The following is a 57,671-nucleotide window of genomic DNA, read 5'->3' on the forward strand; positions in this document are numbered from 1 at the left end:
TTAAGATCGGCGGCATTCATCACTAGGAAAAGTGTCATTAATACTACTTCAAAATATAGAATAATATTTCCATCACTTTTTGGCCAACCTTTCATTTCGGCACTTAGGAAACGTTTTAGTTTGATGATGTTTCTACGAATCCAAAATATAATTACGGAGATTAATACTGCAACTGCTAAGATTTCAAACGTTCCAATTAGGAAACCATATATTGCTTCTCCAAGAAAGTCTTGAAAAATTCGGTGTGTACCAAATAAACCATCAATGACAATTTCGAGAACTTCTATATTAATGATTACAAATCCTATGTACACAACAATGTGAAAAAAACCAGCAATTGGTCTTTTGACCATTTTAGATTGTCCCAACGCAATCATTCCCATGTTTTTCCAGCGTTGTGATTTGTTATCAGATCGATCTACATCTTTCCCTAATTTTATATTTCGAGATAGTTTTTTGACATTTCGTGTAAAGTAACCTACACCAGCAATTAGTAGTATGGCAAATAGGATGTTTGGAATATACTGCATTCGTAGTAAATCTTTAGGTGGTTAAGCGTTAGTTTTTCTTAGATGTATTTTCTTCTTCCTTCGGTTTCTCATATTGTTTCGGCTTTTTTCCGAATAATGAGAAATGTACATATCGTTTTGGGTTGAGCTTCATGTCTTCTAACAATTGCGCCATTTGTAAAGATGCATTTGTAAGGTTGTTGTACAGTTCTTCGTCTTTTAATAGTTTCCCAACCGAACCTTCACCATTTTGAATACCAGCGACAATATTATCAAAGCCTTTGATCGTAGATTGCAAGTCTTTCATGGTTTTGTTTAATTCTAATTTTGCTAAAGAATCTGATACTTTAGATAAATTAGCCGTCATATTATCAACGTTGGTTAAGGTATTGTCTAGCTTTTCTTTGTTTGTATCAAGAATTGAATTTAACGTATATGATGCTCTTTTGAAACTCGTAATGGTAGCATTGAGTTCACTGATACTGTTTTTTATGTTGTTTCTAGCTTCTTCATCCAAAACTGTATGTACAGCTGTTAGTAATGAATCTGCACTTACAATCATGCTTTCCATTTTTTCTTGCAATGGTGTAAACTGATTTTTGAAGCCTTCAATCATTCCTTCTTGTACAACAGATCGTAATGTATCTCCAGAAACTGCCATTGCAGCATTGTCCTTTTTCAAAATAATTGATAACGACTTTCCGCCGATGAAACCATCTTCTTGTAATTGTACTTGACTGTTTTTTGAGAATTGAAAATCGTGATCTAATTCAAAAGTGACAACTGATTTTCCTGAAGGTTGTAATTTGATTTCTTGAATTTTTCCAACTTTATTTCCGTTGATCAAGACTTTTGTAGAAGGAACCAAGCCGCCAACGTCATTATATTCTGTATGGAATACTCGATTCTGTGAGAAAACCGATTTGGACATTAGGTAACTGATTCCAACATATAATAGTATTAGTGAAGTGATTACTAATAATGCCGTTTTAACTTCTCTGGATATTTTCAATTTTTTCGGGAATTTGTGAACTCAACAAAATTAAAAAATTTTTCCTAAGAACGTGTGTATTTAACTATTGTTTTAATGCGTCACTCAATGATATTTTCTTGTCCTTTTTATAGGCTACAATATAACAGTCCTTATATCCTTTGCGTGCGGCTTCTATTTTCATGCGCTTTACCTCCTCATAATCAGAAGTTTCACCATAAAAATAACGGTAAATTTTGTTTGCTTTTTCTCTTGAAATCTGGTTTAAACCCTTAAAATTGTATGATTTGGTCGCCATTTTCTTTGAACTTGCCGCCAATTGTACTTTAAATGTGATGCCTTTGTATACTTTAGATGTAACGGTTTCTTCGGTTTCTTCAGAATCATCCACCACAACTTCATCTTCACTAGAAGAAGTATCCATATGTAACGAAATATATTTTTTTATAGCATTGTACAATGATTTCGTCATAACTTTCTTTCCTTTTTTAGAATTTAGAAAGTCCTCTTCTTTTTTATGTGTTAAAAAACCAAGTTCAACCAATACACTTGGCATGTATGTTTTTGATAATACCCAAAATCCGGCTTGTTTAACGCCTCTATCTTTACGTTTTCCTGTTGTTTTGAATTCTTTTTGAATATAAGATGCTATTTCAATACTTTGATTTAAGTATTCTTCTTGCATAATTATGAGACTTATCAACGATTCTGGAGAGTTTGGGTCAAATCCGCCATACGTTTCTTCATAATTATCTTCCAAAAAGATTACCGAGTTTTCACGTTTGGCAACTTCAAGATTCGTTTTGTTTTTACTTAAACCCAATACAAAGGTTTCAGAACCATATGCCGTTCCTTTTTTGCCAGGTTGCGCATTGCAATGTATTGAAATAAACAAATCTGCTTTTTTCTTATTGGTTACAATTGCGCGTTTTTGTAGCGTAGGATACGTATCTTTTGTACGTGTGTAGATAACTTTTACGTTTGGAATTTTCTTTAGCATTTTACCTAAAGCCAATGAAACGTCCAATGCAATGTCTTTCTCCGTCGTTTTATAACGTCCTGTTCCTGGTGTTCCTGTGTCGCGTCCTCCGTGTCCAGGATCAATCATTACCACAAATTCTTTTTTCTTTGTTGGTGAATCGTTTTTTGCTACTTTATTTGTAGATGCAGTAAGTAAACTAACAACACATAATAGTAGTACAACTGAAAAATAATGCTTCATATATCCGATTTTCGTCATTTTATATAGTAATAATGTTTATTAAGCGTTTCTTATTGTGTTAATTATGATTAATTTATCATAAAAGTATTATAAAAATACACTTCGAGGTTTGGCACTTCAAATATTGAGCCATACTTTTACGACCTCATATTTGAGACGAAAATATAAAAGTTACTTGACTATTCATAAAAGAAATCTTTCTTTTGTGTTTACTAACGAATTTGGATTAGACCTTTGCAGACAAAAAAAAAATACATACTTATACAGCTATTACTGTTATTGATTAGTTCGTTTGCTATTTCACAAGAACTTCCCGAAAGGAAAAAGCTACCTATAAAACCGCAACAACCAATGGATACGTTGCAGGTTTCTATACAAGATTCTATAAAGATTGGTACAGCTCGAAAGCGAGATACTATAAAAAATGATTCGATTCAAAAAGATTCCGTTCCTGAAAAAGCACCTGTTTTACTCGATTTGGTAAAATATAAGTCTAAAGATTATGTAAGAATTAGTCAGCGTACAAAAAAAATATACTTATATAATGAAGCCGAATTGTATTATCAGGATACAGAATTGAAATCGGGAATAATTATTTTAGATTATGAAAAGAACGAAGTATATGCAGGTCGTTTAAAAGATTCTGCTGGTGTATATTCGCAAGCACCTTACTTTAAACAAGGTGAAAGTATTGTGGAGCCAGATTCAATTCGGTTTAATTTTGATACTGAAAAAGCATTAATCTGGAATTCACGAACCGAACAAAACGGAACTAAGATTGCAGGAGAATTGACCAAAAAGGAAAATGATTCGGTAGTTTTCATCAAAAATGCAAAATTTACCACGTCAAAAGATTTAGACAATCCTGAATATTACTTTTTAGCACGAAAAATTAAATTAGTTCCAAATAAAAAGATCGTTTCTGGATTTACCAATATGTACATTGCGGACGTTCCAACACCAATTGGAATTCCTTTTGCCTATTTTCCGCTAACGGATGATAGAGCTTCTGGTTTTATATTTCCAACATTTGGAGAAAACAATAGTCGTGGATATTTCTTCCAAAATGGAGGTTATTATTTTGCGATTAGTGATTATTTCGATTTAGCCCTTTTGGGAGATTACTATACCAACGGAAGTTACGCCTTTCGTGGAGAAAGTAATTATGCGTTGCGCTATCGATTTAGAGGAAATTTAAGTGTCCGATTTGAAGCATTAATCAACAGTCAACGAGGATTTCCAGATTATAGTAAATCAAATATTTACAACATTCGTTGGTCGCACAATCAAGATCAGAAAGCAAATCCAAACTCACGATTTTCTGCTTCTGTAAACTTGGGTAGTAGTCAATATTACCAAGCATCTATCAACCAATTAAATACGCCAAACTTTTTAAATAATACTTTAAATTCATCCGTTTCGTATTCAAAAACGTTTCCAGAATATCCGTCAGTAAATGTTTCGTTAACAGCTACACATTCGCAAAATACCAATACAGAAAGTATCAATCTTACCTTGCCAACATTACAAGCAAGTATGGAACGTATTTATCCATTTGCAAAAAAGGACGGAACAAAGAAAGGAATCATTCAAAATATTAACTTTCAGTACAATTTAAGAGGAGAAAACAGAATTACCACAACTGATTCTTTATTCTTTAAAAGAGAAATGTTTGACGATGCCAAAATAGGAATGAGACACAGTATTCCTGTCAATACAAACTTTAAAGTATTTGACTATTTGAGTGTGAGTATTGGTGGAAATTATGATGAAGTGTGGACATTACGAACAACCAATAGAACTGATGCTGTGCAAGATCCTGATGATTTAACTGCACAAATTGATTCTGAAAAGGAAACCGTTAACGGATTCGATTCATTCCGTCAATACAACTTTAGTGCAAGTGTTGGAACCACTATTTATGGTACATTTAACTTTGGTGAAGATAAAAAAATACAAGCCATACGACATACGTTAAGACCTTCAATTAGTTACAGTTACAATCCTGCGTTTGATCAATATTATGACACCTATATTGTAGATGCAAATGGTGGAACAACAGAAGATTACACACGTTTTGAAGATGGATTATTTGGTTCACCAAGTAGAACCTTTGCTAGTTCTATCGGAATTAACATTGCAAATACAGTAGAAGCGAAAATGCGCGCAAAAGATTCTACTTCTGAAAAACCCGAAAAAGTAATGCTTTTAAATAGTTTTAACTTTTCTACAAACTATAATATTGCCGCAGATTCATTAGCGTGGAGTCCAGTTCGTATGACAGGAAGCACGCAGGTTTTCAACAAAAAATTAAATGTAAACTTCGGAGCTACTTTTGATCCGTATGCAATTGATAACAACGGAACACGTATCAATAAATTTAATATAGATAATGGCGGAAGTTTATTCCGTTTAACGAGTGCGAATATGACACTAAACTATTCGTTCTCTAGCAAAAGTTTAGAAGGAAAAACAGACAACGGAAATATTGACAATACGCGAAGTGGTGGACGAGATGATGATTTGTTCGGAAAAGCACAAGACTTTAGCGATAGTAGTAGTTCGTTTGGTAGTGATGATGATGATGACGAAGAAAAAGAAGATGTAGAAGCCTACCGAGCCAAGATTCCCTGGGATATACGTCTCGCCTATTCCATGACGTATGCCAACAATAATCGACAAAATGAAATATCTAACAACTCCTTAATGTTCTCTGGAAACGTTGAATTAACACCGCAATGGAAAGTTGGAGTTTCTTCTGGTTATGACTTTAAAAACAAAGGATTTACCTATACACAAATGCGTTTTGAACGTGATTTGAAGAGTTGGCGAATTAACTTTAATTGGGTTCCATTTAGCGCACGAGCATCTTGGTATTTCTTTATCGGAATTAAAGCATCAGTCTTAAGTGATGTGAAGTGGGAAAAACGAAGCGAACCAGATAGAAGTTTATAGATTTTAGGTATTAGACAGAAATAAAAATATACTAAAGAATAAAGATTATCCGTTTTTAAATCTAATCAATTCTTTACTTGAAACTAGAACTCACAACCGACAACAAATAACCAAAAACATGGCTAAACAAATCATTACCACACCAAATGCGCCAGCACCAATTGGTCCATACAATCAGGCAATATTGATGAATGGAACCTTATATACTTCTGGTCAAATTGCAATAGATCCAAAAACAGGCGAACTTGTGCAAGATTCTATTCAAAAAGAAACAAGACAAGTGATGGAAAACATGAAAGCGGTTTTAGCTGCGGCTGAAATGACGTTTGATAATGTGGTAAAAACATCTATTTTCATCAAAAACATGAACGATTTCACTAAAATAAATACGGTGTACAGTGACTATTTTGATGAAGCAACGGCGCCAGCACGTGAAACTGTAGAAGTTGGAAACTTACCAAAATATGTAAATGTAGAAATCTCTATGATTGCGATTAAAGGCGCTTAGTATCAACGTATTTGTTTATGTTCTATATAAAAATGTATGGTGTAACCGTAATTATTCGGTTAATATTTTTCTTACTTTTTACACACTAATCATAAAATTTTATATCATGTTAAAAAACATTTCAAAAGTAGGCGCTGTATTGAGCAAATCTGAACAACAAACACTTCACGGTGGTGGAAGAGTAAGAGGTTGTTACCAACAAGGCGGAAGTACTTGCTGTCAACATTATACTGGATTTGTATTTTGTGACGCTGGTCGATGTGGAAGTAATGGATATTGCTTCTGGTATTAATCCTAAAAAATAGTAATTCCCCTACATCCCTTTTTACTGGTTTTTTACCAAATAATTAAGTTAATATAAAAGCTTTAGCAATCTCAAACAGAGCTTTTTCTAAATATATAACAATATGTTTTATTTTCTTCTTATTCAAATATAAAGCCTTACTTTTATTTCAAGTTTGTCATCACTACATTTCAATCTTTACAATTAACATCACGATTAATCATGGGAACTTGGGGAACAGAAATTTCATCAAATGATACATATGGAGACATCAAATATGATTTTCTTGAACTTTACGACAAAGGCATAAGTGTTGCTACAATTACCAAAAAATTAATTGCCGAAAATGCAGATGAAACAGATTTAGCTACAGAAGATCACGACTTTTGGTTTGCAATAGCCGATTTACAATGGGAACATAAAGCACTTGATAAAACGGTATACAATCGTGTAAAAGAAATTGTTACTTCTGGCAAAAATATTGAACTTTGGAAAGAATTAGACGCTTCTCCTGAAGATATTTCTGAAAGACAAACTATACTTACCAGTTTTCTTCAAAAAATTGAAACTGAAAAGAAAACGACTCCTAAGAGAACAGCTAAAAAATTAAATGACGCAATTTTTGAAAAAGGCGATTGTTTAATTTTTAAACTATATGACAACGATTATTCTGGCATTTTTGTGCTTGAAGCTGAAAAGCAAACAAAGTTTGGGATGAATTTAATTGTAGTTACCGACATCAAAAAGTCTGAAAAACCTACTCTAGCAGATTTTGAAAACACAAATATACTATGCACTCCTGAACAAATAGCACGAGATCAATTTGAAGCGAGAGAAAATATATGTTGGTATGATGCGAATAATTTCAAGGAAACAGAAATTACGTTTGAAAAAATAGGACAATTGCCTGTTGAAAAAAAGTATGATTCATCAAAAGATTATGTCAGTTTAAGTTCTTGGGACAATCTAAAATCATTTCAAGATTCCTTTTACAAACATGAAGAAAAGGAAAAATGGGATAAACATAGTAGCCTAAAAAGTGTGCGTTTTGTTTCTAAAAAACAATCAAACAAATCAAATTCATTTTGGCAACAACTTAAAACTCTCTTTCAATATAAATAATTAAAAATCAATTTATTAATGATTTTTTTATAGCGATTACAAAAGAGGTAATAAATTTACTTAGAACTACTAAAACCCGTTGTGCATTTTGAGTTCAAAAGTATAAACAAACGTCTGTTCCAGCGATTTTGAAGTACGAAAAATTATATCGAGAACTTATTTAGGATAAAAATTCTATTCTCGATACAAATTTTACTCATATTCTAAAATAATTCAATTAATCCATGTTTACTACAGTCGTTAAAACCTTCATTCTTAAAAGCATAAAAAGCAATCATCGTTTTTTAATTTAAAATAACAAAATGAAGAAAGTATTATTTCAGTTAATAAATTGAACAAATGAACTAACTAATGTATCTCAAAATGCGTATTTTTGATGTAAATCGTCAAATAAAAAAATAATTGAATACAACAATTGCCATCATAGCCAATATTTTTGCATTCGTAAGCTATTTACCTGCTTTCAATATTTCGCATTGGGCATTTCGTGTATTTGATTTTATCCGAATACAACTACTCGCTATTCAAATCATTTTCTTTATAATTTTATGTTTTCTATATGAAGAAGGCAATCTTTTAGTGCTCAGTTCACAATTATTCATACTACTGACAATCATTTATCAAGCTATCATAATTGTTCCCTATTTACCAATAGCTACACTCTTCAAAAAAACAAAAAAAGAAAGCAACACCATTACGGTTATCAGTGTAAATGTACTTCAAAGTAATACTGACTATCAACAACTTATAAAACTAGTCAACGAAGTTCAACCTGATATATTATTGACATTAGAAACCAATAAAGCATGGGAAAATGCACTAAAAGAAATTGAAGCTAACTTTTCATACACATACAAAGTTCCAAAAGAAAATAGATATGGAATGCATTTCTACACCAAACTAAAAGTAGAAAACGTCGACGAACATTATTTCATTGAAGAAACCAGACCTGCAATTGAAGTTCACATGTTTGACCGTGATGGAAATGATTTTGTATTTCTCGGAATTCATCCGCCACCGCCTTCTCCAACGGAAAAACCGACAGCCAAACAAAAAGATGCTGAGTTGATGAAAGTGGCAAAACTAGTTCGAGAATTACAATCTCCAAGCATCGTAACTGGCGATTTCAATAATGTATGTTGGTCAAGAAGTGCAAAACTTTTTGCCAAAGTATCAAATTTGCAAGATTCCCGATTGGGAAAAGGTATTCATGCAACATTTCCTGTACGACCAAGTATTATGCGGTTTCCGATAGATCTTTTATTCAGTTCAAAAGAAATAAAAGTACACAACATAAAAACGCTTCCAGATATTGGTTCTGACCATCTACCTTTCTATTGTGAATTTACAATAGTAAAATCAAGCTTCTCAAAAGCCAACAAACTAGAACCAGAACTGAAAGAAATGGCAAATGAAATTATTGAAGAAGGACACATTGCCGTAGTAGAAGAAGAATAAAAAGCGAACTTTTTAGCTCGCTTTTAAATAATTTACTAAACTTTTAATCAGTTGCGTGGCGCTTTCTGCCATGGCACTTCACAACACAAACAATGTCCTTGCGGATGTAAATGATCACCGCCATTGCATATATCTTCGGGCACTATATATAATCCGGTTGGACAAGAATAACCGTTTACATTTCCTCCTTTAACATGGTGTTGTTCTATCTTAGAAAGCTGTTTTGAACCTTCTAACTTCATAATTCTTTGTAACATACTAATTTTTTTATGGTTAATGATACCTTAATATAAACTAATTTTTAAGAAAAAGACTACGGTTTCACCGTAAAAGAAAGAAAAAACCTATATTAATTAATTGTATAGTACATTCAGAAACTAAAAAACTCTAAACAATTTTTTGTAGTTTTAAGCAAAACTCCAACTTGTGAAAAAAGCCGCAAAAATCATTGGAATTCTGTTACTCATTATCATCGTTATAGGATTCTTCTTTTACAGATCATTACTTCCAACGTATAACGGAACGCTTGATATTGAATACCTTCAAGATGAAGTAACCATTCATTACGATACGTATGGAATTCCACACATTTATGCTAACAATGAAACAGACGCATTTACCGCATTAGGTTTTGCACACGCACAAGATCGTTTGTGGCAAATGGAATTGATTCGGAGAATTGCACCTGGACGATTATCTGAACTTTTTGGAGAAAAACTCACCGAAACCGATCGTTTTTTTGTCGCATTAGGCATTGATGAAGCTTCTGAATTAACAGTTCAAAACTTAGATAAAAACACGCAGAGTTACAAATTGGCACAAGCGTATCTCAATGGAATCAACGAATTTATAGCAAACGGCGCAACACCTGTAGAATTCTATCTTACGGGAACTGACAAAACAAAATTCACGCTCAAAGACATTCACAATGTATTTGGTTACATGGCGTTTAGCTTTGCAATGGCACACAAAACAGATCCGTTACTTACTGAAATTCAACAAAAACTTGGAAACGAATACTTAGCAGATTTAGGATTACATGTAGATCCAAATACGACTTTACTACACAATTATCCCACAAAAGAAAAAGATACAACTCAAATTGAAACTACCATTGTTGCTTCAGTGCACAAAGCGTTAGATCAATTGCCAATTCCGCAATTTATTGGAAGTAATAGTTGGGTAATTGCACCACAAAAAACGGCTACTGGAAAAGTATTATTTGCCAACGATCCGCATATAGGATTCTCGCAACCTTCCGTTTGGTATGAAGCACATGTGCACACGCCAACCTATGAAATGTACGGATACTACTTAGCAGGAACACCGTTTCCAATGTTAGGTCACAACCGAAACATTGCCTACGGAATGACGATGTTTGAAAATGATGATATCGATTTTTATTGGGAAGAAAACAATCCGGATGATGCAAATTCATATAAAACACCAACAGGCTGGAAAACCTACGAAACACGCACAAAAACCATTGCGGTAAAAGATGGAGAAGCCAGTACGGAAACCTATAAAACATCACGTCATGGACCAATTTTAAACGGAATTGCTGACGGAATCAATTTTGATCAACCTGTTGCCATGTCTTGGGCATATCTTCAACATAAAAATCAATTATTAGAAGCGTGTTACCTCATGTCGCATGCAAACAGTCAAGCAGAATTTGAAAAAAGTTTGCCTAAAATTCATGCGCCAGGATTAAATTTAATGTATGGAGATACTGAAGATAATATTGGTTGGTATGCTGTTGGAAAACTAGTGGAACGTCCAAAACACGTAAATTCGAAACTAATTCTTAATGGCGCTTCGGGCAACGATGAGCCAATTCGCTTTATGGAAGCTGATGAAAATCCTAGCGCAACAAATCCACCTTGGAACTATGTCTATTCTGCTAACAATCAGCCAGACAGCATTGCGGGAAGCTTATATCCAGGATACTATTTACCAGAAAATAGAGCAAAACGCATTAAGGAGTTGATTGTTGAAAAAGACAACTGGACCAAGGAAGATATGATGAATATGACACTCGATGTGAAATCAAACATACATTTGGAAGCCGTCAGAGAAGTATTAAACGTAATTGGCAAAAGTGAGTTTTCGGATATTGAAAAGGAAGTCGTCAATATTCTACACATTTGGAATGGCGAAAACAGAACAACTGACATTGCGCCAACTATTTATCATCGATTCATTAATCAATATTTAAAAAATACACTTTCAGACGAGTTAAACAAAGAAGCGTATGCTCAATTGTTAAAAACACACATTCTTAAACGATTTGAAGTACCACTACTCTACCAAGAATCTATTTGGTATGATGATGTAAATACAACTTCGGTAAAAGAAACACGCGCAGATATTCTGTTAAAATCTTTCAAAGAAGCGGTTGCGTTGTTGGAAAATCAATTTGGAAAAGACACAAACGAATGGACGTGGAATAAAGTCCATACTGTTGAACATCCGCATCCTATGGGACAAGTTGAAACCTTGCGTCCGTATTTCAATGTTGGACCATTTGAAGTTCCTGGCACACGCGAAGTTATCAACAATTTAGGATATCATTATGAAGATTCTGGCGAATACAACGTTTATTTTGGACCTTCTACACGACGGGTAATTGACTTTTCAGATATTGAAAATAGTATGAGTATTTTACCAACAGGGCAATCTGGAAACTTGTTTAGTCCTCATTATCAAGATCAAGCAAAAATGTATGTTGAAGGTCAATTTAGAAAAATGATGCTGAATTTGGAAGAAATCAAACAGGATTCAAAAAATACGCTAATTTTGAACTAGGGGTTTTTATTCTTTAATAGACCAAATACTATTTTCACTAATGAGGTTTTCTCTTTTTCCGAAGTGCAGTATTTAGTTTTCGTTAAAATTTTTGAGGCCTTGGAGAAAATTTAGAAAAATAAAGATGATTTTAGTTTTTTAGCTAAAAACACCTCTGAAAAAAGCGAATTTTCTTTTGTTTCTGTTTTCTTTGTGCGAGCAAAGAAAATGAAAATCAATAACGTAATGATTATTATAAAAAAATAGTTTTATCAAACTTTCGTTAAAATAAAAATAGTAATTTACAATCGTATTCTAAAACATTAGTAATGAAGAAAACTTTATTGATTCTGAGCCTTTTACTCTTTTTTTCATGTGGAAGCTATTACAAAATGGCTAACTTTTACAACGCGCACAAGAATGACGATAAGGTAACTGCGGTGCAAGTGCCACGTTTTATGTTTACCGTGTTAAAAGGACTTTCGCCAGAAATGAATTCCGTTTTGGGAACTGTAAACGATCTTCGTTTTATACAATTGCAACCGCAAGATCAATCTGAAGAAAAAAACATTCAAAGAGAAATAAATCAATTAACCAACGATCGCTTTACAGATATTTTTAGAAAAAATGATGATTTTAAACGTACGCTTATTTCAGTGCGAGAAGTTGGAAACTCTATCAAGGAAGTTATTGTTCATAAAACAGCTAGCGGAAAACACACTGTTTTGTATATGAGCGGAAATTTCAATCCAACCACAATACAAGAATACGCCGAAACTGGTAAATTTGATAACTTAACACAATCGATTACACAACAATATCTATGGAATACAACTGCGCCGAAATCGTACTAGCTCAAAAAAAGTATTTTGCTACAGGACGCACTAAAAATGTGCAATACAGAAAAATGCTCTTAAAAAAGCTTTTGAAAGAAGTACAAAAACGTGAAAACGATATTTGTGACGCGTTGTATGCCGATTTTAAAAAACCAAAATTTGAAGCTGTAATGACCGAAACTGGCATTATTACTTCCGAATTGCGGTTTACAATCCGCAAATTAAAGTCGTGGGCAAAAGCAAAACGTGTATTTCCGTCACTTTTAAACTTTCCGTCAAAAGATAGAATTCATTCAGAACCATTTGGAACAACACTAATTATTGCACCTTGGAATTATCCGTATCAACTGGCGCTATCTCCTTTAATTGGTGCTGTTGCCGCAGGAAATACGGTTGTTTTAAAACCTTCTGAATTGACACCTAATACGGCAACCGTTTTGGAAGAAATTATCACAGAAGTATTTGAAAAAGATCATGTTACCGTTGTAAAAGGTGGCGTTCCTGTTTCGCAAAAATTATTGGCCGAACGTTGGGATTATATATTCTTTACAGGAAGTGTGCACGTTGGAAAAATTGTTGCAAAAGCGGCAGCTCCAAACTTAACACCTGTAACGTTAGAACTTGGTGGAAAAAACCCATGTATTGTTGATATTCATACAGATTTTGAATTGGCGGCAAAACGTATTGTTTGGGGAAAATTTTTAAATGCCGGGCAAACTTGTATTGCTCCCGATTACTTAATTGTGCAAGCGCAAGCAAAGTTTGATTTCACTAAGGCACTAATTGAAGAAATACATAAAACCTTTGGCGAAAATCCGCAAGAATCACCTGATTTTGCACGTATAGTAAGTGAAAAGAACTTTGATCGTTTGGCGTCCATGATTAAAGAAGATGAAGTATTAGTTGGTGGTAGTACCGATAAAGACAATTTGTACATTGCTCCTACTGTTTTAGACGAACCAGCGTTTGATAGTGAAGCTATGAAAGATGAAATTTTTGGTCCTATTTTACCAATTCAAGTATATTCATCATTGGAAGATATTAGCAATATTATTGAGCGTTATGAAAAGCCATTAGCACTATATGTATTTTCAAAAGATAACAAGTTTGCAAACCGAATGATTACAAGTTATTCTTTTGGTGGTGGTGCAATTAATGATACAATTATGCACTTTGGAAATCACAGACTTCCTTTTGGTGGTGTTGGCGAAAGTGGAATGGGCGCATATCATGGAAAATTAAGTTTTGATACATTTTCACATAAAAAATCGGTTATCAAAAAGGCAAATTGGTTAGATATTCCTGTTCGATATGCTCCATATAAAGGGAAAATGAAATTTTTAAACTTTTTTCTAAAGTATTTTTAGTAATTTTTTGGCAACATTAAAACCATATTTTCTACATAAACTCTATTTATTTGTAGAAAAGATTCACATATAACTAAAAAATTTTAATTGAAGAAAAAACTATTATTCATAGTCTTTACACTAATTATGCTTTGTAATTGTGGCTTTACAGTTGCCCAATCTTCTACAAAAGCGAATAATTTAGAATCATACACAAATGAAGAATTAATCATATGTATAGAGGAATACTTACGTTCTGATGCTGAAATAACAAATCTTAATATCGATATTTTTCATGAAAGAGCAATTAAGCAATTACACAAATTGAATATTGCGAAAAGCTATTTTTACTACAGCTATCTTGCTGATGTAGAAGGATCGCACCAAGAAGCTATTACATATATTTACAAAGCACTTAAAGTGAATTTGAATGAAGAAGAAAGCGAATTTTTGTTCAGAATCTATTCTCTTCGAGGAAAATTACACGAACAATATGGGAAAGAATCGAAAGCATTAGATGATTTTTTAACTTCTCAAAAAATTGCTGTTAAATATAATAATGATGTTGGTAGAGCAAATGCAATTACCAATTTAGGGAAACTTCGACGCAAAGCCGAAGAATATAGAAGTGCACTTGAACATAGCAAAAAAGCTTATAAAATTGCTATGAAACCTGATTATACAGATGAAATTTCTAGAATCAATATCATTATGGGAGTTGGTGGCGCTTATTTAAAATTAAAACAGCCTGATTCGGCATTAATTTACATAAATAAAGGAATTGAGAGAAGTCGCGTTTTTGGTGATAACGAAGGTGTAAGTTACTTTTATATTGATTATGGAATTGCCTATTTATTGAAAGGAAACTATTTAAAAGCTTTGGATTATTTTGAAAAAGCAGAAAAAATAATTCTAGAAATTAAGAATCAGATGCGACTCGTAGAAGTCTACTACTACATTGCAAAATGTCAACACATCTTACATGATTATGAACAATCAATTGTTTTCATTGAAAAAGCAATCGCTATCATCAATGAGGAAAATGAAGGTTTATCAAAAGAAAAACAATTTATACCCTACGAATATGTAGACTTATTAAAATTATTAATTAAAAATCAAGGAAAACTTGGCAATCAAAAAGAGTTGGCTGATTACGACAATACGTTACTTGTTGAAATTGATGAACGAAAAGAAAAAAATGATGAAATCATTCGAAATAAACTATTTAATTATCTAAATGAGAAAAGTGACGTTTCTTCTGTAAAAGATTCTATATTACTACAACAAAAATATATAAATCATAATAAGGCACTTTGGATTTCACTGTTCGTTTTAGCTACGTTATTTATAATTGGTTGTGTTCTTTTTTACAGAAATCAACGAAAGAAAAAAGCACGTTTCAGAGAATTAAATATTAAAATTGCCGCGCTAAGATATGAGCAACGCACAAGCCTACAAGCGCAAACACAATTAAAAAAGAAAGCGGTTTCTACACAGCCCAAAAAAGAAGTTGTGATTACAGATAAAAAAGTAACTGCAATTTTACAAGCACTAAAAAAGTTTGAACAACAAGAACATTATTTGGATACCAATTGTAACTTACGATTTGTTGCCAAAAAAGTAAAAACAAATGCTACTTATTTGTCTAAAATAATCAATACTGATAAAGGAATTAGTTTCAACGAATATATCACAGATTTACGAATGCAGTATACGTTAAAACGTTTGCAAAAAGATCCTTTATTCCGTGCATATTCAGTAAAATCTATTGCACAAGAAGTTGGCTATAAAAGCGCGGATTCTTTCACAAAGCACTTTAAAAACTACACAAAACTCTATCCTTCCTACTACATTAAGAGCTTAAAAAAGAACGCATAACTACAACCCTATTTTGTTTAGTTTAGGTTACGTAAATTGTAAAATTTGAGTTGATATTTCTAAGTTTGGTATGATTATAATTCACAAAAAATCATTAACAAATTTTAAAAACCACAAAAATTATGAAAACAAAACGTCAACGCAAAACACTTGTTTTAAGTAAGTCAAACATTGCTAAGATTTCCTTTGAACATTTATCAAAAATTAACGGAGGAACTCGTTCTACTGCCATAGGAGCAACAAATGAAGCTGAGCACACTTGTGTACTATTTTAAATTTCCCTTTTCACCAATACTGTATGAGTATACAGTATAGTTAATTCATACTCATACAGTTTTCTTTTTTATAAAAACAAATCTCTAAAACAAAATCATTATGAAAAAAAGTATTCAAAGTAACACACTTCCCTTAAAAAAAGTAAACATAGCTAGTATAACTACAAAGCATTTATTCGAAATTAAAGGTGGAACACGTTCTACTGCAGAGCACGGAATGTCTAACCATACCGTTGGTTGCACAGATGGTTGTGACAACTTAGCAACTGAAAATTCGTGTGTGTGTCATTTCTAGTCCTATTTTGTTTAAAATGGGTTTACATAATTTTCTTTTTATAAAAAAGCCTGTTAATATTGTTCTCAGATCGATCAAGTACTGGGAAAGCCGAAACCCTAAAAAGTAGGCATTACATTAACATAAACTTTAATATGAAAAAACAAAAAATCATACGATTATCATTAGGGAAAAATACTATTTCTTCTTTGAAAGCATCAAATTTAAGTGGTGGAACAGGAAGTTATAATTGTTGGACATTTGCATCTCCATGTGTAAGCTTTACGGAGCCACCAGAAGATCCAACTTATATCTGTCCAGGTACAGTGGGAACCATAGATCCAAGTCCAACAAATACGTGTAATTCATGTATTCAACCTTGTGATACTGGTGGTCCTGGAAGTGTACAAACGAATTGTGTACCAAATTAAAAACAAGATTTCAATATTTTAGGTTAAACGAAAAAGAGAATGTCTAATAGCATTCTCTTTTTTAATTTGCGCTAGGTTCGTTATGTTTGTAACATGACGGCAGAAAAAACAGTAACCGAAGCTATTCAATACAGACGCTCTGTACGCGTTTTTGATAAAGAAATAGAGATTGATACAGACAAAGTGAAACAATGTATTAAAAATGCTGTATTAGCACCTACAAGTAGTAATCTGCAATTATGGGAGTTTTATCATGTTACCGATGAAAACGTTTTGAAACAATTGACAACCGCTTGTTTGGGACAAAATGCTGCAAAAACTGCCAAACAATTGGTTGTGGTCGTTGCCAGAAAAGACTTGTGGAAACAACGCGCTAAAGCAAATGTTGGTTTTTTGAAAAGTTTATATGGCGATAAACCCAAAGAGGAATATTCGCGAAGAGAAAAATTTGCTTTGAATTATTATCAAAAACTAATTCCGCCTATTTATGCAGAATTCCTTGGAATTTACGGTTGGTTAAAGTATGCTGTTTTTAATTGTATCGGATTGTTTAGACCTGTGTACAGACAAGTTCGCTTGAGCGATTTACGCATTGTAGCACACAAAAGTGCCGGATTGGCCGCACAAAATTTTATGATTAGTATGGCTGCCATTGGATACGATACTTGCCCAATGGAAGGAAGCGATACATTACGCGTTAAGAAAATTTTAAAGCTTCCACGTGGTGCAGAAATCAATATGATTGTTGGTTGCGGCGTTCGTTCTGAAAATGGAGTGTACGGTCCACAGTTTAGAGTTCCTTTTGAAACTACGTATACAGAAATTTAGTTGACAGTTTTCAAGTTTTGGGTTTTGGTTTTGGGTTTTGGTTAAAAAAATTATAATTCAATATACCAAAATACTAATATTCCAAAAGCAAAGTGACTCCAGATACTATTTGTTACTATTCACCAAGTTATTTCGGATTGCATATAACACCAAACCTATTCTACTCTTCACCTTAAAATGCTTGAATAATGATTCGCGATATCCGTCAATTGTTTTTGGGCTGAGACACATTTCTTGTGCAATTTCCTTGTATGTCATTTCAGTACAAGCCAATTTTAAAAACATCAATTCGGTATCTTTTAATGGTTTCCCGTTTTTTACATCTTTATCGTTTCCGCCATGAAGTGAATTTAATAACGTTGTAGCAACACGCTCCGAATAGTAAATTCCGTTAGAAACAACTTCATGTAACGCTTTGTTAAATATTTCAGGATGAATGTCTTTCAGCAGATATCCTTTCGCGCCCAAGCGCAACATTTTTATAATAGTTTCCTCATGATCGTCCATAGAAAGTGCCAATACCTGAATACTTGGACGGTTTTCTTTAATCCATTCCATAGTTTCAAAACCGTTCATCACGGGCATGTTTATATCTAGTAGAATAATATCGGGGACATTTTCAGACTCTAATAATTTCTTAATGAGTTCACTTCCATTCTTTACATGGTATAAAACCTCAAACTCCTCAAATGTGTTCACTAAACCTAGTAAAGATTGAGCAAAAAGCAAATGATCATCAACAATAACAACTGAATGTTTCTTCATACTATTTCTTATAGGGATAGGATAAAGTTAAGGAAACTCCTTTGTTTTTCACAGATTTCATACTGAATTCTGTTTTTATGATTGCCGCACGGCTTTTCATATTTATCAATCCTGATCCTTTTTCTACTTCTTCTTCATCAAAACCAACGCCGTCATCTTTTGCAGAAATTAGCAATCGGTCTTCTTTAAAATTAAGGTTAACTTCTAAATTTTTCGCTTTTGAATGCTTAATTGCATTTGAGAAAAATTCTTGTAATATTCTAAATAATATTATTTCTTCTTTTATGTCTAAAGGGCGATCTTCCCCTTTTACATTTAGCGTTGCCGCTAAAAAATTTAATTTATTAAATCGATCTAATTCTACTTCTATCGATTTTACCAATCCCATGTTTTGGATAATTTCAGTATTCATGGTTTTGGACAATAAACGAATTTCTTGTAAACTTTTTCCAACAATCTCGCTGACTTCGTCCAATTTTTCTTTATTTTCTTCTGCTAATTGTGTTCCCAAAATATTAATATGCATGCGTGCTACCGACAATAATTGTCCAATATTATCGTGCAATTCCCAACTCATATTTTGCAAGGCTTGCTCTTGGATTTCAATTTGCGATTTCGCAATTTCTTCCATATACTGCTTTTCTGCTTCTTTCTTTTCAAGAATAAACTTTAGTTTACGCTTTTGAAAGAATACAAATAATATAATAACCGTAGTTAATAAAATTAGCAACACTAAAGATGTTGCTGCAACAAGCATTTGTATTTCTTGATCTTCCATAACAGTCTTTAAAATAATATCATTTTAGGGAAATGTTTTTATATTTGATTCTAAATCAATGTATTTCCTTTTCTTTCTATGTAAGAACACGAAAGTAGTCACTAAAAATATTCCTACAAGAAAAATCGTTGAAGCGCAAATAAAAACCAGTGTACGTATTTCTTCCGTTGTCATTCCCTAAAATACTTCAAAATTATCTTTATCTTTTGATTTGTAAAACCCTACAGCAAAGCACACATACATTATTACATTTAGAACTAAAGTTACAATTCCAAGGATCTTTTGTCCACCTGTTAAGAATAGTCTTACTGAAATCATAAATGGCATAAATGTTCCATAGAAAAGTAAAACTCCTAAGCTAAACCAGAAATAGATGGAATCTGTAATCTTCAATATAGATTCTTTATTAAAAGATTCAATAAAATAAAAACTGATTGCAATCAAAACAAAAAGGACACCTAAAGTAAATGTATAAATTTGATTCGCTTCTAAAATATTTTCTCCAAAAAAACTATTCCCAAAGGCAAAAATTAAGTAAAACGCAATGCAGAATCTTAAAATGTTTTTTCTCCGTTTAGAACTAAGGATGAGTTGATACCACCATAAAAAGAAAGTAAGCTGAACAATTGTAAAAACGTTATATACAACGAAGTTTACATGATTGAACAACTTGTAAAAAACTGAGCCAAAGAATTCTGTGACTACAGCAAATAATATACAAAAAACAAAATATTTGGCTTTAGTGTTTGAATAATTTTTATAGTTGTAAAAACCATAAATTAAAACTATCAAAGCCAAATATTTTGAAAGAAATCTTATATCTCCCATTTAATTTAAAATGTTAATCTCCATACTCGTTTTGTGGAGGATTTCCATTGTCACCGTAATTCATTGCGTGAATTCCTGTAACGTCTTTACTACAATTTTCTATTGAAGGTGATGTAGGACACATAAATAGTGTATTTTGACCTGCTTTAGATTTATCCTTCATATTTTCAGGATACACACCAAAATAGAATCGAATTCCGTCAACTGAAATTTTCTTTTTTGTAGCTTCTTCTTTGACATAATTAATATAACCTTCCAAATCTTCTAGCGAATACCAGCTAGAACATGAAAAATTGCTATCATTTTCTGCGCCAAAGCCGTCATTTTGCTTTGCTTTGTAACAAGCATTCAATTCTAATGCTTGTTCATTATTAATAAGTTTGTCATTAGGGGTTTTGTAGTCACTCATACTTAATAATATTATTGATTATGTCACCAAGTTATCTATAAACTAGCACATGACAAAAACTTCCGACAACGTAATTTTCTTTAAATTATTATAAAAAACTGATAATTAGATTTTTAAGTATTTTTCAGCATTGAAATCTCAGGTATTTTCCTTTACAAAAGGGGCTTTTTCCCCTTTAATAGCGGAACTTTCCTCTTGTCAAGTTTTTTAATACGCCTTATTTTCGCCAGACAATCGTTAATTAAGCTACCTCCAAAATGACCTCAATTGATAAAAATATTATTGCTTCACGTCTAATTATCCAGTCGCATATTGATAAAGCATTTTCCGAAAAGTTTATTCAATGGAATGATGGACTTAATTATACAGAGTTTATTCGTGCGTTGTGGCGATTGTTTCTTAATCATGATAATTTTAAAGATGGAACGCAAAATATTTTGTCAAAACTTACCGAAGAAGACGCCATGCAATTACTTTCTGATGAAATTGATATTACGAAGTTGAAATCATATTAAAGTATATTTTATCTCTTGTATGTTTTTGCGAAAGCCTGTTTATACTAGCTTCATCCAATTGTAGAATTCTTGGATAACCGCCAGTCGTTTGACAATCTTTCATGAGAATAATTAATTTTCCAGATGGTGTTAGTTGAATGGTTCCTGGCAAAACTGCCGAAGTAATAATGGATGGAAAATTATTTTCAAGTAATTCGTTTAATTGGTATGCCATTCTATTGTTTAATCCTATTGAAAAAGGAATTTCTAACAGCAGTTTTTGTTGTTTTTTTGATAAGAAATCAAATTCTGGACCTTTGAATACCTGTAGTTGGTTGTCATTAAATACTGTCGGATGAAATCCAATTTTCGCATTTGACAATTGTTGTTTTTTTATGGTTTGATATGGAATGGAATCACCTTTCTCAATTCGTGATTTTTGGGTAATTCCATCATAGAAACTGCAGCTTTCTAGTATTTTTTCAGTTTGAAACCCATTTTTTACGGCAAGATACGTTCGAATGCCATAATTTCGAGCCCCGAACGTTAGTTCATCACCTTTGGATACATTTATTGGAATATTCGCTCTTAAATCGCTTCTATTTAGCTTTGGCGACAAGTCTGCACCACAAATTACAATTTGAGTTGCTTCATGAAAATATACATGTGGACCTTGCAATGTAATTTCCAAAACCGCATCATTTTCATGATTTCCCAAAATATGATTTGCCAATTTTGCATGATATTCATCCATAACTCCCGAAACAGGAACGCCATAATTTCGATAATTAAATCGTCCTAAATCTTGAATGGAAGTGTACAATCCAGGTTGTAAAATTTCTAACATTCTACACTCGGTTTTAGTTCATAATTTCCACTTAAAACAGCTTCAGATATTTTATGATATTCTTCTACTGAAATTGAAACAAATTTGATATAATCTCCCGCTTTTGCAAAACATGGTTTTTTATTGTTTACATCAAAAAAATTGATTGGTGAATTTCCTAAAATTTGCCATCCACCAGGACTTGATTTAGGATAAATTCCTGTCTGCATTCCACCAATTCCAACAGCACCTTTTTTCACTTCTAATCTAGGTGTAGATTTACGATCGATGTGAAGTCGTTTGTCAAGTCCGCCTAAGTACAGAAAACCAGGTAAAAAACCGATTGAAAATATTTGGTATTTTGGAGCTGTATGAAGTTGTATAATCTCGTTACTTGTAAGTTGCTTTTTTTGTGCAATTTCTTCAAGATCAATTCCAAAAATTACATCGTAACATACAGGAACTTCCCAACAGTACTTTGTTATTCTTTGCATTTTGCCAGATTCTAACGAAATAAGCCGTTCCAACAAATGTTGGAGTGTTTCAAAATTTATTTTTATTTTATCATAAATAATTAACAATGAGTTATTTGATTGAATTACATCAACTATTACTTTAATATTAAAATTGATTACTTTTTCTTTGAATTCCAACACCTTATTTAGTACTTCTGGTGACATTTGTGCTTCCCAAGTTACTAAAACTCCAGCATCTCCGTACGGTTTATAGTGAGGAAATTCTGGTGTAGCTATCGTATTTTGTGTATTGAAATGTGAATGCAATTGCTGAACAATTTCGATCGCATTTAGCGTATCAGAATGTACACAAAGTGTATTTGATTTTAGTGGAATTTTTGTACCTGAAATCGTTTGTACTTTCTCTTCATTTTTTAAGCAAGACACATGCTGTATAATCTCCCCTATTTCTGTTAAAACGGCATTGCTTTTTGTACGAGAAACAAGTGTTAAATTATCATTGTAATTTCGATCAGCGAACGCTTCATAATAGATTTCAAAATGTTGTTGTAAAGCTAATTTTTCAATTACAGAATTGTACGGAATATAGAGTTTATATTTGTCTTTATATGTAGCAATTGCTTTGAGAAAAAAAATTGCTTTTTCCTCACTTTTAGCCACATCATTATACAACGCTCCATGTGGTTTTATGTGCGTGATTTTTACATCGTGCAACTGAGCAATTTCTTCTAAATTTGAGATTTGTTTTTGAATCGTTTTGATGAATTCGGCTTCGGTCATATTTATAGAAATTCGACCAAAATTTTCCCGATCAGGATACGAAGGATGCGCGCCAATTTCTACTTTATATTTTTTAGCTAATACAACTACTTCATGCATCGTTTCCGAATTTCCTGCATGTCCGCCACACGCAATATTACACGCATTGATGTAGGGCATTAGAATTTCTTCATTGCCTACGCCTTCTCCAACATCACAATTGATATGTAGCATTTTAGACTTTTATTGATTCCTATTATTTACGTTAAAACACACTTATGATTCCTTTGATGCCTAAGATTAATGTGATCAAAATGATACAAATTGCTAGTATGTTTTGAAATAGTGTGTTCTTGTATTTCCCTAAAACATTAGCTTTGTTCACAATCCAGACTAAGAATATAGCAACTATTGGCAATAGTAATCCATTTGCGACTTGTGCAAATGTGATGACTTCTACAGGCTTGAATTTCAAAGAAGAAAATACAACTCCAAGAATGAGTATGATAGCCCAAACTACACGAAACTTGTTGTCTTTGAGTGTTCCTTTCCATCCAAAACAGCTTTTTGCTACAAAAGCGGCTGCTAAAGGTGCTGTAATCGCAGATGTGATTCCTGCCGCAAATAAGCCAATTCCGAGTAGATATTTGGCATATTCGCCATATAATGGTTCTAATCCTCTGGCTAAGTCTAAAGCATTGTCAATGTTTCCGCCAGTTGTTGCCGTTGCCGCTATTATGATTGCCATCGAGACAATTCCACCTAAAATTATTGAAATCATCGTGTCTTTTCGAGCTGTAACTAAATCTTCTTTTGTTTTCCACTTTTCTTTGACTAATGAAGCATGCAAAAATAGATTGTACGGAACTACAGTTGTTCCTATTATTCCAATGATTATCAATATATTACCTTTTGGAATTGTTGGTGTAAATGTTCCTTTTAGGATTCCAATGATGTCTGGTTTTGTTAAGATTGCAGTAATTAAGAATGAGATACTCATGATTACTACTAAAGCGACTAAACTGCGTTCCAATACTTTATAGCTGCCTATGAATAGTAATAGAAACGCGATCATTCCTATTATCATCGGATATAACATTGCGCTTCCTTCACCAAATACATGCATTCCTAATGCGGCGCCACTGATGTTTCCAGCTTCGTATGCGGCGTTTCCAATGACAATTGCACCAAGAATTAGAAAGATTGCTAAGTTTCGTAGTAATGGACTTGTGATTTGTTCTTTTATGACTTCTGCCAATCCTTTTTGTGTAATGATTCCGGTACGTGCCGCCATTTCTTGCAATACAACTGTTGCAATTATTGATAGTAACATTGCCCAAAGCAAACTGTATCCAAATTGCACACCAGCTTTTGTACAAACCGTAACGGTTCCAGGTCCAATAAACGCCGCGGCTACAAGCGTTCCTGGTCCAATATTTTTAATCCATTTGAACATCTGCGGCAGTATTTAAGGCATAAATAGCAAAGGAACCTAACCAATGTGTTCCTTCATAATTGTCGTCAACAATACTTGGTAATGAGTAGTTTATGTGTTCATTGGCAACTTTTTTTAAGTGTGCATATTCTGGAAATTGATTGGCAATTCCGTATAAGCACCAAGCTCTACTGAAGTTTACACCATCTAAATGGACGAGTTTTCCATCTGTTCTATCGGACACTTTTCCTTGCGCTAATTGAAAATTTTTGTTTGCTAATTGTGGTAAGAATTTTTGCAACCATGTTTTGAATTCGTTTTCTGGCAAAATTCTACGCATGATAGCTGCTTCTTCCAAACATGGAGATAAGAAGTCAAATCCGCTTGGTTCCCACGCTATTGGACAGTTTTCATCATTTTGATAGAAATCTTTTGCTCTTTGTACTATCACATTTTTTAAAATTGTGTGTTCAACCGTTTTTGCATAATCATACGCAAATGTGAGTCCGAATGCAGTATTTGTGTGCTCTCCTACTCTGATTGGATAGTTTAGTTTTGGTAAGAAATCTAGATAACCTTGTACAATTATGTCCGTCATTGGTTGCAAATTGGTTTCTAATTCACGTGCTAACGGATCGTTCCACGTGTGTAATTCTTCTGCCAATTTTAAAAGCCAAGCCCAGCCATATGTACGTTCAAACGATTTGTTGTATTTTCCTTTGAAGTATAAAATTTCTGTTTCTATGTTCTCCTTAGAGATATTTTGTGCTAGTTTTTCTCGGATTTCTGCACTGTTTTCCAAGTTTGGGAATTGTTTTAGCAACGTTACCAACGACCAATGTCCGTGCACAGACGAATGCCAATCAAAACAACCATAAAATGCTGGATGCAATGCTTTTGGCGATTGTAAGTCTTCTCCACTTCCAATAGTTTGATTGAGTTTGTTTGGATATTCTTCTTGCATACAATGCAATGGCAAAGCCGCTAAACGATTGGCTTCTGGAAGTGATAAGGTAGCAATTTCACTAGAAATCATAGTGCTTTCTTTGGAGTTTTCTTCTGTTATGGCTTCTTTTTTTTCTTTCGGTTTGGACTGACATTGCACGAATAAACAGATGAGTAAGAAGTAACTTATTTTTTTCAATTGTTAAAGCGTTTTTGGGTTGAAGGTTCAAGATATGAATTTCTCTTTAGATATGCATGTTGCGTATTGAGATGTTCAATTTTTTAGGAATCTTGAAATTTAATAGTATTTTTAAGATGAAAAAATTAAACTCAACTAAGATGGAAACTAAAAAATCGAGAAGAGAATTTCTGAAAATTGGCCTCAAAATGGGCGTTGTATTGCCATTTGCTAGTTCAATATTATATAGTTGTATTTCAAAATCGGACGAAAAGAATACTACTAAATTAACATCTTCTAAAAAATTAAAAATTCTTATTCTCGGAGGAACTAGTTTTTTAGGTCCGCATCAGATTGTATATGCAGTTAACAGAGGTCATTCGGTTACAACATTCACAAGAGGAAAAACAAAACCGTCAATTTATAAAGAAGCTTTTTCAAAAGTGGAACAACTTATTGGTGATAGAGAGGATAATTTGACAGCTTTGGAAAATAGAAAGTGGGACGTTGTGATTGATAATTCGGGACGTAAAACCGAATGGACAAAACGATCTGCGGCATTATTAAAAGAAAGTTGTGATTTGTACATATACACCTCATCGACAGGAGTTTATTATCCGTATATTAATAGTGATTTTAAGGAAGATTCTAAGGTTTTGACATTAGTTCCAAATGATAGTAAAGAAGATGAAAAGTTAGAGTATGATTATGGTGTGATGAAAGCAACTTCTGAACAAGCAGCTATGAAAGAGTTTGGAGCTGCTAGAACTATTGTTGTACGACCAACGTATATGATTGGTCCTGCTGATAGAACCAACCGCTTTATACATTGGCCAGTGCGACTTGAAAAAGGCGGAGAAGTGTTAGTTCCAGGAAAGAAAGATGACGCTGTACAGTATATTGACGTGAGAGATGTTGCCGAATGGATGATTCGTTTGGCAGAAGATAAAAAGATAGGAACATACAATGCCGTTGGCCCAAAAGAAGCGCAAAATATGCATGAGTTTATTACGGAAGCTAAGAAAACCTTTGCTGTTGAGAGTTCTTTGGTAATGATTGACGATTATGATTTTTTGGAAGAAAATGACATCTATTATATTGTTCCTTGGATTATTCCTACAGAAAATACGATAGGTTCGGCAAAAATAAACAATCAAAAAGCATTGCAAAATGGACTTTTATTTAGAACCGTACACGATTCTGTAAAAGATACACTTGATTGGTGGAAATCTGATGCTGTTAGTGAAGAACGAAGAACTGAATTTGTTTCTAACCCAAATTCTATCATATTAAAAGAACCAGAAATTATCAAGAAATGGAAAGCGTTGCAGCATGGCTAAGTTAATACTGTTGCTAGTTATTGAGAATAGGCTTTGCTATTTTCTATATTACAAGAATTTACAATAGAACTGAAAATGTTTTTTATGATACTGATTATCTGTATTTTAAAAACAAATATACTACGCAAAAAGTAAAGCTTCAAAATATAAAACGTATTGAACGTACACTATCTGATCAAAGAATTTTGGGAATGCAACATCATAACTATAAGATTGATTTTATAAACGAATTTAGCATGAATGAGTCTGTAAATATTTGGATTAGTTCTATTCATAATCATATTATTGAATTTGAAAAATATTTGGACTATCACGCTCGAAGCGTTGGTGTAAAACACACTGTTAAGTCCTTTTGATCATTATGAAGTATAAAAAAAGCAAGCCAAAGCTTGCTTTTAGTGTTATAATGAATACAAATTAGTACTGATTACCAACATGGGAAACACGTTCCATTACATGTCCAAAAACATGTTGCAACACAATTTGTTATACACGTATTGTCTGTTACTTTTGGTGTTGGGCATACAGGACAACCTGATCGCACATGTGTTGCCACTGGCACTGGATTTGCAACACCTCCGCTAATTTCATCTAAGTTTGAAACTGCACTTTTGTTTAATGATAATTTTTTGATTTTCTTTTTTTTCATAATGGTTAAAATTTAGTGGTTATTAAAAATGTTTTAGCACTTTAGTACACTACACAGTTTGTAGTTATTGTGTGCTTTAAAACTTATCTCAATATTACCCTGTTTTTGAGCTATTTGAAAAAAAATGTGATGAATGAAGGTGTTTTGTGACGAATGAAGTTCTTTTATTTTTTAGAAGATTCTAAGTGTGAAAAAATTTCCTTGGCATAACTTTTACTCACAGGAATTCCATCTTGTAATTGATCTAAATTTAGTACTATTCGTTGTGAATTTCCTTTGTAAGATGTCACTTTTTGAAGATTTACATAATATTGACGATGACATTTGATGATGAAATCATAAGGTGCTAATTTTTCAGCAATAAAACGTAATGACGCTCGTAGCAGTTGCGCTTTTTTATCTCCTATGGAATATATTTCAACATAATTACCAGAAGCTTTTACATATCCAATTAAGGAAGGAGTTACTTCAATACATTGGTTTACTACTGGCGATTTTAAGATTATTTTTTTGTCTGCAACTCGTTGTTGTGCTTCTATGGTTGATGCAATTGCCACTGTATGTGCTTGATGGACAAGTTTGCTAGTATTTAATTTATCTAACAATAGTGTAATGATAAATAGTGGAACGCCTATCATTATTGATCTTGGAATCGTTACAAATAGATAGTAACTGGTTTCAACTTCACCAACATCCATCATAAAACGATGATAAACAGTACCTATACAACCAGCAATGCTCATTATGCCAACAAGCAATAACCAATGATGGTACGTTTTCCAAGGTCGTTTTTCATTAGCAAACTTAAGTCTACGAAAAATTAACCAATATACTGTATAGATTACAACAGCCGTATTGATACCATATCCAAGTTGAATGATTTGTATTGGAATTTTAAATTTTGGAATCGCCAAATAGTTGTCATACGGATCAAATATGTAGACAAAAGCCGTGAGTACAATTCCTATGATAATAGAAAGTTTTAGATAATACGACTTGTTATCAATGAGTTGATGTTTTTGTTGAAAGTAGTAGGTTAATTTCTCCAAAATTGTGGTCAGTTATGTTTAAAAACGTTCCTTAAATTTACAACAATGTTTTCTTTTTTTATAGGTTATTACATACACATTGTGATGAATTGATTGATTTTGTGATGAATTTCAGTAAAAAAGTATTCAAAATCACACCTGCGTAACCTTGAATACTTTCTAATGGTTGAAGTATTAACAATACATCAAACAACTATCACTAGGTATATAATTATCTGTATTTGTTCTGTCATCCGTCATATCCGAAGGTGGTTCTGTATTTAAAGATCCACAGGTTTCATCTGGATTGTTTACATTACTTTCTAAATCTGTTCCACCAACTATTTTTTGTATGTTGGATAGATTTACAATTTTTGTTTTATTTAATACGAATACTTTCGATCGCTTTTTCATAAATATGATTTTTTGAGTTTTGCAATGAAACTAAAAAAAATACCGTGTTTAAGTGCTATATTTTTACATGATAAAGTACATATTCATGAATCTGTACTTTTTTTTAAGCTTTTGAGTCTTTGATTACTTTTCGTAATTGCCTAACAAAATAAGAAGGTTTAATTCCTTTCATGTTGTAAAATGCTTTTGAAAAAGATTGCACATTGTTAAAACCAACCTCAGCCGCAATTGCCTTTATGGTATACCGTATGTATGTTGGATTGTTTTTAAGTTGCTCAATTGCATATTCAATACGTAATTGATTGATATAATTTGAAAAAGAGCACTTTTTATAATGGTTTACTATTTTAGAAAGATAGTTTGGATTGGTATTAAATTCTTTTGCTAACAAATTGAGTGTAATTTGATTTGATGTAAATTGGGCTTCCTGTTCAAATATTTCTAGTTTTTGTAATATACCATCAATAATATCTTCTGGAACTGCAATTTTATGTTCTTTTGTAGACTGATTTTGAATATTTACATTGGTTTTTGATGCGTTGATCGCTTCTTTAAATCGAAGTTGATATACTTTTTGCTTTCGATATTGTATCGCAAAACCAATTCCCAATACAAGGATTAATATAAATAATACAATTACAATTGTTCTAAATCGTTCTTTTTGTTGTTGCTTTTGTGATAGTATCGTTTCTTTTTCAGCTTTTAATTTAGGAATATCATATCCTTTAAAAATTAATTTATTCAAATACAACTCGTCTGCTTTCAGAATACTATCAACTTTTATCATTTGATTTTTATAGATAAGTTGCTTTTCTAAATCATTTTTATTTTTATAATACGTATCTAAACGCACATATGCTTTTCTAGTAATTGGAAAGATTGATTGTGTTTTTTGAAAGATAGAATCAACTTTTTTATAATACTGAATAGCTTTTTGTTGTTGATTGATGGCAAAATATATTTCACCTGCGTAATAATATACAAACGCTAACTTATCATCATCCTGAACATTTTCGAAGTATGGAATGTATCTTGAAATGCTGTCAATGGCTGTTTGGTACGTTTTTTTATGAAAATGTGTGACGCCTTGATTGAATCCAAAATGATTTTTATACGATTCCTGCTGCAAACGTATTGCTTCTTTATATCCGAGTTTATTATAATAACTGGCAGAATCTGTATGTTTTATATCATTAAAAATATTTGCGAATGCTCTAATTGAATTAAGGTACGTTATCGTCGTAACTGCTTCTTGATTCTTTTTTACATACATATAATTTTTTCTGTACAATTCTAATGCTTCTTCTATATTTCCCATACGCCTTTTTACAATTCCCAAATTATAATTGGCACGCGCAACCATTCCTTTTTGATCAAACTTTTGCGCGTAATTGTAAAATTGAAGATAATTATCTAATGCGCGCTGGTAAGCACGTTTTTGATAATAAAAGTCTCCTTTTTTTTCATAAGCAATTGCTGGATAATATGTATTTGGATTTTCAGCAGTTAAAGCTATAATACTGTCACTGTACGCCAACACATATTCATCAGTATATGTTAAAGATAGCATGCGATATGCTTGAAGCGTTCTGGAGATATTGTTTTCATTTTTAGCTTTTTCGCGAAAGCATTCGGCAAAAAAGATCTTTTCTTGCTTTGTTTTAGCATCTGAAAACATATTGCTAATCTCATTGTAATCTTTAGTTTCTATAGCTGTATCAACTGCTACATCTCTACAAGAGAAGCAGAAAAAAAACGTCAAGAGTAGTAGCGATTGAAAACTTACTTTTCGAAATGAAAATTGGTTTTCCTTTATAAAATATGAGTTCAAGATGGTAGCCTTTTTCTGTTAGATAAAAAAATGATAACTAAAAGTACTGTTTTTTGAAGAAAAAAGTACAGATTCATGAATCCATACTACAGATTCATGAATCTTACATACTATGTTTTGCATGTCTATTGTATGAGTTGTTGCTTTGTAATGCATTGACTTAATACTCTCAGACACAAACAGTAAGTGTCGTAAACTGTTTACTGTTATATCAATTATAAAAATTTTAGATTCATGAAAAAAAACATTTTAAACATCGGAACTATTTTGAACAAGGAAGAACAAAGAAAAATTAATGGAGGTGATGGCTTAACAAATCGTCAAGAGTATTGTGCGTCACTTTCTATTGTATATCATTCATTGACAAATGATCCGGAAGGTGATGGAATTAGTATGGAAAACTACCTATTATCAGAGCAAACATTAGCGCAATGGCACAGAGAATGTGAAGGTGTAAACTAATGCAATTTGTTATTGCTAATAAATTAAATAACCTACCAAGTAAAGACTTTGGGAGTCATCTCAAAGTCTTTATCATTAATAAATATACCTACGATGAAAATTTTCATCATTTATGAACCAATTAAATTTACCATTTATGAAAAAAGTTAAAACCAATCATTTATCAATTCAGAAAAAAACGATTTCCAATTTGAACAAAACGCGTGTCAAAGGTGGAACTAACATTCCTTTCACGCAAAATCATTTAGATTCTAGATGTGTTTGCCGCACAGATGCTTATTTGTGCTTAATGTCTTTTCCTTATTGTATCTCTCAACCTTGCTAAACTAAATTGACGCATACATATACAGCGAGTTATTTTTTGTACTCGTTATACAATTAACTTTTAAATTTAAATAACATGAAACAACACATTTTGAGTATCGGAACAGCATTGACAAAATCAGAACAACGCACTATTTACGGTGGTTTTGGAGAAGAATGTGAACCATTATTAGGTTCTTGTACAAGTGACGAACAATGTCATCCTGTACATAACGGTTTTCGCGCTTATTGCGAGTTTGGATGTTGTGTAACTCCAATCTAAAAACTATTTATGTGCCCTTAATTGGTATCACATACTAGTTAATTATAATTTTTGTAAAAATAACAGCCTCAGTATTACCTTTAAAAGATACTGCTGAGGCTTCAAATCAATACGTAAAATAGCAAACTATTTTCAAAACGAATTAGCAATAATTTGTAGACTTTTTTTCTATAGTTTAAAATGTAATTGATCTACTTTTAGCGGTTCAAGTATCGTAGCATCTAGTTCTTCTTTAAATGCGATATGACATTTGTAATTTTTATCTAAGATAATTTCTTTTAAAAAGAAATCTTCATTGTTAATGTTCACCTGATCATTACTGATTTCAAACGAGTTTAAAGGAATAGAAAATCCTTTTCCACTTGCTTTTACAACGGCTTCTTTTTGTGTCCAATATTTAAAAAAAGCTTCTGTTTTGTTTGTAGCAGTATCAATATTGTCCCATTCGGATGTTGTCATTTGTGTTTTAAAATCTTCAATATTAACATTGTGCATTTTTTCTATATCAATTCCTATTTCGGAAGTGTTTGTAAGTACACAAATTACAATATGTCCTGAATGTGATATGTTAAAATTTATTTGTTGCTCTTTCAGTTTTGGTTTGCCATAAGCAGAGTATTCCAAAAGTTCTTCAATGTGTATTCCTTTGTTAATTTTTTTTAATCCATGTTGTAGTAATAGTCTTCCAAGTAAAGATAGTTGTGCGTCTTCCCAGCGTTTGTATTTTACGATTCGCTCTCGGAATTGTTTGGGGAAGTCGGATAAGTATTTTTCAATTAGTTGTTCATGATTCTCTTTTAATATGTAGGTAAAGTATATTTGGGTCATTTTTATTTTTTTAAGAGATACATTCGTACACTATTGCCTCAACGGCTCCTGTTGCGGCATTAATTACTCCCGAAGTCGTTTTTTCTTCCGACATCCGTACCCATGAACCTCCATACGTGTCTCCAAAACCGAACGATCCCCATATAAGTTTATGTGGTGTCCAGGCATTTTCTTTATTTGGTGCTAATAAGTTTAATGAATCGCTAAATTTTTGTGCAATGTATTTTTTATCATTTAAAGCTTCTTTTATTGCATTTTCCCAATCAGTTTTTGATGTAAATTTTCCAATAAAAACATCTTTTCCTTGTAAACCATCTATAATTTTAATTACAAATTTGTCTTTATTTTCTTTGAGTAATTCAATAATGTTTTGCGTTTTTCCTTCATACAAAACTTCTATATCTTCTATTACTTCAGTCCAAGGAATGTAGTGTAAAACCAATTCATTTTGTGTTCCTTCAAATTTACCTTCACTGGCAAGTTTGCGTAATATGGTAAGATTTCTTTTGTCACGCATAAACGTTGTACCTAAATGATCTGGAAAATATACCATATTCATAATGAAACTCCGAACTAAATCAGCCGACATGTTTTGCTGTGCAAAGTCTAAAATTAATACGCTATGGATACAGTTTTCTTTAAAATATAAACCATCACTTTGCATTTTTAAGGAAGTTATTGCATCCATGTATACGTTTCCTATTTTCCCAATACGCTGTAATTCTTTTTGTAATAATTCGTTAAAGAAGTCTTTTACTGTTGCATTTTGAGATTCTCCAGCTCCAGCATCAGATACTAAAAAAAGATTGATTTTAGAACTTTTTGTTTGCGTGTATGCTAAAATTTGTGCTACAATGAATTGAATATATAAGTTTTGTGATTTATGAAACGTAAACTGCTTTCGCGTTGTGGTATTTGATAAGACATTGTGTGTGTTTCGGACAGATGGTTCAAAGTTTTGCAACCCAATTCCTCCTATGGAAGATCCTAAATTTATTTCTAATACTTTGAAACCAGTTTCGGTTAGAGTCAAATCTAATCGGGAACTTACAGGAACTTCTCGTTCTTGACACATCATAGAGTATTGCGCAACCATTTCATCTCCATTAAAGTAGAAATCTGCAATTTTTTTGATATCATCCTGAAAGTAAAGTTTTGGGATTTTTTGTAATAATTTTGGAATTAACGTACTAACCTCTTCTAATTTTTGACTGTTTTCTTTACTCAAAATTACTGGATACGAGGATATTGGATATTTATAGTTTCGAAAAACGGCTGTAATATCTTCACTGTCTGTGTTGATTAATGGTTTAATTGTGTCATTGGATTGCTCCATAAAGGCTTCATATCGATCTGATAGAATTGTTTGTTTCATGTATGGTAGTTTTACTGTTTATTTTAAGAATAGATTTTATAGAAAACATGATGAATTTCTTTTGAGAGTTCCCTAATTATGACGCTTCATACACAATTGCTTCTACAGCTCCTGTTGCCGAATTAATGACTCCTGAAGTCGTTTTTACAGGTGACATACGAACCCACGAACCTGCGTAAGTATCGCCAAAACCAAAAGATCCCCAAACCAATTTTTGTGGAACCCATTCATTTTCTTTGTTTGGTGCAAGCAAATTCAATGAATCACTGAATTCTTGCGCAATGTATTTTTTACTTTGTAAAGCTTCTGCAATTGCTTTTTTCCAATCAGTCATTGACATAAATTTTCCGACAAAAACATCTTTTCCCTGTAAACCATCTATAATTTTGATGACAAACTTGTCTTTGTTTTCTTTTATGAGTGTTATAATATTTTGTGTTTTGTTTTCGTACGTTACCATTGCATCTTCAACTATTTCCGTCCAAGGAATGTATTCCAACACCAATTCATTTTGTTTACTTTCAAATGTACCTTCATTGGCAAGTCTGCGTAACAGGGCAAGATTCCTTTTATCACGCATAAACATGGTTCCTAAATGATCTGGAAAGTAGACTGTATTCATAATGAAACTCCGAAATAAATCAGGTGAAATGTTACGCAATGCAAAGTCTAAAATTAATACACCATGGATGCTGTTTTTTTTATGATATAAGCCATCAATTTGCATTTTTAAGGAAGCAATTGTATCCATGTACACATTTCCTGTTTTTCCAATACGCTGTAATTCTTTCTGTAAAATCTCGTTAAAAAAGCTTTTTACAATTTCTCTTTCAGATTTGTCCGCATTGACATCATACACTAAAAATAAATTGATTTTAGAACTTTGTGTTTTTGTGAATTTTAGAATTTGTGTTACAATAAATTGAATGTACAAATCTTGCGTTTTACGAAATATAAACTGTTCTCCTTTTGTTGTATCTGATAAAACAGTGTGTTTGTTTCGAATGATAGGTTCAAAATTTTGCAATTCTACACCTCCAATTGACGATCCCATATTTACTTCCAATACTTTAAAACCTGTTGCTGTTAAGCTTAAATCTAACCGGCAACTTATGGGAACTTCTTGTTCTTGACACATTAACGAAAACTGCGCAACTACTTCATCACCATTAAAATAAAAGTCTGCTATTTTCTTGGTATCATTTTGAAAATAAAGCGCTGGTATTTTTTGTAATAATTTAGGAATTAATGTACTTACTTCTTCTATTTTTTGACTTTGCTTTTTATTCAGAATTACTGGATATGAAGATATTGGATATTTAAAATTGTGAAAAACTGTTGGGATTTCATCTATATCTATTTTTATTAATGGATGAATCGTTTGATTGGATTGTCCCATAAATGCTTCATATGCATCAGATAAAATTGTTTGGTTCATGCGTGCTAGTTTTACTAATTTAGAGAAATTACTATATGCGAATGGAATGCTTATACGACTTCGTACACAATTGCTTCTACAGCTCCTGTTGCTGAATTGATGACGCCAATATCTGTTTTTACTTCAGACATTCGAACCCAAACACCTCCGTACGTTTCGCCAAATCCGAATGCGCCCCATATGAGTTTGTGCGGCGTCCATTCTTTTTGCTTATTTGGCGCTAAGAAGTTTTTAGATTCGCTAAATTCTTGTGCAATAAAAGCTTTGGTTTTTATGGCTAATGCTAACGCATCTTCCCATTCTTTTTGAGATAAGAATTTACCAATAAAAACATCTATTCCTTGAAAACCATTGGATGCTTTTATTACAAATTGATCTTTGTGTGTACGTATGAGTTCGGATAGTTTGTGCTTTTCTTTTTTAAATAGTACTTCTTGATTTTCATGTTTTATCATGGAAGTCCAAGGAATACAACTTAGTATTAATTCGTTTTCTTGTTCATCAAATTTTTCTTGTTCAGCTAGCGTTCTTAGTAATCCTAAGTTTCTTTTGTCACGTATGATGGAAACTCCTAAATGGTCTGGAAAGTGAATACGATCCATTATGAACGCTCGGAAAATATCTGGAGATACGTCTTCCGTATTTAAACTTAGTAATAATACACAGTGTATGATTTCGTTTTTAAATTGTAAGTCGCCATTGATAAGTTTTAAATCTGAAAGTGCTCCTGAAACTACTTTTCCTTTTAGTTTTCTTTTTGTGAGTTCAGCATGAAGCATTTCATTAAAAAAGTCTACACTGTATTCTTTGAGAATTATTTCCTCTACGTGAGAGAGTTCTATAAAGACATTAATTTCATCACTTATAGTTACATATTTCAATATTTCATCTATGAGAAATACAACATATAATTGTTGAATGTTTTTAGAGTGAAAGTTCGTTGCTGTTACCGAATTGGATAGTTTCGAATGTATTTTTCGTATGATAGGTTCAAAACTTTGCACCTGCCAACCTCCAATGGAAGAACCAATATTTGCTTCTAATACTTTAAATCCGTCCGTTGTGAGTGTTAAATCTAATCGGCAACTTACATCAATGTTTTTGCTGTTTGCCATGAGTGCAAATTGTGCTAACATTTCGTTTCCATCAAAGTAGAAAGCTGCTATTTTCTTTACATCATCATTAAAGTATAGTAACGGAACTTGATTTAGTAGTTTGGGTAGTTTTACACATAATTCTTCTAACCTAGAACTTGTTTCTTTTCCCAATAAAACCGGCCATGGACTTACCGGATATTCATAGTCTTTAAATATGTTAGGAACTTCTTCTACATCAGTATCTACCCATTTAGGGATATTTGCATACGCTTCCGTTACAAAGTCGTTGTAATTTTCAGAAAGTATGGTTTCTATTATGGTTTCTTTAAGTAACATGGCATTTATATTTTTGATCGGTTTTTAGTTGAAGTAGTTTTTACTTTTTAAGATTTACTTTTGTAGATTGTTATGTTGTCTAAAAAGCTAAAACTCCCCAATACACTAAGTACGTAGCAAGTAACGCGTTAGAGAATATGATGGTGAACATAATGCTTCTGTCCGTTATTTTTTTGAGTCGCACAATGAAATAGACTATCGTTATGACCAGTAATATTCCAAATATCAACAATCCCGTAAATATGATGCTGTATGCGTTTGGCAGTCCAAAAGCGAGAATGTAGTAGTTTTGATCAGCTACATTTCCTAAGGCAATTATTAGTCCTATAAAACATAGAATTCCAACAAAAGACGTGAGAACACCAAGCGATCGCATTATTTTATCTGAGACAATTGTATATTTTTTCTTGATTATTTTAATTAGATGTGCAAAGATGAAAGCAAGCATTACACCTAAAGCAACAATTAACGGAAATAGGAAAAATGGATTGAACTGGTTTATACTAGTTCCCATTTTTGAAACACCACCATTTAGCGTAATATTTTTCACCAAGTTTATTTTTTTAGCAGTTGTATACGCGTTTGTATCAGGTTTTTGAGTTGGATTTGTGATGAACGCTGTGGTTATTTTATCGCCTATTTTGGTAAAACTAGGCACATGTCCGTACGTTGTTGCATCAATGGAATATGCCGTTTTGAATTTTTTAGCCAATGCCGCACCGTTTTCTTCAGGTGTTATCGGATCGTATTCTCCTGCAAATATGATTACTGGAAAAGATTGTTCGGCTAAGTTTGTTAGGTCATATTTCATTACTAAAGAATCATTTTTCTTAGCATTCCATTCGTCACATACTTTAAAATCTGATTTGTAGAATGATATTCCGCCATCAAGTTTTTTGTATTGCGAAGCATTAGTTTTGTATGCTTCAAACGAATTGTTTGGTAATGTTTCATTACAACTTACACAATAATACACTCCGTAATCCATGTTTAATAGACTAGAAAATGCGGCAACTAAATTTCCTAACGCTTTTTCATTTCTGTTATTAAATTGAGTAATTAGTAACGGAATTACTTCTACCAATTGCTTGTGATATAACGCTTGTTGAATGGCTACTTTAAAATCTTCTGCATTGTAGGTAAATTTTCCTGTTGTAATAAGTTTTTCTTCAACATCTACTTCTATTGGATTTTTTTCTAATGCAGCAATCGTTTCGTAATACAGGTCTTCTAAGTTAGGGTATTCTCCATTGCATTCTGGATCGTTTTCACAAAGTTCAAATACTTTGGAAAGACTTCCGATATAGTTACTTGTATTTTTTGTGTAATAGGTATTTATATCTTCTACAGAAGAATCGAGTATGAGCGATTTTATATCTTCTGGAAATGTACTTGCATATACTTGTGCCATAAAAGTTCCGTACGAAACACCATAAATATTCCATGTAGTATGTCCTAATTTTTCTTTCAACGCGTGCAAATCTTTTGCCACAGATAAACTATGATACGTGTCTACATCGATACCTTTGCTAATCAGTTCGCGTTTACAAGCCATTGCGGCGGCGGCTTTTTGTGTTTCATCTTCTTCTTCTGTTTGATTTTTGGCAAGAATGTTAAAAAACTTCTGACCTAATTCTGGACACAATCGAGGTTCCGAATATCCAGTTCCACGCATGTCAAACAATATAATATCATTCGTTTTTCGAAGTGGATGATTGGTCCAATTCCAAATGTTTCCAACACCGCCTGCGCCTGGTCCACCTTGCACAAATACGATTGCTTCAGCGTTTTTATTAGTTCCAGTACTTTTTAGTATTGCAACTGCTATTTTAACTTTATTTTCCGTAGGGTTCTCCCAGTTTTCTGGAACAGTAAGATATCCCCAATTTACATTTCTACTAGCTAAACTTGTAGAATCGCGGTGAAAACTTTTTACTTCTTCAAAAACAATGTCTTGCCCAAACATTCCTATTGAATATAGAACGAACAGTAAACTTATGGTGATTATTTTTTTATGAAAATTCATGATTTTTGATCCGATTTGTGTTGGTGTTAGGTTATTTTTAAAAGTTAAAATCTATATCAATTACTTCTTGCTTTTCAAATGCTAAAGCAGTCGTAATATCAGCTATTGTAAGATTTGTGTTTGTGATAATTTGTGTAATAATTTCCTTATATTTTAAGAATAGAAGTTCTATTGTTTCCGCTTCAAAAGCCGTTGTGTTATAATGTACTATTGTGCTTAGTTGTTTTTCGCTTTGTATGAAATTGATCAATAACGGAAGTCTGTTGTAACTTGTGTTTGTAAGTTGCAAAACCAAATCTAACGCAGGTGTTACAGATATGTTTTCATAGTTAAACGATGGTGTTTGCAATGCCATTAACACGTCTAAACGCAAGTCATTTTGTATTTCAGCAGGAATGTCTTGATGCGCATCAATATTTAGTAGGTTTTCGTGTGTTTTTGCAAGTATTAATTTTACTCTTTCATCAGAATCTATACGAGTCCGTAGTGGAACCGTTTTTACAAACATTCCTATTTGCTCTTGTAATTCTGACCGTGTTCTTCCTGAATTTACAGTACCAATACAGATATCGTTGTGTGCATACATTTTGTGTACTAATACATTGAATGTTGTAACTAAAAAAGTATGAAGCGTTATGTTTTGTGCTTTGACAACTTCAAGTATTGATGTTAAAAAATCTTCATCCCAAACACATTTGTATTCAGCGGCTTTCGCAAGTTCGTCAGTATCAATGTTTGACTGTACAGTAGACTTCCATTCGTAGTTTTTAAGGTATTCTTTCCAAAATTTTTGATTCCTGTCTTCCGTTTGCGCTGCTACTTTTTGTTGCCAAACTGCATAATCTTTGAATTGAAATTCTAATGTGTCATTTTCAACAATACTTTCAGAAAGTCGTTTTTTGTAGTTTGTAATCACTTCGTTTATCAGTAATTCCAATGACCATCCGTCCATTATGATATGATGCGTAACAAATAGTATTGTTTTTTCAGTTGCTACATAAGCAACTCTAAGTAACAAGTCTGTTTCTAAGTTAAACTCTTTGTATATATAGGCTTCGATAGTGTTTTCTTCCGAAAAATTAAGATCAATTTTAAACTCAACCAACTCATTACTAACAACTTTTTGATGTGGAGTTCCAGCAATTTCGATGAAATTAGTTCGTATGATTTCATGTTTCTGTATACTATTTTTAAATGCTTTTTCAAACAATTCAACATCAATTTCACCTACAATTTTGTATACCGCTGGCATATTGTATGCTATCGATTTTTCCTTTTTCTGAGAAGCCAACCAAACTCCATATTGTGCCGTTGTTATTGGATATTCCGTTTGTGTTGCCGCTTTTTCCAGTGAAATTGCAGTTTGTGTTGTATTTCGATCTAAAAAACTTGCCAATGTAGCTACCGTTGGATACTCAAAAATCGTTTTTAATGATAGTTGCTGTTGCAATTCTTTTTCAATACGGTTAATGAGTTTTACTGCATTTAAAGAATGTCCGCCAAGCATGAAGAAGTTAGCATTGCTACCAATGTTTTCTTTTAATTCTAGAATTTCAGTAAAATATGTTGCTAGTGTAATTTCGGTTGCTGTTTCCAGATTTTCGTTCGTTGCATCACTTGTAATTTGCTGTACTTGTTGTTGTGACAAACTTTTTCTATCTACCTTTTTATTTGGCGTTAGTGGAAAACGTTCTATCGGAAGTATTGTGTACGGAATCATGTATTCAGGCAATTCTTTACGTAATTCTTGAATAATTGCAGCCGTATCTAGTTTGGTTTCGCTTGGAACTATATATGCAATTAATACCGCTTCTTGATCATTACTTTTTTTAGCAATTACAACCGCTTCTTTTACGGTATTTAGTTGATTGAGTTTGGTTTCTATTTCGCCAAGTTCTATACGATAACCTCTTATTTTTACTTGATAATCATTTCGTCCTAAGAATTCTATTTCACCTTTAGCGTTCCACTTTCCTAAATCACCCGTTTCATATATTTTTTGAGTAGCATCAAACGGATTTGTGATAAATTTTTCTGCGGTTAGACTGTCATTTTTATAATATCCTTGCGCTAATCCGTCACCACCAATATAAATTGCTCCTGTACTTCCAATTGGCAAAAGTTGTAGGTTTTCATCTAAAATATATAATTGCGTATTGTCTATAGGTTTTCCTATGCATGAAGCTTCTTCCGCCTTTTCAATTTTTTTGATACTCGACCAAATTGTCGTTTCTGTTGGCCCATACATATTCCAAACTTCGCCACAAGTGGTTACTAACTTTTCAGCCAATGCGGTACTTAACAAATCGCCACCACATAACACTTTTAAGTCTTTATTTCCTGTCCAGCCAGCATTGAATAGTAGTTGATAAAAACTAGGCGTAGCTTGCATTACACTCGGATTTACATTTTTTAAAGCTGTTAGAATTTGCAATGGGTTTGATAATAACTCTTTCGTTGCAACGTGTACTGTAGCTCCAGAAATTAAAGGTGTGAAAAATTCTAAGATTGAAATATCAAACGATTGTGTTGTTACAGAAAATAATACGTCTTCATTGCTGATTTTTGGTTGTTTTTGTATGCTTAACAGAAAGTTTAACAACGCTTGATGTCCTATACTTACACCTTTTGGATTTCCTGTAGAACCTGAAGTGTATATGATGTATGCCGTTTGTAAAGCGTTGATTTTTGGTAATTGAGCATGTATGTTTTGTTCTTGTATTGATGAAAAAGTTACAAAATTGGCTTTCGTATTTATTTTATGTGCTAAATTAGCTGTTCCAATGATGCATTTTACTTCGCTATGCGCTACAATGTATTCTAGCCGTTCTTGAGGAAATTCAGGATCTAATGGAATGTACGCATGTCCCGATTTTAGAATTCCTAGCAAGGTGACAATCAAATCAGCCGAACGTGCTAATAATACCGCAATTGGAGCTATATTTCCTTCCTCATGAAAATGTGTTGTTATGTAATTTGCAACACGATTTGATCGTTCATTTAGTTCTTTATAGCTATATTTTTCTTTTCCATCAGTAACTGCAATTTGTGTTGCGTTTTGAGCTACTTGTTTTTGAAAAAATGATAGTAATGTTTCTTCTTTAGGATACGTTGCTTCTGTTGCATTGAAAGCATGTAATAATTCTTGTTGTACACTTGTTGTGAGATAGTTGCAATCACTTAATTTTTCTTTCGGATTTTCACAAATCGTCACAATCAATTCTTCAATATGATTTCCTATTTGGTGTATTGTTGCTTCGTCGAAGTAATTGATGTTGTAATCTAAATCAATTTTCACATCTTCTAACGCATCAAATTCACGAATGTACACAGCTAATGCGACACGTTCAGATTCATGCGTCATTGGAATTACAGACGTTTTTGTTCCATGAAAATGATCTGCATAGTTTTGTTTTTCATACGATAAAGTAATGTTGAACAATCTGTCTTTATCCTGAAAAATATTGAGTTCTTGAATCAATTTCCCTAATGGAAAACGTTGGTGTCGATAGTCTTGACGTAATTGTTGTTTGATGGCTAAGATTAACTCTTCAAATGTATCTTCGAAGTTCAGTTGCATGCGCAATGCAGCAACTCCCATAAAGAGTCCGACCGTTTTTTTGAAAATAGATTTTCCTCTGTTTAGTACTGGAAGTCCAATTGCAAAGTCTTTGTTTTGATGTTTTCTTCCAAAGTAGAGGTATAAAATTCCTAGTATAACATGAAATGTAGAACAGCGTGAAGCTTTGGCAATTGTTTCTAGTTTGTTGTAAACTGAGCGTTTGATAAATAATTCTTTTCGCTTGCTTTTATTTATGTGAACTGTTTCGTCAATTCTTTCAAAGATACGTTCAGGTAAGTGTTGAAATTTATTTTTCCAATAGGTTTTGTCTGAATTAAAATCTTCTGATTCAGCATATTTTTTATCATCAATTACAAAATCTGTATATGAATATGGATATTCCGTTACTACTGTTCCTGTTTCAATGAGTTCGTTGTAATTTTTAACCAAGCGTTGAAACATTATTGAAGTTCCCCAACCATCTGTAATGATGTGATGATACATTGAGAAAAGGTAGTACAACTCGTCGCTTACTTTTAGTAAAACAAACGTGTGTAGTAATTCTTCTTTGTCGAAATTGAATGCTTTTTGAAACGTTTCCTGCATGTAGCTTTCTGCCGTTTCTTTTGCATTGTTTTCGCTTGAAAAATCTATATAGCCAAGTACAGAATTATGTGTTGGCAAGATGTCTATTTCGGCAGTTGCACCCGAATTTTTAATAATACTTCGGTACGCATCATGCTGCTCAATTAGTGCAATATATGCTTGATTAAAAACCTCATATACAACATTCCCTTCAATTATTATCTTAGCACCAATATTGTATATTGGATCGTTTCGATATAAAAGTTGCTCAAAGTAGACATCTTGTTGTGGTAGTGTTAGTTTCATCTAAAAAATGGTTTAGAGATTATATACTTCATACCGTTTTCACTTTAAAATTACGCACAAAAAAGAAGGCTTTTATTGTATAATTTTAAAGCAAAACTGATATGAAATCTTAAAAAGAAAGTGCATTTCTTTTATTATACCCAGAAGTTTTCAGTAAGTTCTTCTTTGTTGCTTACGTGTACATCTTTTACAATTTTTCCATAATCGAACTTTACAATTCGGTCAGCATGTTTAAAGTATGCATCATCATGTGTTACTGCAATGATTGTTTTTCCTTCTCTTTTTAGTTTCGGAATTAATTCTTCGTAGAAATATTTTCTGAAATGCGGATCTTGATCAGCTGCCCATTCATCTATTACTAGAATTGGTTTTTTCTCTAATAGTGCAAAAATCATAGACATTCGTTTGCTTTGTCCTTTGGAGAATTTACGACGTGCAGATGTTTCTTTATCATCCGTTATTACTTTATCTAACTGCATTGTTTTTAGTAAATCGCTATATTCTTTATTGTCTTCCAGATTGTAATTGTCGTAGTTGTTTGAAAAAATATGATTGTTTGTAAAAATTGCGGCAATTGAATCTTGTAAGTCTTGTTTTATTCCCGATTTTAACGTGTTGTTGACAATTATTTCTCCTTTACTTGGCTCGTATAATCCGGTTAGAATGTTGATAAATGTACTTTTTCCAGAACCATTTCCACCAACAATAAATATAACTTCTCCTCTATTTACTTCAAAATTGACTGGTCCTAATTCGAAAGCTTTGTCATTGTTATCACTTTTATAACTAAAACAGATGTCTTTAAAAGACAAGTTTTCAAACGATACATCTTGTGTGTCTTCAATTTTGATGGTTGCATCTTCAATTTGAAAATCTTTCATGAAGTTTTTTATCCTTCCCATTGCCACCATAAAACGTGTGTACGATTGTTGCAAGTTGATTAAATTGTTTATAGGTCCTGAAATGAACAGAATAACTACAATGTATGCGATAACATCTTTTTGTTCAAGTAAGCCAAGTGCTGGCAAACCAAACATAATTGCCGCAATAACAAAGTATAAACCGTATTGACTAATCATATTGATGGAAAGAAATACATAGTTGATTCTGAAATCTAACCCTTCCGAGTTGTCACGATTAGGTCCTAAATGTTTTTCCATGATGTTTTTTCGGCGAGAAGCACTTAGTTTTAGTTCTTTAAACCCAGAAATTAAATCTGTTACATAGTTATAGTAGTATTCGTTTTGTTTTCGAAGTAACGAAACTTCTTTCGACATAGAATTCATCACAATGAAATAGCAAACTGCTACTAAAATGATGAGTACAACTACAATTAACGCCGCAGAAACTGAGAGTGTAAACATGTAAATAACTCCCAAAATCAACATTAGCAGAGAACTTACTGTGTGTGTTACCGTATATGGAAAGTTTGAGAAAATCCGCAAATCTTCCATTGCTGTAAAAAAACGTTGTGTACCGTGTTTTTCAAGCATTGTTAATGGTGCTTTTAGGATTTGATTGAATAAGTTTTTCTCGTTTTCGTAGAGTACTTTAAATGTGAATTGATTCAATCTTTTTTGAAAGATGATATTCAACAAATAAGCATAACATACAATAGCAAGAAATACAATAACAGTGTAATCCTTTAGAAATACTTTGTTTCCTGCGAGAACATTATTAATGATAAATATGATCCCAAAGTTTAAAACTGTGTTTGGAATTGCATATAAGATTAAATAGATAATGTTTTTAGATTTTAATTTCAACATTTTCTTGAGTGTCGTTAGATTATAGATGAGTATCTATAATTGATTTATAGTAATGCGTTGGTTACGCTGGTAATTTTTATATAATTTTGATCGTGTAAACGTATGATCAATACTGTAAACATTAGTACAATGCTGGACTTTGCGTATACTTTAGAATGATTTCTGATAGTTGTACTGCATTTTGATGTATGAAAAAGTGATTGCCTGATAAGATACTATGTTGGAAACCGCTTTTTGTAAAGTTTTTCCAGTTATCAATACATTCATTTTGCCATTCTTCAGTGCCCATAATTGCATGAATTGGTGTGTTTATTTTCAATCCTTTTTCAGAAAAATCATCATTTTCCAATACTTTGAAATCTGCACGCATTATAGGACCAAAAAACTCGTATAATTCTTGATTGGTTAATACTTCTTCAGGAACGCCACCAAGTTTTCGAAGTTCTTTTTTAAAGTCACTATCGTTCATTAAGTATCGCTTTTGCTGGTTTTCCGCAGTTTCCTTTATGCCAGGACCAGGATTTCCAGAAGTTATTAAAATGACTGGCGAATCACCTGAGTTTTCCATTTCTTTCGTTATGGATAATCCTAATGTTGCGCCCATACTATGTCCGTAAATCAAATAAGGTTTTGAATTTCTCAGATTCTTTATTTGTTGTACATAATCGTGAATAGCGGCTTCTTTTGATGAAATACATGCTTCACTGTGTCGCCTTCCTCTACCGGGTAATTCAAGGGCATGGAATTCAATTGCATTGGAAATTGTCAATTGTTTTTTTAGAAAATCGTATGAATACGCGCTTCCTCCAGCAAAATGTAATAGTATTATTTGAAACTTTTCGGCTTTCATGTTGCTATTTTTTAGTGTATCCCAATAGAAAGACTCTACACATTACATGCAGAGTTTTCTAAGGTTCTTAGCACATTCAATAAACTAGTTTCTGTTTCCAGTATTTTCGTAACGTTCTCTAAATTTCTTGTTCGTGAATTTGTACACTAACGTAATATTAAAACGTTCTTGATTACGCTTTAATCTTCTGTTTAAAGAGTATTCTGGAGATGTTGTTAATTGTTTAAATATTCTTGAATCGAATATATTTTCTGCGTTCAATCCTACTGTTAAACGATCATTGAAGAATGTTTTGTTTAACGATAAGTTTAGGAAAGATACAGGTTTTGTAACCGTTTGTGCATTTTCAGTTCGTCCTCTATACAGCGTAAAAGCTTGTAATCTATAATCTTTTGGAAGTCTAAATTGTGCACTAAATTGTATTTGCAGTAATTGATCTGAAAAGTCAAAGTTTTGTCCTCCAAATTCTCCATCTTGATTAAATGCGTAGTAGTTAAAGTCCGTAAAAAGATTTAACCATTTTGCCGCTCTCCACATTACAGATAATTCGAAACCATAACGTTGTTCTGTGTCTAAGTTTACAGGAGCTGATGTAAATGAAGCATCTGCATTTTGAACAATTACATCTTGGAAAAAGTCTTTTATTCTTTTGTAATAGATTGATGAATTAACAGATACTTTATTGAATCGTTTTGAATAGTTTAATTCAAAAGCATTTGTATATGAAGGATTTAAATCAGGATTTCCAGTTGTTTGGAAGTTAAAATCTTTAATTTCTGTAAATGGATTTAAGTCGAATAGTGATGGTCTGTTAATACGTCTACTGTAACTTAATTGTAAGTTTTCTTTTTCAGAAATAGCATATCCTAAATTTATGGTCGGAAATAAATTGTTGTATTTTTTTGTGCTATTAAATACTTGATCTACATCTTCAATTTTTACCGTTGTATTTTCGTTTCTTAATCCAATTAAATAGTTAAACTTTCCTATGTCCGAACCATATTGAACATATGCGCTCGCAATTGTTTCGTTATATTCTAAATCATTATCCAATCCATTGAATACTTCCCAAACATTACCATTTAAGATTTCAGCTAAGAATTCGTTTGATACTTGGCGACTTTCTGCTTTTACACCAACTTCTAGTTTTGATTTTTCTCCTAAAGGTGTTACGAAATCTGATTGAAATACAAAATCTTTGTTAGAACTGTCATTGTTGGTTCGTAATTGGTCACCTTGAGATACTGTTGGAAAAACCATATCTGTATCTAAATTCCAATCTTTTTCACTTTCCCAGAAATCATATTGTAAATCTACAGAAAAGCGTTTTCCTTTTTTCTCATAACGCTTTGTGTAATTAAATTCTAATTGATTGTATCCTCTATTTTCTTCCGATTTACCATTACGAATGATAGAACTATCTAAATCATCATCTGTAAAGAAATTATAGTCAATACGTGTATCATCGGTATCTTTTGTTCCATTACGGAAAAAAGCCAATGTTAAACTACTATAATCATCAATGTAATAATCTGCTCCAACATACACCAAACGTCCATCATCATGTCTGTCTTCATTTTCAACTTGTTCTAAAGTTACATTTTGACCTAAACTTGTAGAAGTTTGTGTTGATTTGTACAATCCAATATAATCAGTAGATCTGAATCCTAAAGTAGAGAAGAAATTGAATTTTCCTACCTTAAAATTAAAGGTAGGATTTACACGAAAATCTTGCGGTGTTCCTGCACGCATCATTACTTGTCCATTAATTCCATCTCCTTTATTTTTCTTTAAAATTATGTTTAAGATTCCTGCCGAACCTGTTGCATCATAACGTGCAGAAGGATTGGTAATTACTTCAACTTTTTGAATGCTTGCCGCAGGAATTTGATCTAAAGCGTTGCTTAATGTCAATCCTGAACGACGTCCATTAATTAATACCGTTACATTGTTACTTCCACGTAAACTTACCACTCCATTAGGATCAACCGCTACAGAAGGTACATTGTTTAAGACATCAATTGCCGAAGAACTTTGCGCCAATACATCTCTACCAACAGTGAATACTTTTTTATCTCTTTTAATAGAGAACGTACTTTTTTCACCTGTAATGACAACTTCTTTTAATACGTTTTCGTCAAGTGCTAATGTTATGGTTCCCAAATCTACGCTTCTGCTTGTTGCTGTTAGCGTAACTTCTTTTGAGAAACCTTTGTATCCTGTGTAGCTAATTTTTACAGTGAGTTTTCCTAAAGGAATATCTTTTATTTTGAATTTCCCGTTGTCTTCTGTAATTCCACCAAGGAGAATCTCTTTATTTTCATTTTCTATGACAATCGTTGCATATGGCAATGGTTCCGATTGTTCGTCAGTGACTTTCCCAGAAATAATCCCAATTTTTGCACTTTTATTTTCCTGAGCATTCAGTCCAAGACTTATAAATAATAGTGCAAGTACAATTATTTTGTAGTTAGTTAATTTCATTTTTGTTTATTTTTTTAATGATTTGTTTCTGCTAGTATTGGGATTGTTTCACTATCGTTGTATTCAATAATTTTTTCACCAAATAATCGTTCTGGCACAATTCCTTTTTCTAAGCAATAGTCAATAAGCATATTAGATTGTACTATAGGCTCAGATTCGCTTGTGTATTTTATAGAACTGATATATTTTAGCCAAGGTTCCATTCCCATGGCATATACAAATACATTTTTAGGCATAAATACGTCTACTAACGCTCTGGCTTGTTCAAAATTACAACCTGCCAATCGGCGTGATTCGTCCATATCTCTTTGGATTGCATTCGGAATAATTGGTCCGTATAACCATGATAATGGCGCTCCATGACATTCCATGCCTAAGAAGATTACGTCAATGTTTCCAATAATTTTCTGAATTCGTTGGTATAGTTGTGGTGCTACATTACAAGAATCTGCGGCAAATAGTATTTTGTATCCGTCTTTAAATTCTACACTATGGCATATTTTACTTCGTACATCTAAATCGCAATGTTCTCCAATAAATGGCAATCCTGTAATAGAACAATCGTCAAATCGTAATACTTCCATTTCGCCTATTTCGATTACATTTTCAAAACCTAGTTTTTCAAACATGAGTTTTAAGCTTGGATCTTGAAGACTTCCGCCGCCAGATTTAGGCACAACTACATGTTTTATTTTGTTTCGTAAACGAAGTAATGTTTCAAATAGGATATGATCTTGATGATTGTGTGTAATTAGCACATAATCTATCGTTTCTGGTAAATCTTCGTATGAGAATCTTGAGATATCGGATTCATATCCATAACTTACTAAAGGATCAACAAGTATGGTTGTATCTTTCGTTTCTGTTAGGATACACGCATGTCCAAAGTATCGTGTTAGTACGCCGTCTCCATCATATTTGTTATATGGTTTTGGAGCTTCGGTAGTAAAGAAAGTTCTAAATAACGGATCGTCTTCAGAAGTAATATTGAAGATTTCTGCTATTTCTTTATATGTTTTTGGCGCTCTAGCCATTTCAAATAACAAGTCAATTTCTTTGCTTTTGAACGGCATTTCGACTCTTAATATTTCTGGTGAAGGCAATTTTGGCGTGCTTAATACAAATGATCTTGAATCATCATCTATAACTAAGAATAAATTGAAACTTTGGATGGCTTCATTGTAATATTCTGTTTCATACAAAAGTGCTTCAAAAAATCGAAATGATGGATTATCATTAATATCATATACTAATTCTACCAATCCTTGAAGATTTTCTGGTATTTTAGAATATAAATCATTCATTGAATATCCTTTTGCCGAATTTTTCAGCAATTCATTTAGTTCAAGTATTTCGTCATTTAGTTCTAATAGCGCCGCACAATCAGTTGTTGTTTTAGCTATTAAAGCTTTTATTTCGTCTACTCGCTTTCCACCGTAATCAATGAAAGGTCCACCAAGCATTTTTGGATTTTTTACTGCAGCCGCATGTATTTTTGGATTTTGAACATACGACTTCATTATTTTGAGATGTCTTGTCTTTATGTTCATTGCAGCTGTCGCTGGCGATACTATATGTGGCCACGCATACCAATTATCTATTAGTGGCTCTATGACTAAATTCGATTTAATGTATACTAAATCGTCATTATTTATATTCATAATTCTTTTATTAAAACGTTTATTATCTTAATCAATAATAAGTGTATGTATGCAATACAATTTCTTTAAAAGAGTCGTGACTATATGGTATACACGACTGACTTCAGAAATTGTTACACACTTTTCTTATTATTTTGATAGAAAAATTTTAGAAGTTATAAAGCAACATTAAATAATGCTTGCAGTTGCTATATATATACAACACAAACATTATTTAATACGCTATTTTTCAGTATAATTAGCTCATTGTAACTTCAGAAGCTTCTAATGCTGCTAATTCTTTTTTCATATATTTCTTTAATGGAATTACATGTCTTACTTCATCATTCCATTCTGATTCAAAATCTTCAATCATGTGATAGGTAGATTTTAATTCGCCATCAACATACTGTCTGATTATTGGGTGCAATCCTGGACTCATATGTGCATTGTCTACATCATCTTTGTGAACTCTTTCTACATTGAATACGCTTTTTGCTTTTTCAAAGAATTCGTTTCCGTATTCTAACGTAATCATGTAATATCTGTTCCCAAATTGATCTCTATTGTCTTTGATATAATCTACAGGAATGTCATATACAAGTTTCCAAGAGTTATCTTCTTCATTGATTACTAATGCGCTACCAATGAACCCAAATTGTTGCCATAAAGAAGAACTTTTGTTTACGTTTTCAACAATTTTATTTGAAACTTCCTCCGAAGAAATATAGTCTTTTCCGTATGCTGGCCATGCTTTTCCAAGTATTTTGTTTTCTAATATGTGAGCCAAACACTTACTGTTGTATCTAAATCCGTGGATAAATCCTGAAGTTGATTTTTGATAATCTCTCATTTGCGTAATTGTTCCTGCAAAGTATAGGCTATCAATGTTTGTAGATTCCCAGTTTGATTTTTGACTTGGGAATTTGTCTTTGATACTTAATTCTGGAGTGATACTTTCATGAAAGATACTACTGTCAAACATAAATCCAGCACATACAATGATTTCATCGTATATGATTTCTTCTACTTCTCCGTGTGCATTTCCGTATAGGAATGTTACATGGTATTTATCACCTTTCTTTTCAATTTTTGTCGCGTCAGCATTTAAAAGTGCATTCTGAGATTTTAATTGATACGTGTCTAAGAAGTTGTTGTTGATTGCTCGTAGGTTTCCAACAAAGTGTGTTTCCCAAGCCAGTTTTAATGGATGCGGGCTTGAACAGTGAATAAGTGTTGCATACGGAATTAACGCATCTGCTGTTTCTAATGCAGAGTTTCCTTTTCCAAAAATTAAAACACGTTTCCCTGTGTATTTTGCATAATCTGTATCCAAATCAACATAATTTGTACACATTTCTATGTTTTCAATTGGTGGCAAATATGGTTTTCTTAATCCTGTTGCAACTACTAATTCTTCACATTCGTACGTTCCTTCAGAAGTTTTTACAGTGAATGTTTCATCTTTAGTAACTAATTCTACTTCCGTGTTGTACTTGATGTTTAGGTTGTATGTTTCCGCATACTTTGCCATATAATCTAGAAGTACTTCAGTCCCTGGAAAATAGTCTTGTGAAAATTGAGAAAATAAGACTCCATAATCGTCAGCTAATAACGAATTCCAATCGAATCGCATGTTTACTTCAGGATCAGTATAGCCTGTGTTTACTTTGTTGATCGAGATTAGTTTTTTATGAATTGGAAACTTCTTGAAAAAGTGACCTGGTATGTCTGCTTTTTCAATTACAACATAATCAATATTACTTTTTTGTAAGTAATACGCTAATTGTAGTCCTCCTGGACCAGCTCCAATAATAATAACTTTTTTTTTCATTTGTGTTAAATTTGGTTAATAAATTCCCTTAAGCAGATAGTCAGTTTTTTTATCTGTTTTTTATAAATATCTCATCGAAATGAGGTTTTTTCTTTGTGTATGTGCGGTGCTTCTTCCCTACTCAATACTATTGATCACTTTCTTAGTTTGAAGTGTATTGAGACGTTTTTGCGGTGTTTGCAGTATGCTTTGCAATAAGCTTTCAAATGTTTCTGGGTTGTAATTTGATTGTACAATCGAATCTACTTTGCTGTATTGTATGTGAATTCCGTTTGTGTACAGTGTACTTTTTATGTCTATCGGAAATTGTTGAGTTCGGAATTCTGTTGTTGTTGTATTTGACAATGTTTCGTCTAAAAATAGCGTTGTTTCATTACTATTAACAATTCCAATTGTATACATATCTAGTGATTTCCCTATTGCTTTTTCAATGTGTCTGTATGGTACTTCTTGGTGTTTTCTTCCAGCTATGTAGATTTCTTGAATGTTTTGGATATTTGCCAAAATTGTCTCGTTTTCATCTAATTGAATTCCTAATGGAATTACTGAAGAAAATTGTCCAATTGCATCTCCTAAGTTGTATTCAAATAGTTGTACGTCTCTACCATTCAGTGTATTGTTGAAAATAAATGCCGTTTTTCTACTCGATAGGTATTGATCTATATACGCAACTGCTTGTATAAACACACCCATACTTAGTTGCTGTTGCTGTACAAATAGATTGATAGCGTTGTAAGTATTTCCAGAAATGTAATACGATGCAACAGTTATATGTTGCGCTTCACTTTTTGGTGTAAATGGTTTCGATATTTTCGAAATTGTAGTATTCAGTTGTGCTTTCAGAAAAGAAAGTTTCTCCGCAAAGGCTGTTGATTCAATGAATGCTTTTTGTAATTTTTGATAGGTTTGATATCCTTCTTTTAGCGTTTTTGAACTCGCTTGCAAGTTTGTGTATGCGTTTTCGATATATTTTTTTAGTAATTGATTTGAATAATCGTCCGTTACCGCATGATGCATTGTAAATTGTATTGCCGCATGGTTTGCATCTTTACACACATGAATTTTCATTACTTCACCTTTGTCTATAGCTAGCGGTAATTTTCGTTCTGCTTCAAGCTTTTCAGCTACTTTTGCTTGCTCCTGAGCTAAGTTTCCAAAAGTGTCAACAATGATTGTTGGACTAAATTGTTTTGCATCAATTGGAAGTTGGCATAATTCTCCATCTTCATTTAACTTAAATTGCATGCGCACTGATGGAAATTCAGTATACAATTGGTGTACAACTTTTTCAAACTGATTTGTGTCAAAATTCTCAAGAATAATTACAAAACTTCCAATGGCATGTCTGTAGCTATTATTTGCTCCAAAGTATTGTTTTTGTTGTTCCGAAAGTGGAATTGACACTGTGTAATCATCATCTGAAATGATTGTTTTATATGCATTAGATGATGTTTTCTTGGTGATATGTGTTGCCAACTCTGCCAATTTTGGAGTTTTCAGCACTTGAACAATGTCCAATTGATATCCGCGTGCGCTAAGTTTCGTTGAGAGTTGAATTGCATTGAGCGAGTTTCCGCCTAATTCAAAGAAACTATCGTATTTTCCAATTTGATTTACTTGCAATATACTTTCACAAATTTCTACTACTATTTTTTCAATTTCTGTAGTTGGCGCTATGTATTCATTTTTAATTACATCTTCACTTCCAACAGTTGGTAATTTTTTATAATCTATTTTACCATTTGGTGTCAACGGAATCGTTTCTACTTGAACAAAATAACTTGGCACCATATAATCTGGTAATTTTGCCGCTATTGTTGTTCGTAAAGTTTGTTTGTTAATTTTATCATTAGAAACTACATATGCTACAATTACTTCTTGATTGTTTACTTCATTTACGCATACGACTGCTTGTTGTAGATTTTCTTGTGCATTTATAATAGCGTGTTCTATTTCGCCCAATTCTATTCGCAAGCCGCGTACTTTAACTTGTGTATCTTTTCTTCCTGAAAATTCAATGAATCCGTCAGTTGTCCAACGTGCTAAATCGCCTGTTCTGTACAATCGTTGTGTTTCATCATGAGGATTTACCATGAATTTTTCGGCTGTCAATTCAGGTTGATTTAAATAACCTCTTGCTACTTGAATTCCTCCAATACATAATTCTCCAACGATTCCGACAGCTTGTTGATTTAAGAATTTATCTAAAATATAAATGTTCGTATTCGCCACTGGTTTTCCAATCGATACTTTCTCTGGAACTTCTCCTTCCAAAACAATATCACAAAAAGTTGCATGAATCGCAGCTTCAGTTGGTCCGTACAAATTATACAACTTTGTGTTGGTAAAGCATTCTTTAAATTGCTGAATGTGATGTGGTTTTAAGGCTTCTCCACTACAAATAACTTGTTTTAAACTTGGACAATCTCCTTTTTCTAGTTCTGACAAAAACATTGCTAACATGGACGGTACAAAATGTATCGTTGTAATTAATTTGCTATTTATGATCTTTTTTAAATATCTATTGTCTTTATGACCTTCTGGTTTTGCGAATACTAATTTTACTCCTGTAATTAATGGTATAAATAATTCCCAAACTGAAACATCAAAACTGTAGGTTGTTTTTTGTAACACGACATCTTTTTCCGTGAGATTGTAACAGCTTTTTCCATATTGCAAGCTATTGATTACAGCATCATGCTGATTCATTACCCCTTTGGGTTTTCCCGTAGATCCTGATGTATATATTACATACATTAAATTCTCTGGTGTTAGGCTAACTTCAGGATTATGAGTGTTAATAGTTACTTCCGCAGTAGCATCAACTACTACTGTAGTATGATTTGCAATCCTTAATTTTGTTACGTGTTCTTGCGTTGTAAGTACTACGGGAGTTTTGGTATCGTCCAAAATATAATTAATTCTATCCATTGGATAAGAAGGATCAATAGGAACATATGCACCACCAGCTTTTAGGATTCCCATCAAGCCAATCATCATTTCTAACGATCTGTCCATACAGATTCCTACCAATGTTTCTTGTTGAATCCCTTGTGTTTTTAAATGATGTGCTAATTGGTTTGCTCTTTTGTTTAGTTCATGATATGTAAGCGAGGTATTTTCAAATTCGATCGCAATAGAATTTGGTGTTTTTAATACTTGTACTTCAAATAAATCAACTACAGTTTCTGTTGCTATATCTTCTTTTTTTGTTGCGTTGAATGATTCTAATTCCGCTATTTTATTTTTTACTGTGAGTATGTTTGTGTCTTTTACTAAAGCTTCTGGCGTATGAATTATTTTGTGGAATATGTGATTAAAGTAGGCAACAAAATTGGTCAGTGTTGTTGCTGATTTTAAATTTCTTTTTAGTTTAAAAGAACCGTTTAATTCTTCACCTGTAACACTCATTGAAAAGTCAAAGAAAGAGTTTGTATTTTCAAATGATTTCAGATTCATTTTTGGAGCTTCCGAAGTGTTTTTCTCTTTCTTTGCTTCCGCTTTCGCAACTACCATGTCATTATAAACATGGAAATTAACAAAGTTGAATATGATATCAAAAAATGAATTATTTGTGATGTCTTTGTGTCCTACAATCGTACTAATGTCTTGTATTGATAATCGATCCGTAGCATTTAACGCATCTAAATTTTGATGTACATTTTGTAAAAATTCTTTCCATGACCATTCATTATTTTCTAGTTGCATTCGGAAAGGAATCGTATTTAGGAAACAGCCTATAACTTTATCGCCATCTTCTTGCGCAGGTCTGTTATTTGTTACCAATCCAATGGTGATATCAGTTCCGTATTGTATCGTATTTAGTGCGTATAAGTAGGCTCCGAGAAATAACGTTCGTAATGTAATACCGAGTTCTTGCGTTACTTTTTTTACTTGTGCGTATGTATAGTTTGTAAATCTTTCTTCTACAACTACATACATTTTTTCTTCAGTGAATAAATCTAAGCGTTCAAAACCATTTAAATAGTTTTTCCAAAATGTATGATTTTCTTTGTTTTCTTTTCCAATTAACGAAGCAACAATGGCTTTTTTATTGGTCATTTGTAAAGGTTGCAATTCAATAGCGATTCCTGAACTCAGTTTTTCACAGATGGAACTTAATTCCGCATTAAGCGACGCCAAACTCCAACCGTCAATGATGGCATGATGGCATTGGAATACATACACCATTGTATCGTGATTGATTTTGAAAATTTTTGCTCTCCACAATGGCGCTTGATCTATTATAAATTTGTTATTTTTTTCTGCTTGTAAATAGGCGCCTATATGTTCTTCCTGTGCAGCTGTTGTTAATGCTGTACAATCTTCATATCCAAGATGAGCTGTCGATATAGTTTTGTGTACTACTTGCAACCCATATTCAAAGTCTGTTATATTAAATGTGGTTCTTAAAGTTTCATGCTTTATTGTAAGTAATTGTATTGCTTGCTTAAAAATTTCAAAATCAACTACAGGTATTGTATATAGCATTTGATCATGGTATATGTTTCCAACATTACCTTTGTAATACTCGAATACCATTCCTATTTGTATATCACTCATTGGATATACATCTTCAATGTTTTCACTAGTACCTGTTTGCGACATGAAGTCTGCCTTGATCATTGCAATTTTTGATGTAATTTTTTCTCTTATTGCAATTCTATTTGCCTGATCTTCTTCGGCTTTGTCAATAAATTTTGCAAGATTTGCAACTGTAGGATATTCGTATACTTGACTTAGTTTTACTTCTCTTTGGAATTCTTTTTTGATTTGAGATATTAAACGAATTAAAATGATAGAATCGCCACCGATTAAGAAGAAATCATCTTCAACACTTATTTGTGCCAAGTGTAATAATTCTTTCCAAATATGTATCAAACGTTCTTCCGTTTCATTTCGCGGAGCGATGTAATCTTCTTTGGAAACGTCTACCAATTCTAACAGTATGTTTCTGTCCAGTTTTCCATTGTGATTTACAGGAAGTTTTTCTATTTGCAAAAAGATTCCTGGAACCATATAGTTTGGCAATTTTTCTTTTAGATATACTTTTAGCTGATCTAAATCAATTGTTTCGTCAGATACTACAAAAGCAATTAATACGGCATGTCCTTGTTCTAATGTTTTTACGAGTAATGCAACACTTTTTATGGTTGAATATTCCTTTATTGCATTTTCTATTTCGCCTAATTCTATACGATAACCTCTTATTTTTACTTGATTGTCTATGCGACCTAAATACTCCATTTCTCCATTGTGAAGTAATCGTACTTTATCGCCAGATCTGTATAGTTTTTCTGCTGGTTTGAATGGATTTTGAATAAAACGTTGACTTGTCAATTCAGGACGATTTAGGTAACCTCTTGCAACTCCTGCGCCACCAACATATAATTCGCCAATAATTCCTATAGGAACTAAGTTTTTTTCTTGATCGAATACATAACTCGTTAAGGTTGGAATTGCCGTTCCTATGTTACTAATATTTTGGTTGATTTCCTTTTGAGTAATTTCTTTATACGTAACATGTACAGTTGTTTCTGTAATTCCGTACATATTGATAAGCTTTACGTTTGGATATCTTAGATTCCAGTTTTTTAGATTTCCAGGACTTAACGCTTCTCCTCCAAATATTACA

The 57,671-nt window shown here is 32.6% G+C and carries 45 protein-coding genes (2 of these 45 only partly in view); 17 read left to right on the plus strand and 28 right to left on the minus strand.

From position 1 onward, the window contains the following. From ACQ654_RS02440 to ACQ654_RS02450, 3 genes are all read right to left on the minus strand, one after another. Window positions 1-530, minus strand: partial view of a 4Fe-4S dicluster domain-containing protein gene (locus ACQ654_RS02440; protein ID WP_430408722.1) — the beginning only. The gene continues 784 nt to the left of window position 1, outside the view; the window shows 530 of its 1,314 coding nt (coding positions 1-530); it begins with the start codon at window positions 528-530; its stop codon lies beyond the left edge, outside the window. Between the two features lie 28 nt (window positions 531-558). Beyond that, window positions 559-1,521, minus strand: coding sequence for an MlaD family protein (locus ACQ654_RS02445; RefSeq protein ID WP_430408723.1), 963 nt, complete (start codon window positions 1,519-1,521; stop codon window positions 559-561). A gap of 64 nt (window positions 1,522-1,585) precedes the next feature. Next, window positions 1,586-2,722, minus strand: coding sequence for an N-acetylmuramoyl-L-alanine amidase family protein (locus tag ACQ654_RS02450; RefSeq protein ID WP_430408724.1), 1,137 nt, complete (start codon window positions 2,720-2,722; stop codon window positions 1,586-1,588). 234 nt (window positions 2,723-2,956) lie between these two features. On the opposite strand from ACQ654_RS02450, the gene ACQ654_RS02455 reads away from it, so the two are divergent. From ACQ654_RS02455 to ACQ654_RS02475, 5 genes are all read left to right on the plus strand, one after another. Continuing rightward, complete coding sequence (locus ACQ654_RS02455; RefSeq protein WP_430408725.1) at window positions 2,957-5,677, plus strand: putative LPS assembly protein LptD; 2,721 nt, start codon at window positions 2,957-2,959, stop codon at window positions 5,675-5,677. A gap of 118 nt (window positions 5,678-5,795) precedes the next feature. Then, window positions 5,796-6,185 carry a Rid family detoxifying hydrolase gene (locus ACQ654_RS02460; RefSeq protein WP_430408726.1) on the plus strand — a complete coding sequence of 130 codons (390 nt, stop codon included), beginning with the start codon at window positions 5,796-5,798 and terminating at the stop codon, window positions 6,183-6,185. 106 nt (window positions 6,186-6,291) lie between these two features. After that, window positions 6,292-6,477: a hypothetical protein gene (locus ACQ654_RS02465; RefSeq protein ID WP_430408727.1), complete on the plus strand. Its 186-nt coding sequence runs from the start codon at window positions 6,292-6,294 to the stop codon at window positions 6,475-6,477. 213 nt (window positions 6,478-6,690) lie between these two features. Continuing rightward, window positions 6,691-7,590 (plus strand): hypothetical protein, encoded by a 900-nt coding sequence (locus ACQ654_RS02470; RefSeq protein WP_430408728.1) that lies wholly within the window; start codon window positions 6,691-6,693, stop codon window positions 7,588-7,590. Window positions 7,591-7,992: 402 nt separating this feature from the next. Continuing rightward, window positions 7,993-9,048: an endonuclease/exonuclease/phosphatase family protein gene (locus ACQ654_RS02475; RefSeq protein WP_430408729.1), complete on the plus strand. Its 1,056-nt coding sequence runs from the start codon at window positions 7,993-7,995 to the stop codon at window positions 9,046-9,048. 47 nt (window positions 9,049-9,095) lie between these two features. Here the strand turns inward: ACQ654_RS02475 and ACQ654_RS02480 are convergent, their stop codons facing one another. Then, on the minus strand, window positions 9,096-9,305 hold the full coding sequence (locus ACQ654_RS02480) for a hypothetical protein (protein ID WP_430408730.1): 210 nt from the start codon (window positions 9,303-9,305) through the stop codon (window positions 9,096-9,098). A 169-nt stretch (window positions 9,306-9,474) separates the two neighbouring features. On the opposite strand from ACQ654_RS02480, the gene ACQ654_RS02485 reads away from it, so the two are divergent. From ACQ654_RS02485 to ACQ654_RS02520, 8 genes are all read left to right on the plus strand, one after another. Continuing rightward, the gene (locus tag ACQ654_RS02485; RefSeq protein ID WP_430408731.1) at window positions 9,475-11,856 is read left to right on the plus strand and encodes a penicillin acylase family protein; all 2,382 of its coding nucleotides are present in this window, start codon (window positions 9,475-9,477) and stop codon (window positions 11,854-11,856) included. Between the two features lie 308 nt (window positions 11,857-12,164). Next, window positions 12,165-12,689 (plus strand): DUF4252 domain-containing protein, encoded by a 525-nt coding sequence (locus ACQ654_RS02490; protein WP_430408732.1) that lies wholly within the window; start codon window positions 12,165-12,167, stop codon window positions 12,687-12,689. After that, window positions 12,659-14,038, plus strand: coding sequence for an aldehyde dehydrogenase (locus tag ACQ654_RS02495; RefSeq protein WP_430408733.1), 1,380 nt, complete (start codon window positions 12,659-12,661; stop codon window positions 14,036-14,038). Before ACQ654_RS02490 ends, ACQ654_RS02495 begins: the two co-directional genes overlap by 31 nt. Window positions 14,039-14,125: 87 nt before the next feature. Then, complete coding sequence (locus tag ACQ654_RS02500; RefSeq protein ID WP_430408734.1) at window positions 14,126-15,895, plus strand: tetratricopeptide repeat protein; 1,770 nt, start codon at window positions 14,126-14,128, stop codon at window positions 15,893-15,895. 122 nt (window positions 15,896-16,017) lie between these two features. Further along, on the plus strand, window positions 16,018-16,170 hold the full coding sequence (locus tag ACQ654_RS02505; RefSeq protein WP_430408735.1) for a hypothetical protein: 153 nt from the start codon (window positions 16,018-16,020) through the stop codon (window positions 16,168-16,170). Between the two features lie 100 nt (window positions 16,171-16,270). After that, the gene (locus tag ACQ654_RS02510) at window positions 16,271-16,465 is read left to right on the plus strand and encodes a hypothetical protein (RefSeq protein ID WP_430408736.1); all 195 of its coding nucleotides are present in this window, start codon (window positions 16,271-16,273) and stop codon (window positions 16,463-16,465) included. A 134-nt stretch (window positions 16,466-16,599) separates the two neighbouring features. After that, complete coding sequence (locus tag ACQ654_RS02515) at window positions 16,600-16,875, plus strand: hypothetical protein (RefSeq protein WP_430408737.1); 276 nt, start codon at window positions 16,600-16,602, stop codon at window positions 16,873-16,875. A gap of 93 nt (window positions 16,876-16,968) precedes the next feature. Continuing rightward, window positions 16,969-17,703 carry a nitroreductase family protein gene (locus tag ACQ654_RS02520; RefSeq protein WP_430408738.1) on the plus strand — a complete coding sequence of 245 codons (735 nt, stop codon included), beginning with the start codon at window positions 16,969-16,971 and terminating at the stop codon, window positions 17,701-17,703. A gap of 105 nt (window positions 17,704-17,808) precedes the next feature. On the opposite strand, the gene ACQ654_RS02525 is transcribed toward ACQ654_RS02520, so the two are convergent. From ACQ654_RS02525 to ACQ654_RS02540, 4 genes are all read right to left on the minus strand, one after another. Further along, a complete protein-coding gene (locus ACQ654_RS02525; protein ID WP_430408739.1) occupies window positions 17,809-18,468 on the minus strand; it encodes a response regulator in 660 nt (219 codons plus the stop codon). Between the two features lies 1 nt (window position 18,469). Continuing rightward, window positions 18,470-19,246, minus strand: coding sequence for a sensor histidine kinase (locus ACQ654_RS02530; protein WP_430408740.1), 777 nt, complete (start codon window positions 19,244-19,246; stop codon window positions 18,470-18,472). Between the two features lie 177 nt (window positions 19,247-19,423). Further along, a complete protein-coding gene (locus ACQ654_RS02535) occupies window positions 19,424-20,074 on the minus strand; it encodes a hypothetical protein (RefSeq protein ID WP_430408741.1) in 651 nt (216 codons plus the stop codon). 13 nt (window positions 20,075-20,087) lie between these two features. Beyond that, window positions 20,088-20,483: a hypothetical protein gene (locus tag ACQ654_RS02540; RefSeq protein WP_430408742.1), complete on the minus strand. Its 396-nt coding sequence runs from the start codon at window positions 20,481-20,483 to the stop codon at window positions 20,088-20,090. 257 nt (window positions 20,484-20,740) lie between these two features. Here ACQ654_RS02540 and ACQ654_RS02545 point away from each other — a divergent pair, with 257 nt between their 5' ends. Beyond that, entirely contained in the window at window positions 20,741-20,998 is a 258-nt protein-coding gene (locus ACQ654_RS02545; RefSeq protein WP_430408743.1) for a hypothetical protein, read from the plus strand. Here the strand turns inward: ACQ654_RS02545 and ACQ654_RS02550 are convergent. Genes ACQ654_RS02550 through ACQ654_RS02565 form a run of 4 tightly spaced genes read right to left on the minus strand, consistent with a single transcriptional unit; the run spans window position 20,976 to window position 25,617 of the window. Continuing rightward, window positions 20,976-21,824 carry a biotin-dependent carboxyltransferase family protein gene (locus ACQ654_RS02550; protein ID WP_430408744.1) on the minus strand — a complete coding sequence of 283 codons (849 nt, stop codon included), beginning with the start codon at window positions 21,822-21,824 and terminating at the stop codon, window positions 20,976-20,978. The genes ACQ654_RS02545 and ACQ654_RS02550 overlap by 23 nt on opposite strands. Beyond that, on the minus strand, window positions 21,818-23,272 hold the full coding sequence (gene pxpB / locus ACQ654_RS02555; RefSeq protein ID WP_430408745.1) for a 5-oxoprolinase subunit PxpB: 1,455 nt from the start codon (window positions 23,270-23,272) through the stop codon (window positions 21,818-21,820). Before pxpB ends, ACQ654_RS02550 begins: the two co-directional genes overlap by 7 nt. Before the next feature lie 31 nt (window positions 23,273-23,303). Beyond that, the gene (locus ACQ654_RS02560) at window positions 23,304-24,494 is read right to left on the minus strand and encodes an Nramp family divalent metal transporter (RefSeq protein ID WP_430408746.1); all 1,191 of its coding nucleotides are present in this window, start codon (window positions 24,492-24,494) and stop codon (window positions 23,304-23,306) included. Next, a complete protein-coding gene (locus tag ACQ654_RS02565; RefSeq protein WP_430408747.1) occupies window positions 24,478-25,617 on the minus strand; it encodes a DUF2891 domain-containing protein in 1,140 nt (379 codons plus the stop codon). The genes ACQ654_RS02560 and ACQ654_RS02565 overlap by 17 nt, the downstream gene beginning before the upstream one ends. Before the next feature lie 140 nt (window positions 25,618-25,757). Between ACQ654_RS02565 and ACQ654_RS02570 the strand changes: the two genes are divergently transcribed. Further along, the gene (locus tag ACQ654_RS02570; protein ID WP_430408748.1) at window positions 25,758-26,936 is read left to right on the plus strand and encodes an NAD-dependent epimerase/dehydratase family protein; all 1,179 of its coding nucleotides are present in this window, start codon (window positions 25,758-25,760) and stop codon (window positions 26,934-26,936) included. A gap of 427 nt (window positions 26,937-27,363) precedes the next feature. On the opposite strand, the gene ACQ654_RS02575 is transcribed toward ACQ654_RS02570, so the two are convergent. The 4 genes from ACQ654_RS02575 to ACQ654_RS02590 all read right to left on the minus strand — a co-directional run bounded on the left by ACQ654_RS02575 (window position 27,364) and on the right by ACQ654_RS02590 (window position 30,789). Further along, entirely contained in the window at window positions 27,364-27,585 is a 222-nt protein-coding gene (locus ACQ654_RS02575; protein ID WP_430408749.1) for a hypothetical protein, read from the minus strand. 164 nt (window positions 27,586-27,749) lie between these two features. Further along, window positions 27,750-28,634: a LytR/AlgR family response regulator transcription factor gene (locus tag ACQ654_RS02580; protein WP_430408750.1), complete on the minus strand. Its 885-nt coding sequence runs from the start codon at window positions 28,632-28,634 to the stop codon at window positions 27,750-27,752. A gap of 174 nt (window positions 28,635-28,808) precedes the next feature. After that, window positions 28,809-29,027 carry a hypothetical protein gene (locus ACQ654_RS02585; RefSeq protein ID WP_430408751.1) on the minus strand — a complete coding sequence of 73 codons (219 nt, stop codon included), beginning with the start codon at window positions 29,025-29,027 and terminating at the stop codon, window positions 28,809-28,811. A gap of 103 nt (window positions 29,028-29,130) precedes the next feature. After that, a complete protein-coding gene (locus ACQ654_RS02590; RefSeq protein WP_430408752.1) occupies window positions 29,131-30,789 on the minus strand; it encodes a helix-turn-helix domain-containing protein in 1,659 nt (552 codons plus the stop codon). A gap of 303 nt (window positions 30,790-31,092) precedes the next feature. Between ACQ654_RS02590 and ACQ654_RS02595 the strand changes: the two genes are divergently transcribed. Next, a complete protein-coding gene (locus ACQ654_RS02595) occupies window positions 31,093-31,320 on the plus strand; it encodes a hypothetical protein (RefSeq protein WP_430408753.1) in 228 nt (75 codons plus the stop codon). Between the two features lie 400 nt (window positions 31,321-31,720). Beyond that, window positions 31,721-31,906 carry a hypothetical protein gene (locus ACQ654_RS02600; RefSeq protein WP_430408754.1) on the plus strand — a complete coding sequence of 62 codons (186 nt, stop codon included), beginning with the start codon at window positions 31,721-31,723 and terminating at the stop codon, window positions 31,904-31,906. Between the two features lie 168 nt (window positions 31,907-32,074). On the opposite strand, the gene ACQ654_RS02605 is transcribed toward ACQ654_RS02600, so the two are convergent. From ACQ654_RS02605 to ACQ654_RS02660, 12 genes are all read right to left on the minus strand, one after another. Next, complete coding sequence (locus tag ACQ654_RS02605) at window positions 32,075-32,734, minus strand: 4'-phosphopantetheinyl transferase family protein (RefSeq protein WP_430408755.1); 660 nt, start codon at window positions 32,732-32,734, stop codon at window positions 32,075-32,077. Window positions 32,735-32,744: 10 nt separating this feature from the next. Then, window positions 32,745-34,109, minus strand: coding sequence for a hypothetical protein (locus ACQ654_RS02610; RefSeq protein WP_430408756.1), 1,365 nt, complete (start codon window positions 34,107-34,109; stop codon window positions 32,745-32,747). Window positions 34,110-34,185: 76 nt separating this feature from the next. Next, window positions 34,186-35,547 carry a hypothetical protein gene (locus tag ACQ654_RS02615; RefSeq protein ID WP_430408757.1) on the minus strand — a complete coding sequence of 454 codons (1,362 nt, stop codon included), beginning with the start codon at window positions 35,545-35,547 and terminating at the stop codon, window positions 34,186-34,188. Window positions 35,548-35,597: 50 nt separating this feature from the next. Next, window positions 35,598-36,980: a hypothetical protein gene (locus ACQ654_RS02620; protein WP_430408758.1), complete on the minus strand. Its 1,383-nt coding sequence runs from the start codon at window positions 36,978-36,980 to the stop codon at window positions 35,598-35,600. 79 nt (window positions 36,981-37,059) lie between these two features. Continuing rightward, on the minus strand, window positions 37,060-39,006 hold the full coding sequence (locus ACQ654_RS02625) for an alpha/beta fold hydrolase (RefSeq protein WP_430408759.1): 1,947 nt from the start codon (window positions 39,004-39,006) through the stop codon (window positions 37,060-37,062). Window positions 39,007-39,043: 37 nt separating this feature from the next. After that, the gene (locus ACQ654_RS02630; RefSeq protein WP_430408760.1) at window positions 39,044-43,459 is read right to left on the minus strand and encodes an amino acid adenylation domain-containing protein; all 4,416 of its coding nucleotides are present in this window, start codon (window positions 43,457-43,459) and stop codon (window positions 39,044-39,046) included. A gap of 134 nt (window positions 43,460-43,593) precedes the next feature. Beyond that, entirely contained in the window at window positions 43,594-45,228 is a 1,635-nt protein-coding gene (locus tag ACQ654_RS02635) for a cyclic peptide export ABC transporter (RefSeq protein ID WP_430408761.1), read from the minus strand. A gap of 121 nt (window positions 45,229-45,349) precedes the next feature. Further along, entirely contained in the window at window positions 45,350-46,078 is a 729-nt protein-coding gene (locus tag ACQ654_RS02640) for a thioesterase II family protein (protein WP_430408762.1), read from the minus strand. A gap of 84 nt (window positions 46,079-46,162) precedes the next feature. Continuing rightward, window positions 46,163-48,562 carry a TonB-dependent receptor domain-containing protein gene (locus ACQ654_RS02645; RefSeq protein ID WP_430408763.1) on the minus strand — a complete coding sequence of 800 codons (2,400 nt, stop codon included), beginning with the start codon at window positions 48,560-48,562 and terminating at the stop codon, window positions 46,163-46,165. A gap of 14 nt (window positions 48,563-48,576) precedes the next feature. Then, entirely contained in the window at window positions 48,577-50,223 is a 1,647-nt protein-coding gene (locus ACQ654_RS02650; protein WP_430408764.1) for an MBL fold metallo-hydrolase, read from the minus strand. 238 nt (window positions 50,224-50,461) lie between these two features. Then, entirely contained in the window at window positions 50,462-52,036 is a 1,575-nt protein-coding gene (locus tag ACQ654_RS02655; RefSeq protein ID WP_430408765.1) for an NAD(P)-binding domain-containing protein, read from the minus strand. Between the two features lie 117 nt (window positions 52,037-52,153). Next, on the minus strand, window positions 52,154-57,671 hold the 3' portion of the coding sequence (locus ACQ654_RS02660; RefSeq protein ID WP_430408766.1) for an amino acid adenylation domain-containing protein. Its footprint extends 2,342 nt past the window's final position; the window shows 5,518 of its 7,860 coding nt (coding positions 2,343-7,860); its start codon lies off the right edge, out of view — the gene reads right to left on this strand; it ends in the stop codon at window positions 52,154-52,156.

The sequence above is a fragment of the Kordia sp. genome (genome assembly GCF_965283645.1).
Lineage (GTDB): Bacteria > Bacteroidota > Bacteroidia > Flavobacteriales > Flavobacteriaceae > Kordia.

What these genes read in the sequence shown, in the direction of transcription:
- ACQ654_RS02450 (WP_430408724.1), bottom strand. Translation starts at nt 2,722, where the DNA reads ATGAAGCATTATTTTTCAGTTGTACTACTATTATGTGTTGTTAGTTTA.
- ACQ654_RS02460 (WP_430408726.1), top strand. Translation starts at nt 5,796, where the DNA reads ATGGCTAAACAAATCATTACCACACCAAATGCGCCAGCACCAATTGGT.
- ACQ654_RS02465 (WP_430408727.1), top strand. Translation starts at nt 6,292, where the DNA reads ATGTTAAAAAACATTTCAAAAGTAGGCGCTGTATTGAGCAAATCTGAA.
- ACQ654_RS02470 (WP_430408728.1), top strand. Translation starts at nt 6,691, where the DNA reads ATGGGAACTTGGGGAACAGAAATTTCATCAAATGATACATATGGAGAC.
- ACQ654_RS02480 (WP_430408730.1), bottom strand. Translation starts at nt 9,305, where the DNA reads ATGTTACAAAGAATTATGAAGTTAGAAGGTTCAAAACAGCTTTCTAAG.
- ACQ654_RS02490 (WP_430408732.1), top strand. Translation starts at nt 12,165, where the DNA reads ATGAAGAAAACTTTATTGATTCTGAGCCTTTTACTCTTTTTTTCATGT.
- ACQ654_RS02495 (WP_430408733.1), top strand. Translation starts at nt 12,659, where the DNA reads ATGGAATACAACTGCGCCGAAATCGTACTAGCTCAAAAAAAGTATTTT.
- ACQ654_RS02505 (WP_430408735.1), top strand. Translation starts at nt 16,018, where the DNA reads ATGAAAACAAAACGTCAACGCAAAACACTTGTTTTAAGTAAGTCAAAC.
- ACQ654_RS02510 (WP_430408736.1), top strand. Translation starts at nt 16,271, where the DNA reads ATGAAAAAAAGTATTCAAAGTAACACACTTCCCTTAAAAAAAGTAAAC.
- ACQ654_RS02515 (WP_430408737.1), top strand. Translation starts at nt 16,600, where the DNA reads ATGAAAAAACAAAAAATCATACGATTATCATTAGGGAAAAATACTATT.
- ACQ654_RS02520 (WP_430408738.1), top strand. Translation starts at nt 16,969, where the DNA reads ATGACGGCAGAAAAAACAGTAACCGAAGCTATTCAATACAGACGCTCT.
- ACQ654_RS02525 (WP_430408739.1), bottom strand. Translation starts at nt 18,468, where the DNA reads ATGAAGAAACATTCAGTTGTTATTGTTGATGATCATTTGCTTTTTGCT.
- ACQ654_RS02530 (WP_430408740.1), bottom strand. Translation starts at nt 19,246, where the DNA reads ATGGAAGATCAAGAAATACAAATGCTTGTTGCAGCAACATCTTTAGTG.
- ACQ654_RS02535 (WP_430408741.1), bottom strand. Translation starts at nt 20,074, where the DNA reads ATGGGAGATATAAGATTTCTTTCAAAATATTTGGCTTTGATAGTTTTA.
- ACQ654_RS02540 (WP_430408742.1), bottom strand. Translation starts at nt 20,483, where the DNA reads ATGAGTGACTACAAAACCCCTAATGACAAACTTATTAATAATGAACAA.
- ACQ654_RS02545 (WP_430408743.1), top strand. Translation starts at nt 20,741, where the DNA reads ATGACCTCAATTGATAAAAATATTATTGCTTCACGTCTAATTATCCAG.
- ACQ654_RS02550 (WP_430408744.1), bottom strand. Translation starts at nt 21,824, where the DNA reads ATGTTAGAAATTTTACAACCTGGATTGTACACTTCCATTCAAGATTTA.
- pxpB (WP_430408745.1), bottom strand. Translation starts at nt 23,272, where the DNA reads ATGCTACATATCAATTGTGATGTTGGAGAAGGCGTAGGCAATGAAGAA.
- ACQ654_RS02560 (WP_430408746.1), bottom strand. Translation starts at nt 24,494, where the DNA reads ATGTTCAAATGGATTAAAAATATTGGACCAGGAACGCTTGTAGCCGCG.
- ACQ654_RS02570 (WP_430408748.1), top strand. Translation starts at nt 25,758, where the DNA reads ATGGAAACTAAAAAATCGAGAAGAGAATTTCTGAAAATTGGCCTCAAA.
- ACQ654_RS02575 (WP_430408749.1), bottom strand. Translation starts at nt 27,585, where the DNA reads ATGAAAAAAAAGAAAATCAAAAAATTATCATTAAACAAAAGTGCAGTT.
- ACQ654_RS02585 (WP_430408751.1), bottom strand. Translation starts at nt 29,027, where the DNA reads ATGAAAAAGCGATCGAAAGTATTCGTATTAAATAAAACAAAAATTGTA.
- ACQ654_RS02595 (WP_430408753.1), top strand. Translation starts at nt 31,093, where the DNA reads ATGAAAAAAAACATTTTAAACATCGGAACTATTTTGAACAAGGAAGAA.
- ACQ654_RS02600 (WP_430408754.1), top strand. Translation starts at nt 31,721, where the DNA reads ATGAAACAACACATTTTGAGTATCGGAACAGCATTGACAAAATCAGAA.
- ACQ654_RS02605 (WP_430408755.1), bottom strand. Translation starts at nt 32,734, where the DNA reads ATGACCCAAATATACTTTACCTACATATTAAAAGAGAATCATGAACAA.
- ACQ654_RS02610 (WP_430408756.1), bottom strand. Translation starts at nt 34,109, where the DNA reads ATGAAACAAACAATTCTATCAGATCGATATGAAGCCTTTATGGAGCAA.
- ACQ654_RS02615 (WP_430408757.1), bottom strand. Translation starts at nt 35,547, where the DNA reads ATGAACCAAACAATTTTATCTGATGCATATGAAGCATTTATGGGACAA.
- ACQ654_RS02620 (WP_430408758.1), bottom strand. Translation starts at nt 36,980, where the DNA reads ATGTTACTTAAAGAAACCATAATAGAAACCATACTTTCTGAAAATTAC.
- ACQ654_RS02625 (WP_430408759.1), bottom strand. Translation starts at nt 39,006, where the DNA reads ATGAATTTTCATAAAAAAATAATCACCATAAGTTTACTGTTCGTTCTA.
- ACQ654_RS02630 (WP_430408760.1), bottom strand. Translation starts at nt 43,459, where the DNA reads ATGAAACTAACACTACCACAACAAGATGTCTACTTTGAGCAACTTTTA.
- ACQ654_RS02635 (WP_430408761.1), bottom strand. Translation starts at nt 45,228, where the DNA reads ATGTTGAAATTAAAATCTAAAAACATTATCTATTTAATCTTATATGCA.
- ACQ654_RS02640 (WP_430408762.1), bottom strand. Translation starts at nt 46,078, where the DNA reads ATGAAAGCCGAAAAGTTTCAAATAATACTATTACATTTTGCTGGAGGA.
- ACQ654_RS02645 (WP_430408763.1), bottom strand. Translation starts at nt 48,562, where the DNA reads ATGAAATTAACTAACTACAAAATAATTGTACTTGCACTATTATTTATA.
- ACQ654_RS02650 (WP_430408764.1), bottom strand. Translation starts at nt 50,223, where the DNA reads ATGAATATAAATAATGACGATTTAGTATACATTAAATCGAATTTAGTC.
- ACQ654_RS02655 (WP_430408765.1), bottom strand. Translation starts at nt 52,036, where the DNA reads ATGAAAAAAAAAGTTATTATTATTGGAGCTGGTCCAGGAGGACTACAA.